We start from the raw sequence: 56,888 nt of genomic DNA on the forward strand, positions 1-56,888 counted from the left end.
GCCCTCGGCCTCGGCCTCGGGCTCCTCCTCCGCGGTCTCCTCGGTGGTCTCCTCCTCCGCGGGAGCCGACTCCTCGCTGGCCGTGGTCTCGGGGGTCGTCTCCTCGTCGCTGCCGGAGCCGCCGCACGCGGCGAGGCCGAGGACGAGGAGGGCGCTCGTCGCGAGCGCGGTCGTGGTCTTGGTGATCGTCAGTCGGGTGCGCATGGGGACCATGCTGTCGTACCCCGAGCGGGACGGCGTGCCGGAACGGCCGTTCCGGGGAGTCCTCCCCATGTGGCGAACCCCATGGGATGAAGTCTCCGGAAGGGGTTGTCAGGAGGCGGTGCAGCCTGCCTGGAAGAACTCGGTGACGCGCTGCGACGACCGCGTGAGCGCGCCCGTGTCGATCTTGCGCCCGACGCGGTCGATCGACCGCGCGAGCTCGCCCGGGTCGTCGGCCCCCGCGGCCTCCACCGCGTCGGCGATCATCGTGAGGTAGGTCGTCACGACGTTCCAGTCCTGCGCGATCGCGCTCGGCGGCTCGGCCGCGACGAGGGTGTCGCGGGCGGTCGTGAAGCCCGCGACGAGCGTCTCGGGGTGCTCGACGCTGAGGTTCACCTGAGCCTTGGCGGCATCGCCCCACGCGACCTCCGCGTCGGGGCACGCCGGGTCGGCGGTGGCCGCCGGGTCTGCGGTGGCCGCCGGGTCTGCGGTGGCCGCCGGGTCGGGGGCGGCCGCCGGGTCGCCCTCGTCAGTCCCTGCGGGCGGCGCGGCCCCGTCGGCCTCGGCACCGCCGTCGGCGCCCAGGGCGCCGGCTCCTGCCCCGCCGCCGGCGGCCGCGTCGTCGACGGCGCTCGCGGTGGAGGGCGGTGCCGCGGCCGGTGCGGCACCCGGCAGCGAGACGACGTCGAACGAGCCGCTCGCGACCGTCGCGAAGCACAGCGCCGCCACGGCGACGAGCACGGCGCCGTGGGCCACGGTGCGCACGGGAGATCGCATGGCCACCATGATGACGCCTTCCGCACCCAGGACGAACACCACGGACGGTGCATCCGCGACATCCGCGGCGTCGCCCTCTCCATACGCCCGTATCGGTCGGCCGTCTACGATGTGCGCGTGGCGACCCCCGACCCTCCCGACGAGCCGCCGTCGCGGGCGCTCACGGGCGCACGGACCACCGTCCAGGACCGCAGCACCCAGCGGCAGCGGGCGATGGTCGACGCCGCGGCGCGGCTCCTCATCGAGCACGGGCTGGGCGCGGTGACGCACCGGCAGGTGGCCCGCGCGGCGGGGATGGCCCAGGGCTCCGCGTCGTACTACTTCCCGACGAGCGCGTCGCTCGTCGCGGCCGCGGTGGAGGCGGCCGAGGACCTGCGCGCGACGGCGGCGCAGGAGCACGCCGACGGGCTGCCGCGGCGCCCTCGCTCGCCCGTCGCGACGGCCCGCGAGCTCATCGAGACCCTCTACGCGCCGCACGTGGACGACACCGTCGTCGACGCGCGCCTCGACCCCATGATCACCGCGATGCGGGACCCCGCGCTGCGTCCGATCATGCGCGCGTCGCGGCCCCGGCTCCTCGTCGCGCTGCGGACGGTGCTCGACGCCTCGGGCTACGAGGACGTCGAGGACGTCGACCTGCTCGGGCACGTCGTCGACGCGGCGCTCGTCGCCGCGACGGCGGAGGAGGACGGGAAGGTGCTCGCGCACGCCACGGCGACCGTCGCGCGCCTGCTCGACCGCTGGCGCTGACCCGTTTACTTACTGACCTGTCAGTCTTCGAGTACGCTGTGCGTCGTGAGCACAGCCGCCTACCTCGACCCGTCCCTGCCCGTCGCCGAGCGCGTCGAGGACCTCCTCGGCCGCATGACGCTGCCCGAAAAGGTGGGGCAGATGCTCCAGCTCGACGCGCGCGACGGCGTCGGGCCGCTGATCGAGGACAAGCACGTCGGCTCGATCCTCCACGCGTCCCCGGAGAACGTGCGCGAGGCGCACGCGCTCACCGAGACGACGCGCCTGCGCATCCCGCTGCTCGTCGCCGAGGACGCGATCCACGGCCACTCGTTCTGGGTCGGCGCCACGATCTTCCCGACCCAGCTCGGCATGGCGGCGACGTGGGACCCCGACCTGGTCGAGCGCGTCGCTCGCGCGACCGCCGTCGAGGTCGCCGCCACGGGCATCCACTGGACCTTCTCCCCCGTCCTGTGCATCGCGCGCGACCTGCGCTGGGGCCGCGTCGACGAGACGTTCGGCGAGGACCCGTTCCTCATCGGCGAGCTCGCCTCCGCGATGGTCCGCGGCTACCAGGGCGACGGCCCGAGCGACCCCACCGGCGTCCTCGCCACCGCCAAGCACTTCGCGGGCTACTCCGAGACCCAGGGCGGCCGCGACGCGAGCGAGGCCGACATCTCGCGGCGCAAGCTGCGGTCCTGGTTCCTCCCGCCGTTCGAGCGCGTCGCGCGCGAGGGCGTCGCGTCGTTCATGCTCGGCTACCAGTCGATGGACGGCGTCCCGGTGACGGTCAACGGCTGGCTCCTCGACGAGGTGCTGCGCGGCGAGTGGGGCTACACGGGCACGCTCGTCACCGACTGGGACAACGTCGGGCGCATGGTCTGGGAGCAGAAGATCCAGCCCGACCACGTGCACGCGGCCGCGGCGGCGGTCCGCGCCGGGAACGACGTGGTCATGACGACGCCGCAGTTCTTCGAGGGCGCGCTGGAGGCGGTCGCGCGGGGCCTGGTCACCGAGTCCGCGATCGACGACGCCGTGCGCCGCATCCTCACGCTCAAGGTGCGGCTCGGCCTGTTCGAGGACCCGCGCCGGCCCGACGTCGCGCGCCAGCAGGCCGTCATCGCGTCCGGCCAGCACACGGCCGTGAACCTCGACGTCGCGCGGCGCTCGCTCGTCCTCCTCAGCAACGACGGCACGCTGCCGCTCGCGGGCGGCCTGACGGCCGGCGACGACGGCCGTGCGGTCGCGCGCGCCGGCTCGCCGGCCCGGACGATCGCCGTCGTCGGTCCGAACGCCGACGACGACCACACCCAGCTCGGCGACTGGGCCGGCGCGTCCGGCCAGGCCGACTGGCTGCCGACCGGCCACCCGCGCGAGATGACGACGACCGTCCTCGACGGCCTCCGGGCCCACGTGCCCGCGGGCTGGACCGTGACGCACGCGCGCGGCGCCGACGTCCTCACGCTCGAACCCGACCCCGAGGGCGCGTTCTTCCCCGACGGCCAGCCGCGCCCCCAGGTGGTCGTGCCCGCGGCGCCCGACGACGCGCTGATCGCCGAGGCCGTCGGCGCGGCCCGGGAGGCGGACTTCGTCGTGGCGGTCGTCGGCGACCGGATCGAGCTCGTCGGCGAGGGCAAGTCGACCGCGACGCTCGAGCTCGTCGGCGGCCAGGTCGCCCTCCTCGACGCGCTCGCCGCGACGGGCACGCCGCTGGTCGTCGTGGTGGTCGCCTCCAAGCCGCTCGTCCTGCCGCCGTCGGCGCGCGACGCCGCGGCGATCGTCTGGGCGGCGAACCCCGGGATGCGCGGGGGGCAGGCCGTCGCCGAGCTCGTGCTCGGGCTGGTCGAGCCGGAGGGGCGCCTCCCGATCTCCTTCGCGGAGCACGCCGGCCAGCAGCCGACGTACTACAACCAGGTGCGTGGGCAGCACGGCGACCGGTACGCCGACCTCACGCAGCGCACGGCCTTCGCGTTCGGCGAGGGCCTGAGCTACACGACCGTCGAGTACGCGGACCTGCACGTGCAGGAGACCGTCGTCGGGGTCGACGACGTCGTGCGCGCCCAGGTCACGCTCCGCAACGCGGGCGACCGGCCCGTGCGCGAGACCGTCCAGGTGTACGTGAGCGACGTCGTGACGTCGGTGACGTGGACCGACAAGGAGCTCAAGGCGTACCGCAAGGTCGAGCTCGCGCCGGGCGAGACCGCGACGGTCGACCTCGAGGTGCCCGTCGCCGACTGCACGCTCGTGGACGCCGCCGGACGACGCGTCGTCGAGGCGGGCGACTTCGAGCTGCTCGTCGGGCCGTCGTCGCGCGACGAGGTGCTCCTCCGCGCTGGCTTCACCGTCAAGGGCTGACGGGTCCGTCCGGTCGCCCGGTCACCCGGTCCGTCCGGCCGCCGAGGGCGAGCCGCAGACCGCGAGATAGAGCCCCAGACCGCGAGATAGAACCCTGGTCATCGACCAGGGCTCTATCTCGCGAGCTGGGGCGCTACCTCGGCGGAGTGCTGCCCACGCCCGAACGGGCGAGCAGTCTCCGGTCAGGCGCCGCTCGTGACCTGCTCGCGGACGGCCGCGATCTCCTCGCGGTCGACCCGGGCCGCACGGAGCCGGGACATGATGACGGCACCGAACGCGATGCCGGCCGCGACGACGGCGATACCGATGCGCAGCACCTGGTTCGCGTCCTCCGGGACGCTGAGCAGGACCACGGCCGGCGCGATGAGCAGCGAGACGAGGTTCATGACCTTGATGAGCGGGTTGATCGCGGGCCCCGCGGTGTCCTTGAACGGGTCGCCCACGGTGTCGCCGATCACGGTCGCCGCGTGCGCCTCGGACCCCTTGCCGCCGTACGCGCCGTCCTCGACGATCTTCTTCGCGTTGTCCCAGGCGCCGCCCGAGTTCGCGAGGAACACCGCCATGAGCACGCCCGCACCGATCGCGCCGGCGAGGAACCCGGCGAGCGGGCCCACCCCGAGGCCGAACCCGACCGCGATCGGCGCGAACGCCGCGAGGAGGCCCGGCGTCACGAGCTCGCGCAACGAGTCGCGCGTGCAGATGTCCACGACCTTGCCGTACTCGGGACGCTCGTCGTACGTCATGATCCCCGGGTGCTCGCGGAACTGGCGCCGCACCTCGAAGACGATGGCGCCCGCCGCGCGCGTCACCGCGTCGATCGCGAGCCCGGAGAAGAGGAACACCGTCGCCGCGCCGAGGATCACGCCGACGAGCGTGATGGGCGAGATGATCTCGTAGTCGAGCATCGACGTGACGAGGCCCGCGCCCACGGACTCGACGTCCGCCATCGCGTGGTTGACGGCGTCCGCGTACGAGCCGAAGAGCGCCGTCGCCGCGAGCACCGCGGTCGTGATGGCGATGCCCTTGGTGATCGCCTTCGTCGTGTTCCCCACGGCGTCGAGGTCCGTGAGGATCTGCGCGGCGTCCGAGTCGTCCGCCTCCGACGCCTCGCCGAGCGACATCTCGTAGATGCCCTGGGCGTTGTCGGAGACCGGCCCGAACGTGTCCATCGCGACGATGACGCCGACGGTCGTGAGGAGCCCGCACCCGGCGAGCGCGACGAGGAACAGCGCGAGCCACACCGAGCCGCCCGCGAGCAGGAAGAGCCCGCAGATCGCGGCGGCGATCACGCCCGCCGTGTAGACGGCGGACTCGAACCCGACGCCGATGCCCGAGAGGACGACCGTCGCGGCACCGGTGCGCGAGGTGGCGGCCACGTGCAGGGTGGGCTTCGACGTCGTGCCGGTGAAGTAGCCCGTGATCCACAGGATGATCCCGGCGAGGACCACGCCGATGACGACCGCGAGGCTCGCGACGACGCGCGGGTCCGCGGCGATCCCGGAGAGGTCGCCCAGGTCTGCCGTGCCGTCCATCTCGCCGAACGACGACGGGAGGTAGACGAACGCGGCGACGGCCGCGAGGACCGCGCCGACGAGGGCCGACAGATAGAAGCCCCGGTAGATCGCCCGGAGGCCGTTCTCCTGGCCCCGCACGCGCGTGATGAACACGCCGAGAACGGCGACGAGCGCGCCCATCGCCGTGACGATGAGCGGGAAGACGAGCCCCTCCTCGCCCATCGCGGCCTTGCCGAGGATGAGCGCGGCGACGAGCGTCACCGCGTAGGACTCGAAGAGGTCGGCGGCCATGCCCGCGCAGTCGCCCACGTTGTCGCCGACGTTGTCCGCGATGGTCGCCGCGTTGCGCGGGTCATCCTCGGGGATGCCCTGCTCGACCTTGCCGACGAGGTCCGCACCCACGTCCGCCGCCTTGGTGAAGATGCCGCCGCCCACGCGCATGAACATCGCGAGCAGCGCCGCCCCGAAGCCGAAGCCCTCCAGCACAGCGGGGGCGTCCCCTCGGTACAGCAGCACGACCCCGGCCGCACCGAGCAGACCTAAACCCACGACGGACATCCCCACCACGCCGCCGGTGCGGAACGCGATGCGTGCACCCTCCGTCCGGCCGCCCGGCCGGGTCGCGGCGGCGGCGACGCGGACGTTCGCCCGCACGGCGAGCCACATGCCGAGGTAGCCGATCGCGGCCGAGAAGCCCGCGCCGACGAGGAACGCGATCGAGCGGCCGACGCGGATGCCGCCGTCGCCCGGCAGGAGGAACAGCAGCCCGAACACGATCACGGCGAAGAGCGCGAGGGTGCGGAACTGCCGGTTGAGGTAGGCCGCGGCACCCTCCTGCACCGCCAGCGCGACGTCGCGCATCGCGTCGTTGCCCTCCCGTGCGGCGAGGACCTGTCTGCGCAGGACGACGGCGAAACCGAGGGCGACGAGCGCGATCAGCGCGATCACCCCGACGATGGTGAGACTTTCGGTACCGAGCGTGGGCATCCGTCCTCCTTGACGACTGCGGCCGAGCCGGGCCCCTGCCGGCGCGATGGGGAGGAGTCTACGCACGTGTGTCGTGGGTCACGACCGATCGTGCAGCGCGTCACAAGCGTGCCGTCACGGGTACCGCGCCCCAGGACCCCGCGCCGCGTCAGTCGGCGAGACGGAACGCGAGCTCGTGGTCCCACTCCGCCATGTCCGGCTGCTCGGCCGGGTCCGTGAGATACCACTCGACGCGCGCGCCCCAGGCGCGGTGCTGGTCGTCCGCGTCCCACGCGAGGCCCCGCGCCGCCGCCCATCCGAGCAGGGCGCCCGTCGCTGCCTCGAGCTCGTCGGGGTGGCCGTGGTGGCCGACGACCACGTACCTCCCCGCCGGCAGCGTCCCCGACCGGGGACCGGGCGAGACAACGTGCCCGACGGGAGCCGCGTCGTCGGGCACGGGCGTGGCGACGGGGAACCCGACGTCGAGGACGAGGTCGTCCTCCATGTCGATCACGCGATAGCGGAAGAACGGTGGGCCGGCCGGCTCGACGCCGCGCTCGGCGAGCCACGCGAGCACCTCGGGGAGGCGGTCGGCCGCCTCGCCGATCGTCGTCATCGTCACGGTGCACGTCACGCCGACGTACGGGACGTCGGGCCGTGCCTGGATCTCGGGCGTCTGCTGGAGCGTCATGGCCGGTGGACCGCGCCGGCGCCGAGGACTCATCGGCGCACGCTCGCGCGGGCCCGCCCGGACCTCAGGCGCCGCGCACGAGGCGTCCGACGGCGTCGGGCCGGGTCAGGGGGTACAGGTGCCCCTCCTTCGCGACCCCGACGCGCGGCAGGTCCAGCCGCTCGGCGAGCTCGCGCTGCTCGCGCAGGAACCGGGCGCTCGCGCGCGTGCCGGTGACGAGCAGGGGGTGTGCCGACGGGGGGACGGTGCGACCGTCGTCGAGCAGGGCGCGCACGCGGGGTGCCTGCTCCCAGCTCGCCGTCCACTGGTCGGTGACGTCCAGCCAGCCGGCGCGGTCGCCGTAGCGCGCGGCCGCGACGTCACGGGCGAGGACGTCGGGCCGGTGCGCGACGGCGCGCACGGCCGCCCGCCGCAGCGCCGGCCCCGTCGGGGCGAGGACGTCCGCGACCGCACCGACGGCCGCCCGTCCGGCACGCGACACCCGGGTCCCCGGGTGCAGCGCGGGACGGTGCCGCTCGAACGGGCTCGAAGGGTCCAGCAGCACGAGGCGCCGCACCTCGTGGGGATGGAGCAGCACCCACTCGAGCGCGGCGAGACCGCCCGCGGAGTGCCCGACGAGCGCGACGTCGTCGGACCCGTCGACGTCCAGGGCGGAGCGGAGCGAGCCCGCCGGGTCGGTCACCGGCGTGCGCCAGGCGTCGAGGACGCGGACGTCGCCGTCCGGATCGATCGCCCGGGCGAGGGGGGCGTAGTCCTCCGGCGCCAGGGCGAGTCCCGGCAGCACGACCCAGATCATCGCGCTCTCCTCTCTGCCCGGTGAGGCCGTCACGACGGTACGCGGTCGTGGCGCGGTGCGGTGCGAGACTGGCACCATGCCCGCACCGACCGCTGCCGCGCACGAGCACGCTCTCGACCTCATGTCCTTCGTCCAGGCGTCGCCGTCGTCGTTCCACGCGGCGCACGAGGTGGCACGCCGTCTCGTCGCGGCGGGCTTCACGCAGCTCGCGGAGACGGACGCGTGGCCGACGCACGCGGCGGCGACCGGTCCTCTGCGCGAGGTGCAGCGCGAGCCCGACGTCGGGGGGCGGTACGTCGTCGTGCGCGACGGCGCCGTGATCGCCTGGGTCGTGCCGCCGGGCGCGACGCCGACGACGCCGTTCGCGATCCTCGGCGCCCACACCGACTCCCCCGGGTTCAAGCTCAAGCCGCGGCCGAGCCTCGTGCGCGAGGGCTGGTGGCAGGCGGGCGTCGAGGTGTACGGCGGGCCGCTGCTCAACTCGTGGCTCGACCGCGAGCTCGAGCTCGCGGGGCGGGTCGTGGTGGGCGCCGGCACGCGACCGGAGGACGTGCACCTCGTGCGCACCGGGCCGCTGCTGCGCATCCCGCAGCTCGCGATCCACCTGGACCGCCAGGTCAACGACGGCCTCGCCCTCGACAAGCAGCAGCACACCCAGCCGGTCTGGGGGCTGTCGTCGGCGGCAGGGGCGGCCGGCTCCGACCGGGTCGGCGGCGGCCACGACGGACCTGCGGAGGCCGACGTCCTCGCCGAGCTCGCGCACCACGCCGGCGTGCGCGCGAGCGAGATCAGGGGCTACGACGTCGTCGTCGCCGACACGCAGGAGCCGCGGGTCTTCGGCGCGCGCGACGCGTTCCTCGCGTCGGGCCGGCTCGACAACCTGATCTCCGTGCACGCCGGGCTCAGCGCACTGCTCGAGGTCGCGGGCGCGCCTGCCGAGGGTGTGACCGCGGACGACGACGGGCTCGCGACAATCCCCGTGCTCGCCGCGTTCGACCACGAGGAGATCGGGTCGGAGTCGCGTTCCGGGGCGTCGGGACCGTTCCTCGCCGACGTGCTCGCACGCGTCGCCGCCGGTCTCGGGGCGGACGAGGAGGCGCGCCACCGCCAGCTCGCGGCGTCGCTGTGCGTGTCGAGCGACGTCGGGCACTCGGTGCACCCCAACTACCCCGAGCGCCACGACCCCGCGAACCGTCCCCTCGCCGGCGGCGGACCGATCCTCAAGATCAACGCCAATCAGCGGTACACGACCGACGCGCTCGGCGCCGCGGCGTGGGCACGGGCGTGCGCGACGGCCGGGGTACCGAGCCAGGAGTTCGTGTCGCGCAACACCGTGCCGTGCGGCTCGACGATCGGTCCGCTCACCGCGACGCGCCTCGGGATCCGGACCGTCGACGTCGGCGTGCCCATCCTCTCGATGCACTCCGCGCGCGAGCTCACGGCCGTCGTCGACCCGTGGTACCTCACGCGGGCCGTCGTCGAGGTGTTCCGCGGCTGACCCCGGGGCGTGTCAGGGCGAGAGGACACCCCGGTGTCCTGTGGCCCTGACACGACGAACCGTGCCGGGTGGGAGACTCGGGGCGTGCCCGACGTCCCTGCCCCACCGACCCTCGCGACGTCGAGCCCGCTCCTCGACGTGCTCCTCGCGCACGGTCGTCGCGCGGACCGGCTCACGCACGTGCGCGAGCTGCCGGCGCGCGAGGGCACGCACGGCGACTGGCCGTCCTGGTCCGACGCCGCCCTCGTCGCCGGGTACCGCGCGCTCGGCGTGGAGCGGCCGTGGGTCCACCAGGCCGTCGCCGCCGACGCCGCGTGGTCGGGCCGGCACGTTGCGCTCGCCACGTCGACGGGGTCGGGCAAGTCGTTGGCGTTCTGGCTCCCGGCGCTGACGTCGGTCCGGGCGGACGTCGCGGCAAGCACGCTCGACCCGGGGCGCATCGAGTCCGTCGCGCGCCGCGGGTCCGTGCTGTACCTCTCGCCGACCAAGGCCCTGGCGGCCGACCAGCTCGCCGGGCTGCAGCGACTCCTGGACGCCGCCGGGACGCGGGACGTGCGGGTCTCGACGTGCGACGGCGACACCTCGCCCGACGAGCGGCGGTGGGTCCGCGAGCACGCCGACGTCGTCCTCACCAACCCGGACTTCCTGCACTTCGCGCTGCTGCCGAACCACCGGCGCTGGTCGCGGTTCCTGCGCGACCTGCGCTACGTCGTCGTGGACGAGGGGCACGCCTACCGCGGCGTGTTCGGCGCGCACGTGTCGCTCGTCCTGCGGCGGCTGCGCCGTCTCGCCGCGCACTACGCGCGCGAGGGCGACCCGGCGCCGACGTTCGTCGTGGCGTCGGCGACGACGGCGGACCCCGCGGTGAGCGCGGCACGGCTCGTCGGCGTGGAGCCGTCGGACGTCGTGACGGTCGCGGGCGACACGTCCCCGTCGGGGCGCCGGACGTTCGCGCTCTGGGAGCCGCCCGTCGTGGCGGGCTTCGGCGCGGCGGGCGGGTCGCAGCAGGAGGAGCACGTCGACGACCCCGCAGTGCCCACGGTCCCGACCACCGTCCAGGAGGCGCCCGAGCACCCGCGGCGCAGCGCGACGTCGGAGGCCGCCGACCTGCTCGCGGACCTCGTCCTCGCGGGGGCCAGGACGCTCGCGTTCACACGCTCGCGACGCGGGGCGGAGGCGGTCGCGACACAGACGCAGGACTACCTGCGCCCCGTCGACGCCGACCTCGCGCGGCGCGTCGCGGCGTACCGCGGCGGCTACCTGCCCGAGGAGCGCCGCGAGCTCGAGGACGCGGTCCGCTCCGGCGCGGTCCGGGCGCTCGCGACGACGAACGCGCTCGAGCTCGGCGTCGACATCTCGGGTCTCGACGCCGTGCTCGTCGCGGGCTGGCCAGGGACGCGCATGTCCGTCTGGCAGCAGGCCGGTCGCGCGGGGCGTGCCGGGGCGGACGGGCTCGTGGCGTTCGTCGCGCGCGAGGACCCGCTCGACACGTACCTCGTGCACCACCCCGAGGCGATCTTCGACGCGCCGCTCGAGGCGACGGTGTTCGACCCCGCGAACCCGTACGTCCTCGCACCGCACCTTTGCGCGGCGGCCGCGGAGATCCCCCTCCGCTCGGACGACCTCCCGGCGTTCGGGGATCCCGCCGCGGTGACCGACCTCCTCGGCGTGCTCGTCGCGCGCGGCGCGCTGCGACGCCGGTCCTCGGGCTGGTACTGGACGCACGCGCAGCCCGCCGCGGGGATGACGGACCTGCGCGGGTCCGGCGGCTCCCCGGTGCGCGTGGCCGAGGCGCGCACCGGCCGGCTGCTCGGGACGGTGGACGCGGCGTCGGCAGACGGGACCGTGCACGACGGCGCGGTGTACGTCCACCAGGGCGCCACCTACGTGGTCGAGCACCTCGACCTGACCGACGGCGTCGCGCTCGTGCGCCGCACCGACGTGGACTTCGGCACGTGGTCGCGCTCCGTCACGTCGATCACGATCGCCGACGAACCGGCCCCCGGCGACGCGGCCGCGGGGCGCGAGGTCGTCGAGCGGCGGTGGGGGCCGGTCGGGTGGGGGTACGGGCCGGTCGACGTGAGCTCGCAGGTCATCAGCTTCCAGCGCCGCCGCCTGCCCGACCTGCAGATCCTCGGGACCGAGCCCCTCGACCTGCCCGAGCACACCCTGCCCACCATGGCCGTGTGGTGGACCGTGCCCGAGTCCGTGCTCGAGGAGGCCGGGGTCGACGCGGACACCGCGCCCGGAGCGCTGCACGCCGCCGAGCACGCGTCGATCGGCCTGCTCCCCCTGCTCGCGACGTGCGACCGCTGGGACCTGGGCGGCGTGTCCACGGCGCTGCACGTCGACACCGAGCAGGCGACCGTGTTCGTCTACGACGCCTACCCCGGCGGCGCGGGCTTCGCCGAGCGCGGGTACGAGCTCGGCGCGACGTGGCTGCGCGCGACGCGCGACGCGATCGTGCGGTGCCCGTGCCACGACGGGTGCCCCGCGTGCGTCCAGTCGCCCAAGTGCGGGTCGTACAACGCGCCGCTCGACAAGGACGCCGCCGTGCGGCTGCTCGACGCCGTCCTCGCCTACGCGCCGGGCTGAGGCTCCGCGCTCCTACCCGTCGAGCGACTGCTGCGCCGTCCACTCCCAGAGGCTGAGGCCCTCGGGCGTGGTCGGGGCGTTGCGGGCCTGGTAGATCCACGACCAGTGCCCCGGATAGGTCACCCCGTCCCACGTCACGTCGTCGTACAGCGACAGGATCGAGCCGGGCAGCAGCTCGTGCGCCCACACGCTGGTCTGCGCGTACGGGACCGTGGGGTCGTTGCGCGCGTGGACGAACCAGGTCGGGGTGCCCGCGAGCGCGCCGATCTCGGCCGCGTCGATGCGGTACGCGCCGCCCGTGTAGTACGCCGGCGCCGAGACGGCGAGGGAGGCGAAGTCGTCCGGATAGGCGGCCACGAGCCGGGTCGCCATGTACCCGCCGGCCGAGGCTCCGGTGACGTGGATGCGGTCGGTGTCGACCTTGTACCTGCCGGCGATCTCGTCGATCAGGGCCCGCAGGCGCTCTTGGTACCCGGCCGCGTCGGCGTTGTACCAGGTGTCCGGGACCTGCGGCACGAGCACGTAGGCGCCGCCGAGGACCTGCTGCGCCTCCGGCGTCGTGAAGCCGAGCGCGCCGCGGTTGGCGCGCAGGGGCGGCTCGTTGTCGTAGTAGCCGCCCAGCCCGCCCTCGCCGTTGCCGTGCAGCCAGACGACGAGCGGACGGTCGCCGCCACCGCGGCGGTCCGGCGTGAACAGGCGGTAGTTGAGCCCCGTGGCGGACACCCCGGAGCGGAACGCGTCGACCTCCGGGTCGACGAGGTCGCCCTGGGCGAAGCCGCGGATGGTCACGTCGCGGCCGTTGCGCAGCTCGATCGGGGCGTTCTGCACGACCGTGTACGTCAGGTCGAGCAGTACGTTGCGCCCACCCACGGGCTGGTAGGTGAGCGTGTCCGCGCCGGGCGTGCCGAACCCGGAGGCGAGCTCCAGGTGGATGTCGCCCCCGCGGATCAGCTCCACGCCGGTGACGGTCCGCTCGACGTCGTACACCTGCTGCGGCCGGCCACCCCGGTCGACGCCGTCCGGGTAGGCGCCGACGGCCCGCACGGTGAACGTGCCGGTGCCCAGCGACGCCGGGTCGATCCCGCGCAGCCGGTGCGCGTCGATCGTGAGGCCCGTGACCTGCTCGCCGGAGTCGAGCACCTCGGCGTCGAGCGTGAACGTGGTCTCGGCGACGCGACCCGGCGGGTCGTCGCGGGGCGCGGCGACGCTCGGTGTCGTGACGGCGGCGAGCGCGAGCGTCGCGACGGCGGCCGACGCGACGCGCCAGCGGTGCGGCAGGACGTGCATGAGGTGCCTCCAGATCATCGTTGACCACGCCCGCCTCCGGGCGCGAGGACCTTCCGTACGCTACCCAGATCGCGCCGGCTCGCCCGGGAGCCGGGCCGGCGCGCGCCGCCGCGGTGGCCTCGCCGAGCGTGACACCGAGCACCGAGACCGTCGGCCCCGACACGACGTCGACGCGGACGGCGCCCCCGCCCGTCTCGGTGCACGCGACGACCCGTACGCCGTTGCGGCCCGCCGTCTCGCGCGCGCGTCCGCACGGCTCCCAGCCGTCGCGCAGCGCGGTCGCGGCCGCGAGCGCCGCGAGGTCTGCTCCGGCCTGCGCCCGACCACGCGCCGCCTGTGCCTGCGCGAGCCCGGCGAGCGCGACGACCACGACGAGCAGCCCGGCGACGATCCCGAGCACGAGGACGGTGCCTGCGCCGCGCTCGTCGTCGGCCCCGCGGTCCGAGCCGACGGGCTTCTCACGCCCGGCGTGCCGCGTCATGGTTCGACCCGGGCGACGGCGTGCCCGCTCGCGCGCAGCGGCGCGGACGAGAGCCAGCCCCCGACGACCGGGCTGCTCACCGTCACCTCGACCCACGGCTCGCCGCGCACGACGGTCACCTGCGCGCCGTCGCCCGCGACGTGCTGCGCGGTCGAGCGCACGGTCACGTCGTCCTCCCCGATCGCCGCCGCCCGCGCACCCGCCCTCGCCGCGTCCGCGGAGCGCATCTGGGCGCCCGCGGCCGCGGCGAGGGTGAGCACGGCGACGAGGACGAGCACGACCGCCGGCAGGGCGACCGCGAGCTCGGCGGTGACGGCTCCGCGCTCCCGCGCGGCCGTGGCGGGTCGCCACCGTGCGCGGCGGGCGGCGAAGCGTCGCCGTACGCCGCGAGAGGCAGCCGTCAGCCGTGATCGCTCTCGTCGCACGGTCAGCCCAGCGAGAGCGCGCTGCGGACGATGCCGAGCAGCAGCTCGCGCACCTCGCCGCTCTTGAGCACGACGATCAGCAGCCCGGCGAAGCCGGCCGCCGCGACGGTCGCGATCGCGTACTCCGCGGTCGCGAGACCCGCCTCGCGGTCGTGCGCGCCGTCGGCTCCCGTGAGCCGTGCGAGCACGCGGCCGGCCGTCGCTGCCGGCCCCCGCGACCGCTCCCTCCCTGCGGTCTCCGTCGCCGGAGCACCTCCCGTCACGGAACCCTCCGCCGTCACGCGTCCCGCCGACCTCTCGGTCCTCGTCCTGGTCATGTCCCTCTCCTTCTCGTGGCCCGCGGTCGCGGGCGGTCGGGACACTCTGGCGAGAGCGGGAAGCACGGCGCAGCCGGTGCCGGGCACCCGGTGGACGGGACACCCGACGGCCGGGCCTGTGGACGGCCAGGACCGGTGCACTCCCCCAGGCGCCGCCGTGCCGGCCCAGGAGCGGCCGGGAGCGGCTGCGCAATCTCTGCCAGAGTGGTGTCGATCTGCGCCGGCCTCGCGCGTCAACGTCACGAGACCTCGACCGAGGTCCTTCGTCCGGGCCGACCGGACGGCGGCACGACGTCAGGAGACGACCATGAGCACCGAGTACGTCATCCTCATCCACGACGACGAGAGCGCGTGGGTGAACCCCTCGCCCGAGCTGCGCGCGGCGACCTACGCACGGCACGACGAGTTCGCCCGTCTCGCCGCGGCCGAAGGGCACCAGGTCACCGGAGGGGGCGAGCTGCGCAAGACGTTCACCGCGCGCGTCGTCCGGCCCGGGGCGACACCGGACCAGGCGCTCGTCACCGACGGACCCTTCGCCGAGCTCGCCGAGCAGGTCGGCGGGTACTACGTCGTCGAGACCTCGGACCTCGACGGCCTCGTGCGCGTGCTCGCCACCGCGTTCGCGGACAGCCCCGAGTCGTTCGAGATCCGCCCCGTGGTGTCCGAGGAGGAGCACGCAGCCGGGCACGACGCGAGCGCCGACGTCGCCGAGGTCGGCGCGTGAGGTTCATGCTCCTGCTCCACGAGGACGAGCAGGTCTGGGCCCGAGCGACGGCGGCCGAGCGCGACGACTACGCACGGCGCCACGACGCCTTCGCCGCGGCCGTCCGCGAGCGCGGGGCGATCGTCGCGGGCGAGGCGCTGAGCACCGTCTCGGCGGCGACGACCGTCCGCCGCGAGGGCGATGCCGTCGTCGTGACCGAGGGCCCGTACGCCGAGGTCGTCGAGCAGGTCGGCGGCTTCTACGTCGTCGACCTGCCCGACCTCGACGCCGTCGTGGACGCCGTGGCGCTCCTCCCGCGCTACGCGGTCGAGGTCCGTCCCGTCGTGGAGGACACCGACGACCTGTGAGCCCGGAGGAGACAGCGCACACCGGGGACGACGACGCGCCCACCGCGGACGACGCGCTCGCCGCGGCGTGGCGCGAGCACTGGGCCCGGCTCCTCGCCGCGCTCGTGGCCCGCTACCGGCGACCGGACCTGGCCGAGGACGCGCTCGCCGACGCGTTCGCGGCAGCCGCCCGGACCTGGCCTGCGGACGGCGTCCCCACCAACCCCGCCGGCTGGCTGCGCACCGCGGCCGGCCGGCGGGTCCTGGACCGGCTCCGCGCGGAGGCGGTCGCCCTCCGGAAGGAGCCCCTGATGGTCGTCGAGGAGCGTGGTCGGCCCGGGTCGCCCGATCCGGGCGACGACCCGGACGAGGGCGCGCACGTCGCCGACGAGCGCCTGCGGCTCGTCTTCGCGTGCGCCCACCCCGCGCTCGCCCCCGAGGCCCGCGCGGCGCTCACGCTCCGGTTCGTCGCGGGTCTCGGCGTGCCCGACATCGCGCGGCTGTTCCTCGTGCCCGAGGCGACCATGGCGGCTCGCATCACGCGCGCGAAGAAGCGGCTCGCGGCGTCGGGCATCCCGTTCGCGGTGCCCGCGCCCGAGCACCTCGACGAACGGCTCGACGTCGTCGCGACGGTGCTGTACCTCGTCTTCACCGCCGGCTACGCGCCCGGGACCGGCCCAGACCTGGTCCGCGTCGCGCTCGCGGGCGAGGCGATCCGCCTGGTCCGCCTCCTCGACGAGCTGCTCCCGGGCCGCCCCGTCGTCCGCGCCCTCCTCGCTCTCCTCGTGCTGCAGCACGCGCGCCGCGACGCGCGGACCGGCCCCGACGGCTCGCTCGTCCTGCTCGCGGACCAGGACCGTTCTCGGTGGCGCGCCGACGAGATCGCCGTCGGGCTCGCGGTCCTCGCGTCCGTGCCCGACGACGCCGCCGGGCTCGCGCAGGACTACCACCTCCAGGCGCGGGTCGCCGCGGAGCATGCCGTCGCGCGCACCGCGGGAGCGACCGACTGGGCCGCGATCGCGGCGCACTACGCCGTGCTCGAGGAGCACACCGGCTCGCCCGTCGTCCGCCTCGCGCGCGCCGTCGCGGTCGCCGAGTCTTCGGGTCCGGAGGCCGGGCTCGCCCTGCTCGACGGCCTCGACGCTGCGTTGCCCCACCACCACCGGCTCCTGGCCGTGCGCGGGGAGCTCCTCGCGCGTGCCGGACAGCACGACGCCGCGGTCGCCGCGCTCGAGCTCGCGATCGAGCGGTGCGCCAACGACGCGGAACGCGCCCATCTCGAGCGTCGTCGGCGGGAGGTCGCCGGCGGGTGACGTCGTGGCTCGGCCACCGAGCAGGCCTGACGTCGCGGCTCAGCCACCGAGCAGGCCGGACCCGAGCGACAGCAGCACCGGCAGGAGGCCCACGAGGACGAACGCCGGCAGGAAGCACGCACCGAGCGGCAGGACGAGGTGCACGCCGAGCCGGGCCGCGGCGCTCCGTGCGGCCGCCACGCGGTCCTGCCGCAGCGCGTCTCCCGCCGCCCGCAGCGAGCCGACTGGTCCCGCGCCGTGCAGCCAGGCCGGTCGCAGGGCACGACGCACCACGTCGAGCCGTCGGGGGACGTCGACCCACGCACCGTCCCAGGCCGACCCGAGCACGAGCGCGGCGCTCACCCGGCGCAGGCACGCGCCGTCGGGCCCGCCGACCGCGACGCCTACGGCGTCGAGCGCCCGCGGGACCGACGCCCCCGCCCGCACCGCCGCCGCGAGGAGCTCCAGGAGCACGCCGGTCTCGATCGCTCCCTCCGCCCCAGGCCGTCGACCTGTGACGGCGTCGTCCGCCCGCCGGCCGAAGCCACGCCGTCCGACCTCGCGCCGTCCGACCCCGGCCCGTCCGACCCCGCGTGACGCCGCCGCGAGCCAGGCGGCCCTGCGCGCGGCCGCGGAGCGGGCGAGCCACCACGGCGACGACGCGACGAGGACGCAACCGGAGACCGTCAGGACGAGCGTGCTCACTGCTCCTCCCCCGCGACGCGCGCCCGGTCGACCAGCCGCGCGGACCACGCACGCCCCACCGCGAGCAGCAGGACGCCGAGGAGCAGGCCGACCGTCCCGATCCCCCCGTCGAGCGCGGTGGCGACCGGGTCCGCGCCGAGCACGTAGCCGAGCAGGACGCCGACGGCAGGCAGCCAGAGCAGCACGCGTGTCGTCGCGCGCGGTCCGGCGAGCGCCGCCTCCCGCGCGGCGCGCGACTCCGCCTCGGCGGCGATCGACGCCGCCACCTCGTCCAGCACGGTGGCGAGCGGGGCCCCCACGTCGCCCGCGAGGCGGCACGCCGCCACCACCGCCCGCGCCGTGGCGTCACCGCCCACGTGCGGGGCGAGGTCCGCTGCGCGCGGCGTCCCGGTCGGGTCGACCCGCACGCCGGTCGTGCGCTCCCACGCCGCCCCGGGCGGCTGGCCCGCGCGCAGCAGCGCACCCACCTGCGTCACGACGAGGCGCACGGCGTCCGCCTCGGCCGGGCCGTCCCGACGTCGGCTCCTCGTCCGGGCGTCCCGGCCCGCCTCGCGGAGCCGCTCGCCTCCGCCCCGCACGCCGGCTCCCGCACCCCGCGCCCCGCCCGCGACGTCGCCGCGCACGGCCACCGACGCCCGGCGCCCCCCGGGGTCGAGGACGCACCACACGGCGAGCGCGACCAGCAGGCCCACGGCGGCCGTCACCCCGACGCCCCCGACGTCACGCCGACAGGCCGCGCGGATGCCACGCCGACAGGCCGCGCGCAGGCACCGCTGTGCAGGGCGCGCGTCGGGGCACGCCGCGCGCTCACGCGGACCACCGCCGCACCAGCTCGTCCCACGCAGGACCCGGTCGGGGGTCACGGCGGCCGTCCCACGACGCGGCGAGGTCGACGACCAGACCGGTCCGGTCGTCCTGGCGGACCAGCCCGACCTGGGCGAGGAACCGTCGGCGCGCGACCTCGGCCCCACCACGCCGCAGGTGCAGCACGACGTCGAGGCCGCTCGCCGCCTGCGCCGCCACCGCAGCGCGGTCCATGCCGGCGAGCGCCGCGAGCGCCTCCAGCCGTGCGGGGATCACCCCGACGTCGTTGGCGTGGATCGTCGCCAGACCGCCCTCGTGCCCCGTGTTCAGCGCCATGAGGACCTCCCGGACCTCGGCCCCGCGGCACTCGCCGAGCACGATCCGGTCCGGCCGCATGCGCAGCGCGGCCCGCACCAGGTCCGCGAGCTCGACGCCGCCGGCGCCCTCGACGTTCGGTCGACGGGCGGTGAGCGGCACGACGTGCGGGTGGTCGGGCAGGAGCTCGCGGGCCTCCTCGACGCACACGACGCGCTCGTCGTGCGGGACGAGCGCGAGCAGGGCCGCCAGCAGCGTCGTCTTGCCGGTGCCCGTGCCACCGGACACGAGCACCGAGGCGCGCCGCGCGACGAGCACCCGCAGGAGAGGCTCCCACGCGGGAGGGACGGTGCCGTGCGCGACGAGCTCGGGGAGGCCGAACCCGCTCGGCCGCAGCACGCGCAGCGAGATGACCGCGCCCGCCGCGCACACGGGCGCGACCACGGCGTGCAGGCGCGTGCCGTCGGGCAGCCTCGCGTCGACGACGGGGCTCGCGTCGTCGAGCCGCCCGCCGCCGGCCGCGGCCAGCCGGGCGGCGAGGGCACGCACGTCGTCCGGTCCACCGAGCGAGACCGGCACGCGCTCGAGCCCCGCACCCCGGTCGACCCACACGTCTTCCGGTCCGTTGACGAGGACGTCGGTGACCCCGGGCTCCTCGAGCAGGTGCTGCAGCGGCCCGGCCCCGTAGAGCTCCGCGCGCGCGGCGCGGGTGAGCTCGCGCAGCGCCGTGGAGCCGATCACCCGGCCCGAGGCCCGGAGCGCGTCGACGAGCCGGGCGTCGTCGTGCCCGGTGCCGCCCCGCTCGGTGCCCTCGCGCCCGGTGCGGTCAGTACCGGGCTCGCGACCGGCGCGCGCGAGCCGGTCCCGCACGCCGTCGAGCAGGTCCCCGGTCGTGGACGACGTCATGCCCGCCTCCCGGGCCCGAGGTAGCGCGCGGCGAGCACCCGGCCGGCGCGCTCGACGGGCCCGCCCGGAGGGCACGGTCCGTGACCCCGCTCGACCGCCGCCGCGACCCGGCGGTCCCACCGAAGGCTCGCCGCGACGTCGAGCCCGACCGCGTGCGCGACCTCCGCCGCGGACAGCCGTCCGGGCGCGGGATGCCGCACGACGAGCGCGGCCGGACGGCCCGCGAGGCGTGGGACCATCGCGACCGCTCCGCCGACGGCGGGGACGTCGAGCGGCGTCACGACGAGCACCTCGTCGCACGCGGCGAGCAGCTCGCCGACCGGACGCCCGGGGATCGCGCGCCCGACGTCGAGCACGACGAGCCCGCCGCGCGGGACGACGTCCTCGGCCAGCGCCGCGACGACGTCCACCACGCTCTCGGGCGCGCCGACGCCCCCGGTCGTCGCGCTGACGACCGCCACGTCGGACCAACGAGGCAGCCGGTCGAGGAGGTCGACGCCGTCGAGGCGGCCTCGCGCGTCGACCAGGTCGGGCCAGCGCACGCCGGGCTCGTCCTCGACACCGAGCAGGACGTCGAGCCCGGCGCCCGCACCGGCGAGGTCGACGAGGCATGCGGGCGCGCGACGTCGGGCGGTGGCGTGCGCGAGCGCCGCCGCGACGACGCTGGCTCCCGCTCCCCCGCGTGCCGCGACGACCCCGACCACCCCGCCCGTGCTGCCCACGTACCCTCCGTCCCCGTCCCGCCCGCCCGGCCGCCCCTGCCGAGGGGCGCTGCCGTGGCCTGTCCCGCACACCGTGGGCCCTCGCGGAGCGGTCGCGCCACCGGCTCGGCCCGGTCTGTGGACGGATCCCGCCACGCCGGGCCTGTGGACGGCCACGTCGCGCCGCTAGGCTCACCGCGTGACCTCGCCGACGGACCCCTCGCCACCGCGCACCGACGGTCGCGTCGCCGCGTTCTTCGACCTGGACAAGACGATCATCGCGACGTCGTCGGCCGCGGCGTTCTCCCGGCCGTTCTTCGCGGGCGGCCTGATCAACCGCGCCGACGTGCTGCGCAGCGCGTACGCGCACTTCCTGTTCATGGTGGGCGGCGCGGACGCCGACCAGACGGAGCGGATGCGCGCCCACCTGTCGAGCCTCGTCACGGGCTGGGACGTCGCGACCGTCTCGCGCATCGTCGAGGAGACGCTGCACGAGCACATCGACCCCGTCGTGTACGCGGAGGCGGTCGAGCTCATCGACTCCCACCACGCGCACGGGCACGACGTCGTCGTCGTCTCGGCGTCCGGCAGCGAGGTCGTCGAGCCGATCGCCGCCGTGCTGGGCGCCGACCACGCCATCTCGTCGCGCATGGCGATCGAGGACGGCCGCTACACGGGCGGGATCGACTTCTACGCGTACGGCGAGAACAAGGCCGCCGCGATCCGCGACCTCGCCGAGCGCGAGGGCTACGACCTCGGCGCGAGCTACGCCTACTCCGACTCCGTCACCGACGCGCCGATGCTCGCGGAGGTGGGCCACGCGTCCGTCGTGAACCCCGACCGGGCCCTGCGCCGCCTGGCCGCGGAGCACGGCTGGGGCGTCCTGGCGTTCACCAAGCCGGTCGCGCTGCGCTCCCACCTCTCCCCGAGGACGCCGGCGCTCGCCGCCGCGGGCCTCGTCGCCCTCGCGGTGGTGGGCTGGCTCGTCTGGCGGGCGGTGCGCCGTCGGCGACGCGACCAGCGGCCGCCACAGCCCTCACCGGGACGTCCCGGACCAACCTCGCGAGGCGGGCTCGAACACGGGTAGAACACGCTGTGAGGGTCTGCCGACGGGCTTGCGGGCCGGCCCTGCCGGGGCTCTCATGGAGGACAACAGCATCGCGGAGGTACCCACGCGCAGGTAGTCCACGCGGAGGACTCGCTGACCGGGCGGGACGGCCATGGTGGCCCCCCGAAGCCGTTGCAGCGGCTACGAACCGAGCACGCCTTGATAGCCGCCGAGATGCTGGCGGGACGGCGCCCGAGAGGGCGCCGTCGTCGTGCCCGGACCCGACGGCCGCCCGACAGCGGCCCGGTCCTGGGCCGATACTGGTCCTCATGACCTCTGCGCCGAGCGTGTCCTCCTCCATCACCGTCCGCCTGCAGGTCGAGGCGCGACCCACGGCCGTGAGCGAGCTGACGACGGCGATCGAGCACACGGGTGGCATCGTCTCGGCGCTCGACGTCACGGCGTCGGGCCACGAGCGCATCACGGTCGACGTCACCGTCGCCACGCGCGGCGAGGAGCACGCGGGCGAGATCGTCGCCGCGCTGCGCGGCCTGCCCGGCGTGGACGTCGAGCGGGTCTCGGACCGCACGTTCCTGCTCCACCTCGGCGGCAAGCTGAAGATCGAATCCAAGGTGCCGATCCGCAACCGCGACGACCTGTCGATGATCTACACACCGGGCGTCGCGCGCGTGTGCGAGGCCATCGCGGCCAAGCCCGACGACGCGCGCCGCCTCACGATCAAGCGCAACACCGTCGCGGTGGTCACCGACGGGTCGGCGGTCCTCGGGCTCGGCGACATCGGCCCGCTCGCTTCGCTGCCGGTCATGGAGGGCAAGGCTGCGCTGTTCAAGCGGTTCGCGGACATCGACGCGTTCCCCATCGCGCTCGACACGACCGACGTCGACGAGATCGTGCGCTCCGTCAAGGCCATCGCGCCCGTGTTCGCGGGCATCAACCTCGAGGACATCTCGGCGCCGCGGTGCTTCGAGATCGAGGCGCGACTGCGCGCCGAGCTGGACATCCCGGTGTTCCACGACGACCAGCACGGGACGGCGATCGTCGCGCTCGCCGCCCTGACGAACGCGCTCAAGGTCGTGGGCAAGTCGCTGCCCGACGTGCGGATCGTGCTGTCGGGGGCGGGCGCGGCAGGCACGGCGGTGCTCAAGCTGCTCCTCGCGGCGGGGGCCCATGACGTCGTGGTCGCCGACGTGGAGGGCGTCGTCCACCCGGGCCGGCCCGGGCTGTCGCCGTCGCTCGCGTGGACCGCCGTCAACACCAACCCGCGGCACGTCACCGGGACGCTGCGCGAGGCCGTCGTGGACGCCGACGTGTTCGTCGGCGTCTCCGCGCCCGACGTCATCACGGGCGACGACGTCGCCCGCATGGCCCCCGACGCGATCGTCTTCGCGATGGCGAACCCGCGCCCCGAGGTCGACCCCGTCGAGGCCGCGAAGCACGCGGCGATCGTCGGGACGGGACGCTCGGACTTCGCGAACCAGATCAACAACGTCCTCGCGTTCCCCGGCGTGTTCCGCGGGCTGCTCGACGCGCAGTCGCACGTCATCACCGACCGCATGCTGCTCGCGGCGGCGCGCGCGCTCGCGTCGGCCATCCACGAGGACCAGCTCAACCCGACGTACATCATCCCGAGCGTCTTCAACCCCGAGGTGACCACGCTCGTCGCCGCAGCCGTCGAACGGGCCGCACGGGAGGGGGACGGCACCGAGCCGGCCGCCCTGACCGGCGTCGTCCCGCGCGTCGTCCCACCTTCCGGCCCGTCCTCCACCACGGTCCCGACCACCGCCACGGAGGCCTGACGATGCAGCGCGTGACGACCCGCAACGCCGCCTTCCAGCAGTGGGAGGCGCTGCTCACCAACCGGACCAAGCGGCACCGCGCGGGCGAGATGGTCGTCCAGGGCGTGCGCCCGATCACGGTCGCCGTCGAGTCCGGGTGGACGGTCCGCACCTGGCTCGTCGACGCCGACCGGTCGCTGTCGACGTGGGCGCACGGGATGCTCGACCGCGTCCGTGCGCACACCTTCGCGGTGTCGACACCGCTGATGCGCGAGCTCGGCGGCAAGGACGACGACGCGCCCGAGCTGCTCGCCGTCGTCGAGATGCCGCCGGACGACCTCGCGCGGATCCGGGTCGGCACGGCGGGCACGGACGGTACGGACGGTACGGACGGCACGGACGGCACGGACGGCACGGACGGCACCGCCTTCCTCGGGGTCGTGCTCGACCGCCCGACGAGCCCTGGGAACGTCGGGACGGTCGCGCGCTCGCTGGACGCGTTCGGCGGGACCGGTCTGATCGTCGCGGGTCACGCCGCCGACCCGTACGACCCGCGTGCGCTGCGCGCGAGCACCGGGTCCCTGTTCTCCGTCCCCACGGTCCGCGTCCCGTCGGGCCGCGAGGTGCTCGACTGGGTCGCGACGCAGCGCGACGCGGGGCACCCGCTCACGCTCGTCGGCACCGACGAGGACGGCGACGTCGAGCTCGCGGACCACGACCTCACCGGGCCGACCCTGCTGCTCACCGGGAACGAGACGACCGGTCTGAGCGCCGGCTGGCGCGAGGCGTGCGACGTCATGGTGAGCATCCCCATGGCCGGCTCGGCGAGCTCGCTCAACGCCGCGAGCGCCACGACGGTCGTGCTCTACGAGGCCGTGCGGCAGCGCCGGGTGCGCTGACCCGGGACGAGACGGGACGGCCGGAGCGGGACGAAGGGACGGTCGTCCGACTCCCCGGGCAGGGCGGTGGCAGGGTTCAGCGGGGATTTGCGAGCGACCTCGCCAAATAGTGGTCACGTGTGACCACGCTCACCGGCGGGGGTCTAGACTCCCGAAGGTCGGGGCCCGCCAGCGCGGGCGTCCGGCCGCCTCGCGCCGTCCGCCGTCGACCCGGTGGCCGTGCGGGACGCCGCACCAGAGTCGATGCGCACCGGAGGTCAGCGTGCCAGAGAACGAGTCCACCACCGCGGCGACGGGCGCCAGCCCCAGCCTGGAGAACCTCCTCCACGAGACCCGGAGCTTCCCCCCGAGCCCTGAGCTCGCCGCGCAGGCGAACGCGCAGCCCGGGATCTACGCGGAGGCAGCCGCCGACCGGCTCGCGTTCTGGGCGGAGCAGGCGCGGGACCTCGTCACGTGGCGCACGCCGTTCACCGAGACGCTGGACTGGTCGCAGGCGCCCGTCGCGCGCTGGTTCGCCGACGGCACGCTCAACGCCGCGTACAACGCGGTCGACCGGCACGTCGAGGCGGGCCTCGGCGACCGCGTCGCGCTCCACTTCGAGGGTGAGCCGGGCGACACGCGCACGGTGACGTACGCCGAGCTCCAGCGCGAGGTGTCGCGCGCAGCCAACGCCCTCGCGGCGCTGGGCGTCTCGACGGGCGACCGCGTGGTGATCTACCTCCCGATGGTCGTGGAGGCCGTCGTCGCGATGCTCGCGTGCGCGCGGATCGGTGCGCCGCACTCCGTCGTGTTCGGCGGGTTCTCCGCCGACGCGCTGCGCAGCCGCATCGCCGACGCCGAGGCGACGCTCGTCATCACGGCCGACGGCGGCTACCGGCGCGGGGCCGCCTCGGCCCTCAAGCCCGCGGTGGACGAGGCGCTCGCGCCCAAGGAGGGCGCTCCCGCCACGAGCGTCCAGCACGTGCTCGTCGTGCGTCGCACCGGCCAGGACACCGCGTGGACCGAGGGCCGCGACGTCTGGTGGCACGACGCGCTCGAGTCCGCCGACACGACGCACGAGCCCGTGTGGGTCGAGGCCGAGCACCCGCTGTTCATCCTCTACACGTCCGGCACCACCGGGAAGCCGAAGGGCATCCTCCACACGACCGGCGGCTACCTCGCGCAGACGGCGTTCACGCACAAGAACGTCTTCGACCTCAAGCCGGAGACGGACGTCTACTGGTGCACCGCCGACGTCGGCTGGGTCACCGGGCACTCGTACGTCGTGTACGGGCCGCTGCTCAACGGCGCGACCCAGGTCATCTACGAGGGTACGCCCGACACCCCGCACCAGGGCCGATGGTGGGAGCTCGTCGAGAAGTACAAGGTGTCCATCCTGTACACCGCGCCCACGGCGATCCGCGCGTGCATGAAGTGGGGCTCCGAGATCCCCGCGAAGTTCGACCTGTCGTCGCTGCGCGTGCTCGGGTCGGTGGGCGAGCCCATCAACCCCGAGGCGTGGATGTGGTACCGCCGCGTGATCGGCGGTGACCGCACCCCCATCGTCGACACGTGGTGGCAGACCGAGACCGGCGCGATCATGATCTCGCCGCTGCCCGGCGTCACGGCCGCCAAGCCCGGCTCCGCGCAGGTGCCGCTGCCCGGGATCTCCGCGACCGTCGTCGACGACGAGGCGCACGAGGTGCCGAACGGTGGCGGCGGCTACCTCGTGCTGTCCGAGCCGTGGCCGTCGATGCTGCGCGGCATCTGGGGCGACCTCGAGCGGTTCAAGGACACCTACTGGTCGCGGTTCCCCGGCATCTACTTCGCGGGCGACGGCGCCAAGAAGGACGAGGACGGCGACATCTGGCTGCTCGGCCGCGTGGACGACGTCATGAACGTGTCCGGTCACCGCCTGTCGACCACGGAGATCGAGTCGGCGCTCGTGTCGAACCCCATCGTCGCCGAGGCCGCCGTCGTGGGTGCGGCCGACGACCTCACGGGCCAGGCCGTCGTCGCGTTCGTCATCCTGCGCGGCGAGCACGCGGACCGGGCCGCCGACGCGGAGGGTGCCGCCGCCGTGCAGACCGAGCTGCGCAACCACGTGGCGAAGGAGATCGGCCCGATCGCCAAGCCGAAGAAGATCCTCGTCGTCGCCGAGCTGCCCAAGACCCGGTCCGGCAAGATCATGCGCCGCCTCCTGCGCGACGTCGCGGAGAACCGGGCCGTCGGCGACGCGACGACGCTCGCGGACTCGTCGGTCATGGACCTCATCGCGACGGGCCTGCAGAAGCCGCAGTCGTCGGAGGACTGACCGGCCTCGCGCCGATCCCGACCTGAGGGTCGTCATCCGCTGGATGGCGACCCTCGGGTCGTGCTCGGCAGCGGGTGGTGTCGTGCTCGCCGCGTGGTTCCAACGGTCCCGGCTCGCCTAAACGGTTCGCTCCCTGCCCGACGGCGCGCGCTCGTCTCACGATGACAGCGCACGCACGCCCGTGGGTGCCGACACCGACAGAGACGAGGACGTCCGATGAGCCGCTCCGCACCACTTCCCGACGCCGACGCCGTGCGCCCACCTGGCCAGGGGCGCCTCGCCCCGCTCGTGGCGGGGCTGGCCACCGCAGCGCTGCTCGGCGCGACGGCCCTCGTCGCGACCGCTCACGCCGCGTCCGCCGCCGAGACGGAGGCCGACGTGCCGCCCGGCATCCACGTGGTCGACGGGCGGATCGCCGAGGCCGACGGCACGGACCTCGTGCTGCGCGGCGTCAACCACGCGCACACCTGGTACACCCACACCACCGACTCGTTCGCCGACATCAAGGCCGCCGGCGCGAACTCGGTGCGCGTCGTGCTCTCGAACGGGGTGCAGTGGACGCGCAACGGCCCCGAGGACGTCGCTCACCTCGTCGACCTGTGCGAGGAGAACCGCCTCGTGTGCATCTTCGAGGTGCACGACACGACGGGCTACGGCGACGAGTTCGCCCCTGCGGCCTCGACCCTCGACCAGGCCGTCGACTACTGGGAGGACCTCTACCCGACGCTCGCCGGGACCGAGGACTTCGTCATGGTCAACATCGGCAACGAGCCGTTCGGCAACGACGCGACGGTGAACCAGCGGTGGGCGCCCGAGACGTCGGCCGCGATCCAGCGCCTGCGCACCATCGGGTACGAGCACGCGATCGTCGTCGACGCCCCGAACTGGGGCCAGGACTGGACCAACGTCATGCGCGCGGAGGCCGCCGGCGTGTTCGCGGCCGACCCCGACGCGAACACGATCTTCTCCATCCACATGTACGGCGTGTACGCGGACCCCGCGACGATCACGGGCTACCTCGAGCACTTCGTGGACGCCGGGCTGCCGATCATGGTCGGCGAGTTCGGGTGGAAGCAGACGTCGTCCGACGTGGACGAGGACGTCGTCCTCGCCGAGGCGGCCCGTCTCGACCTGGGGTGGCTCGCGTGGTCGTGGAGCGGCAACACCGACCCGTACCTCGACATGGTCCTGGGCTTCGACCCGGCGAACCCGAGCGCGTGGGGGACGCGCATCATCGACGGGCCGCAGGGCCTGCGCGAGACGGCCGTCGAGGCGTCGTGGTTCGACGGAGACGGCCCGACGGACCCGCCCACCGACGACGTGTGCACCGCGACGCTGCGGGTCGCGAACTCGTGGCCCGGCGGCTGGCAGGGCGAGCTCGTCGTGACGGCCGGCGACGAGGCGATCGGTGACTGGACCGCGACGTTCGCCCTCCCGGCCGGTGCCACCGTGGCCCAGCTCTGGGGCGGCGTGCACAGCACGGGGGCGACGGGCGAGCAGGTGACGAACGCCGCCTGGAACGGCTCGCTCGCCGCGGGCGGCTCGGCCACGGCCGGGTTCATCGGCACGGGCACGGCACCGAGCGCGGCACCCGAGGTCGCCTGCACCTCGAGCTGACCGCGCCCGGCCCTGCCGAACCCCGGGTTGTGCGCCGATCATCGCCGTGATCGCCGCACAACCCGGGGTTCGGCACGTTCGGACTACCCTCACGAGGTGGCCACCCCCGACCGCGCCCTCCTGCTCGAGCAGCTCGACCTGCGCACCGACTGCTCGCGCTGCACGGGCCTGTGCTGCGTCGCGCTGACGCTCACGCGGTCGGCGGACTTCGCGATCGACAAGCCCGCCGGGACGCCGTGCCCGAACCTCCGCGACGACTTCGGCTGCGGGATCCACGCCCGGCTCCGGTCGTCGGGCTTCCCCGGGTGCACCGCGTACGACTGCCTCGGCGCCGGGCAGCGCGTCACGGCGTCCGTCCGCGCCGCGCACGACGGCGCGACGTGGCGCGATGGTCCCACAGCCGCGCACGACGCGTTCGCCGCGCTCCCGGTCGCGACCCAGGTCCACGAGCTCCTCTGGTACCTCAGCGAGGTCCTGGCCCATCCCGACGCGGCACCCGTGCACGACGACGCCCGCACGGCCCTCGACGAGGCCGCACCTCTCGCGGGCCTCCCCCCGGCCGACCTGCTCGCGCTCGACGTCGGCGCGGTACGCCGGGCGGTCGGCCCGGTGATCGACCGGGCGAGCGCGCTCGTGCGGACGGCAGCCGGCGCAGCCAGCGACGCCGCACCCGCCACGTCCCCGCCGTCGGCGACCGGGCGTCGTCGGCTGCGGCCCGGGGCGGACCTCGTCGGGGCCCGGCTCCGCGGCCTCGACCTCACCGCGTCCGACCTGCGGGGCGCTCTGCTCCTCGGCGCCGACCTCCGCGGTGCCGACCTCACCGCCGTCGACCTGCTCGGCGCCGACCTGCGCGGCGCGGACCTGCGCGGTGCCGACCTCGCGCACGCGCTCTTCCTGCTCCCGGCCCAGATCGGCGCGGCGCAGGGCGACGCCACGACCCGGCTCCCGGCCGTGCTCGACCGCCCGTCGCACTGGACCTGAGCGCGACCGTTCGGCACCCGGCGCACCGATCGACAGCACGAGCCGCCGACCACGAGCACCGGGCACCGGGCTCCGGGCACCGGGCACCGGGCACCGCACTGCCTGCCGAACGGTCGTCGGCCTCAGCGCCGCCCGACGTCGCCGGACCGCGGCAGCCGGCCGAGCCGCAGCGCGGCGGGCACGGCGACGACGAGGAACGCCACGAGGAGCGCCGCGGCTCCCCACGCGAGCGCCGAGTACGACCACAGCGCGATCACCCCGCCCGCGAGGAGCCCGCCGACGGCACCCCCGGCGTTCATCGAGAGGTCGGAGACACCCTGCACGGCGGTGCGCGCCGACGCGGGCGTCGCGTCCACGAGCAGCGCCGAGCCGGCGACGAGCCCGCACGACCACCCGATCCCCAGCAGCACGAGCCCGACGGTCAGCCGCGCCGAGTCGTCGCTCGGCGCGCCCGCCACGACGACGGCCGCCGCGAGCAGCACGACGCCGCCGACCACCAGGACGCGCGCGTGGCCGACCCGGTCGGCGAGCCACCCGATCACCGGGCTGAGCGCGTACATCCCGGCGATGTGGGCGCTGATGACGAGCCCGACGACCTGGAGCGTCGCCCCGCCGTGGTTCATGTGCACGGGAGTCATCGACATGAGCCCGACCATCACGAGGTGGCTGGTCACGATCGCGCCGAGCGCGAGCCGGGCCGCTCCCGACGAGCGCACCACGTCCCACCCGGCCCGGATCCCACCCGGCGCGCGACCCGTCGCCGGCCCTGCTGCCGTCCCGGGCGCGGGCGCCGCCGCAGTTCCCGCCGGCGGCGCAGCCCCCGCCGGCGCCAGGGTGCCCGACGGCGCGCGGACCGCTGCAGCGACGTGCAGCGGGTCGGGACGCAGCCACACCCACACGACGAGCGCCGCGGCGACGAACGCGACGGCGGCGAGGACGTAGGGTGCGGCGGTCGGCCCGGCCCCGACCGCTCCCTCCGCGGCGCCGTGCCCCGCGTGGTCCGACGTCGTCGCGGCACCCGAGCCGACCCGGTCGGCGAGCCCTCCGAGCGTCGGCCCGAGGACGGAGCCGATCGTCGTCGCCCACACCACGACCGACAGGTCTGTCGCCCGGCGCTCCGGTGTCGCGAGGTCGGTCGCGGCGAACCGCGACGCGAGCCCGGCCGCGGAGCCCGCGCCGAACAGGACCATCGCGACGACGAGCGCCGGCCACGACCCGAGCCACGTCGAGACCGCGGCCCCGACGGCCCCGACCGCGGCGAGCGCGAAGCCCGTGGTGAGCGAGCGCCGTCGGCCGTGTCGCGCGGCGAGGCGGGCGAGGGGCAGCGCCACGGCCGCCGCACCCACGACGGCCGCGGTCTGCGTGAGGCCGGCCACGGCGTCGGACCCGGAGAGCTCGGACGCGATGAGCGAGCTCACCGCGATGCCCGTCGCCACGCCGACGCCGGCGAGCACCTGGCTCGCGGCGAGGGTCGCGACGGTCCGGCGCTGCGTGCGGGCGAGGTCGAGGCTGGTCACGCCCCGACCCTAGGCGCTCGCCCGGCCGCGCGACCAGGAGCCGGACTGCCACCGATCGTCGACGTCCTGCCACGCGGGCGGGCTCCGACGTCGCTCGCCGGGCGAGGCCAGGGGAGGATGGGCCCGTGGAGACCTCGATCCTCTGGCACGCCGGACCGCTGATCGACGACGTCGAGATCACGCAGGTCCACGAGCTCGCCGCTGCGGCCGAGCGGGCCGACGGCGTCGCCCCGCTCTCGGAGCAGCCGCTGCTCAACCTGCGCGAGGCGGACGACGGCGTCGTGCACCTGCTCTCCTGGTGGCGCGGGAGCCTCGCCGGCTACGCCCAGGTGGACCGGCGCGGGCCCGTCCCCAGCGCCGAGCTGGTCGTCCGGCCGGAGCACCGCCGCCACGGGCTCGGCTTCCACCTGCTGGCGAGCGCGACGGCCCGCGCGCAGGAGCCTCGCGACGGCGCCCCGTCCGACGTCGTCCACGGCGGACCGGCCGCCCCGCTGCACGTCTGGGCACACGGGGACCTGCCCGCCGCCCGGTCGCTCGCGGCGCGCTCGGGTCTCGTGCCCGTGCGCGAGCTCCTCGTGCTCGTCCGCCCGCTGGGCGGGCCTGATGAGCACCCGTTCCCCGCCGTGCCGCCGGGCCTGCGGCTGCGCCCGTTCGTGCCGGGGGCCGACGACGCGGCGTGGGTCCGGACCAACGCGCGCGCCTTCGCGCAGCACCCCGAGCAGGGACGCCTCACCGTCGAGGACCTGCGCGCCCGGACGCGAGAGGACTGGTTCGACGCGGGAGGGCTGTATCTCCTCGAGGAGGAGAAGGACGGCGCGCCGCTTGGGTTCGTCTGGACGAAGATCCCCGTGACCTCCGGCGCCCCGGCGGGCGCGCCGCACCCCGAGGGCGAGATCTACGTCGTCGGCGTGGACCCCGACGCCCAGGGGCGCGGGCTCGGCACGGTGCTGACCGCCGTCGGGATCGCCCATCTGGCCCGCGCGGGCGTGCAGGAGGTGTTCCTCTACGTGGACGGCGACAACACGCCCGCCGTCCGGACCTACGAGCGGGCGGGCTTCGTACGACGCACGGCCGACGTGCAGTACGCCGCCGTTGCGACGCCGGCGGGGCCGACCGGTCGGTGACCCGCGTCACGCGTCGTTCACCAACTGGTGCCACCATGAACCCATGACCGACACGTCCACCCAGCGCGCGCTCGACCCGGATCTCGCGGCGCACATCGCCGAGCACATCGCCGAGGAGCCGGAGATCGAGATCACGGTCGCCCCGGGCGCCGAGCCGCTGCCCGACGACCGCTTCGCGGACCGTGAGCTGAGCTGGCTCGCGTTCAACCGTCGCGTGCTCGAGCTCGCGGAGGACCCGCGGCAGCCGCTCCTGGAGCGCGTGCGCTTCCTCGCGATCTTCGCGTCGAACCTGGACGAGTTCTTCATGGTGCGCGTCGCAGGCCTGAAGCGCCGCATGGCGACGGGTATCGCGGTCACGGCGGCGTCGGGGCTCTCGCCGCGGCAGGTGCTCGACGCGATCAGCGAGCGCTCGCACGAGCTCATGGCGCGGCACGCGAGCGTCTTCGCCGACGACGTGCAGCCCGCGCTCGCCGCGGAGGGCATCACGCTGGTGCACTGGGACGAGCTGGAGACACGTGAGCAGGAGCGTCTGCACAAGTACTTCCGCAAGCAGATCTTCCCCGTCCTCACGCCGCTCGCCGTGGACCCGGCGCACCCGTTCCCGTACATCTCGGGCCTGTCGCTCAACCTCGCGGTGGTCGTCGCGAACCCGACGACCGGCAAGGAGCACTTCGCCCGCGTCAAGGTGCCGCCGCTGCTGCCGCGGTTCATCGCGGTCGACGCGCGGGGGCGCCCGTCGGCGCCGACGTCGCAGACGGGTGCGGCCGACCGCGGACCCACGTCGTTCGTGCCGATCGAGGAGGTCATCGCGCAGCACCTCGACCACCTCTTCCCGGGCATGGAGGTGCGCGAGCACCACACGTTCCGGGTCACGCGCAACGAGGACGTCGAGGTCGAGGAGGACGACGCCGAGAACCTCCTGCAGGCCATGGAGAAGGAGCTGCTGCGCCGCCGCTTCGGCCCGCCCGTGCGGCTCGAGCTCACGCACGGCATCAGCCCGCGCATCCGCGCGCTGCTGGTGCGCGAGCTCGGCGTCGTCGAGGAGGAGGTGTACGAGCTCCCCGAGCCTCTCGACCTCACGGGCCTCAACCTCCTCGCGGACCTCGACCGTGCGGACCTGCACTTCCCTCCCTTCGTCCCGACGACGCACCGCGTGCTCGCCGAGGTGGAGAGCGCGTCGCCGACCGACGTGTTCGCCGCGATCCGCGAGCGCGACGTGCTGCTGCACCACCCGTACGACTCGTTCTCGACGTCGGTGCAGACGTTCCTCGAGCAGGCCGCCGCCGACCCGAAGGTCCTCGCGATCAAGCAGACGCTGTACCGCACGTCGGGCGACTCCCCCATCGTCGACGCGCTCATCGACGCCGCCGACGCGGGCAAGCAGGTGCTCGCCCTCGTCGAGATCAAGGCGCGCTTCGACGAGGAGGCGAACATCTCGTGGGCCCGCAAGCTCGAGCAGGCGGGCGTGCACGTCGTCTACGGGATCGTCGGGCTCAAGACCCACTGCAAGCTGTCGCTCGTCGTCCGGCAGGAGTCGGACGGCCTGCGCCGGTACTGCCACGTCGGGACGGGCAACTACCACCCGAAGACCGCGCGGCTGTACACCGACCACGGCCTGCTGACGTGCGACCCCGACGTCGGGCAGGACCTCACGCGCCTGTTCAACCAGCTCTCGGGCTACGCGCCGCAGTCCCGGTTCCACCGGCTCCTCGTGGCGCCCCGCACGGTGCGCACGGGTCTGGTGGAGCGCATCGAGCGCGAGTCGGCGGCGGCGCGCGAGGGCCACGACGCCTGGGTCACGATCAAGGTGAACTCCGTCGTCGACGAGGCCACGATCGACGCGCTCTACCGGGCGTCCCAGGCGGGCGTGAAGGTCGACCTCGTCGTGCGCGGGATCTGCGCGGTCCGGCCCGGCGTCCCGGGGCTGTCGGAGAACATCCGCGTCCGGTCGATCCTCGGCCGGTTCCTCGAGCACTCGCGCATCTTCGCGTTCGCGAACTCCGCGGGCCCGGCCATCGGCGAAGGGCCCGAGAGCGGCCCGGAGGTCTTCATCGGTTCCGCCGACCTCATGCACCGCAACCTCGACCGGCGGGTCGAGGCGCTCGTGCGCATCACCGACACCGACCAGGTGCGCGAGCTCCTCGACCTCCTGGACACGTCGACGGCCGACACGACGGCCTCGTGGCACCTCGACGCGGACGGGACGTGGCACCGTCCCGACGCCGGTCCCGACGGCACGCCGCTCGTCGACCTGCAGGCGAGCCTCGTGAGCCGCCAGCGCCGCCGTCTCGCCGGGAGGCGGTGAGCCGCGGATGGGAGTCCCGCCCTCCGCGCTGCAACCGGGCGTCCCGCTGCGCCCCGCCCTCGGTCCGACGCACGTCGAGCACGCCCCCGTCATCGAGTCCGCCGGCGCGCTCGTGTGGCGCGTGCACGACGGCGAGCTGCAGGTCCGGCTCGTGCACCGCCCGCGCTACGACGACTGGTCCTGGCCCAAGGGCAAGCTCGACCCGGGCGAGACCTTCCAGGCTGCCGCCGCGCGTGAGGTGGCCGAGGAGACAGGTAAGGCCGTGGTGCTGGGCGTGCCGCTGCCGGGGCTGCAGTACCTCACGCCCGAGGGGCGCGTGAAGCGGGTCCACTACTGGGCCGCACGCCGCGCGTCGCGCACACGGGACGCCGGCGCGCTCGCCGCACGCGCGCCGGTGCCCCCGGTCTCGCCGCAGGAGATCGACGCCGCCGCCTGGCTCCCGGTCCAGGACGCGGCGCGCCGGCTGACGCGCTACGCCGACCGGACACCGCTCGAGGCGCTCGTGCGCGAACGGGACGAGGGTCGGCTCGCGACCCACGTCGTCGTCATCGCCCGGCACGGCAAGGCCGTGACGCGCGGGGTGTGGCACGGCGAGGAGCGGGACCGTCCGCTCACACCCGCCGGGCACGCGCAGGCGATGGCGCTCGTCCCGGTGCTCGCGGCCTACGGCGTCGAGGCGGTCGTCACGAGCCGGTGGGACCGCTGCGCGCAGACCATCGCGCCGTACGCCGACGCCGCGCGCCTCGAGACGGTCAGCAGCGAGCACCTCAGCGAGGCGCAGCACGAGCGCTCCCCGGGGCGGGTCGCCCGGACCGTGCGCGAGCTGCTCGAGACCGAGCGGTCGACGGTGCTGTGCACGCACCGGCCGGTGCTGCCGACCGTCCTCGACGTGCTGGGCCAGCACTCGCGCCGCGCCGTCGCGAACGCGCTCCCGACGCAGGACCCCTACCTGGAGCCGGGCGAGATCATCGTCGCGCACGTCGCCCACACGTCGAAGGGGCCGCGCGTCGTCGCGGCGGAGAAGGTCGCGCCGCCCCTGCACTGACCTGTCAGGGCCACAGGTCACCGGGGTGATCCCTCGCCCTGACACGTCCGGAGCATCGCCCACGTGTCAGGACCACAAACCACTCTGGTGACCTGTGGCCCTGACAGGTCACGCGGTTCTCACGAGAGAAGGTGCCGCGCCAGGATCGCGACGACGCGCAGCGGCTCGATCCGCAGGGCCGATGCCGGCAGCCTGATCGCCGTCGTGCGGTCGTCGTGCCCGAGCTCGGCGTCGCGCAGGAGGTCGTCGTACCAGCGGCCCACCTCCATGTGCCCGACTCCGTCGACCTCCACGACGAGGCGCCGCCCGTCACGCAGGCGCCACTCGGCGTCGAGGTAGCGCGTGCGGCCGCGCGCGTCCTGCCGACGTACCTGCCGGAGCGGCTCGGGCAACCCGTGCGCGCGGCACAGGCGCCCGAGGTCGATCTCGCTCAGCGCGTCGGCACCGCCTCGAATGTCCGCAAGGCTCGCGCGCATCAGCCGGTGGAAACGCACCTTCCCGACGCGGTCGAGCTGCTCGTGCAGGCGATCGGGCGTCGTCAGCCGCTGCTGCACGACGGCCGCGAGCAGCCCGACGGCGGTGCGCGGTGACGTCTGCCAGGCGGCTGCGTCGACGGCGCACCGCTCGACCCGGTGCACGGGCAGCCGGTCGACGCGCACGATGTCCTCCGGCGCCGGTCGTCGCGACTCGTGCACGACGACGCCCGGCCGCCGCACCACCGTCGCGCCCCGGGCGACGACGACGTGGATGCCCGGCCGTGACCAGCCCGAGAGACCGTGCCGGGCGAGCCCGGTCCACGACCCGAGCGCCACTGGCGCGGGCGCGCACAGGACGGCGGTCCACAACGCGGTCTCCGCCGTCGGCGGCCCGTTGTGCAGCACGACGACGTCGCTCGAGACCGCGGTCCAGCGTCGCGCCGCGAGCTGGGTCGTGACGTGCCGCGACGTGATGCCGAGCGCACGCAGCTGGGAACGGGTGGCGACGGACGCCTGGGCAGCGACGAGGCGGGAGAAGCCGGGCACGTGGACGACGTCGCGGGAACCGGTCATGAGGCGAGCCTGGTCGGCGAGGGGGCGGCGCCGTCGGGCACGGCGACCTGCCTGTGGACGGCCCTGCTGCGGCACGGGCCTGTGCACGGCCAGGATCCCGCCGACGCGTCAGGAGCACAGATCACCCCGGCGATCCCTCGCCCTGACACGCGCGGAACCCGACGAACGTGTCAGGGTGACAGGCCACCCCGGTGACCCATCACCCTGACACGTCGCGAGCGTCGCGTCAGAGGAGGATCGGGCTGAGGATCCAGTACATGACCGCGGCCACGAGGGCGGCCATGGGGATGGTCAGCACCCAGGCGATGCCGATGTTCTTCGCGACGCCCCAGCGGACCGCCGAGAGCCGCTTCGTCGCCCCGACGCCCATGATCGCCGACGTGATCGTGTGGGTCGTCGAGACGGGCGCGTGGAAGATGAACGCGTTGGCGTAGAGCACGAGCGACGCCACGGACTCGGCGACGAAGCCGCGTGCCGGGTCGAGCTCGATGATCTTGCGGCCCAGCGTGCGCATGATGCGCCACCCGCCCGCGTACGTGCCGAGCGAGATCGCCGTCGCGGCGGAGAGCTTGACCCACAGCGGGATGGTGTTGTCGTCCTGGAACCCGCCCGCGACGAGCGCGAGCACGATGACGCCCATCGTCTTCTGCGCGTCCTGGAGGCCGTGGCCGAGCGCCATCGCCGCGGCGGACGCCGTCTGCGCGATGCGGAAGCGGCGGAACGCCCGCGCCGGGGCCGCGTTCCGGAAGAGCCAGAGCACGCCGACCATGAGCGCGAACGCGAGACCGAACCCGATGAGCGGGGAGAAGATCATGGGGAGCACGACCTTGTCGAGGATCGCGTCCCAGTGCACGGTGATGCCCGACGCGATCCCGACGCCCGCGAGCCCGCCGATGATGGCGTGCGTCGACGACGACGGCAGCCCGAGCCACCACGTGATGAGGTTCCACGTGATCGCGCCGACGAGCCCGCACAGCACGATGACGAGGCCTTGGTGGGGTGGCACGTCGTTCACCGCCACGATGTCCTCGGCGATGGTCTGCGCCACGGCCGTGCCGAGCAGCGCCCCGATGAGGTTGAAGACCGCCGCCATGATGAGCGCGGCCCGCGGGGTCAGGGCCCGGGTGGAGACCGACGTCGCGATCGCGTTCGCCGCGTCGTGGAAACCGTTCGTGTAGTCGAACGCCAGCGCGAACGCGACGACGATGACGACGAGGACGACCTCGGTACCCACCGCGCTCAGGACTCCTTGAGCGCGATGGTCTCGACCGTGTTGGCGACCTTCTCGAAGGCGTCCGCCGCTTCCTCGAGGATCTCCACGATCTCCTTGAGCTTCATGAGGAGGATCGGGTCCGTGACCTCGTCGAACAGCTCCGCCAGCAGCTTGCGGTGCACCTTGTCCGCCTGGTTCTCGAGGCGGTTGACCTCGACCCAGTACTCGGCGAGGTCGCTCATGGACCGCAGCCGCGGCATGGCCTCCGCCGTGAGCTCCGACGCGCGCTGCAGCACCTGCACCTGCTCGGACACCCGCGCCGGCAGCGCCTCGACCTTGTACAGGACGATGAGGTCGGCGGCCTCCTCCATGAAGTCCATGCAGTCGTCGAGCGCGGACGCAAGCGCGTAGATGTCGTCCCGGTCGAACGGGGTGACGAACGTCTGGTTGAGGCGTCGCATGATCGAGTGGGTCGCGTCGTCCGCGAGGTGCTCGACCTCGCTGAGCTTCTTCGCGAGCGCCTTGCGGGTCGGCCGGTCGGCACCGAGCAGCTCGGCGAGGAGCGTGGAACCGGTGACGAGGTGCTGCGCCAGTGCGGCGAGGAGATCGAAGAACGAGGTGTCGCGCGGGGTCAGGCGCAGGCGCACGGGGGGCTCCGGAGGTGGGGCGGGGTCGGGATCGGCGCGGTGTCGCAGCGCTCTCGTGTCCGTGTCGACGAGGCGTTGCCGGTACTGCGTCGGTGAGTCTCGAAGAGTGCTGAGGGTGAGGTATGGGTGAACACGGGTCGAACTCTCGTCAAATGTAGCCGACCGAGTGCCGTGCTCCCGCACTCGTCGCCGTGCGTACGCCATGACGTGCGGCACGGCCGGCACGTGCCGGGCAAGGTCCCGCGCGGGACCGTCGGGGTGAGGATGCCGACGCCGCCCGCCTCGTCGCGGGCCGCTCGGCCACGGAACGACGCCGGACCGGGAGCGCCTCTCGGCGCGTGGCCGCTCGTAGCGGCTGAGTGTGGAGCCCGGGGCTACCGCGGTCCGGCGTCGTCGTCCATCGTACGTGCCGGTGCCCGGCACGGGAACCCGGACGGTGTCGTGTTCGCGCACCGCGAGACTCCCCCGGATCGGGGTGCGAGCGGGCCGACGTCGTGCGAGCGGCGTCGGTCGAGCCGGTCAGTCGAGCCGGTCGGCCCGCCACAGCGTCGCCGCGTGCTCGAGATCCTCGGCCGTGCGCTGCAGCGACGACGCGCCCCGCGTGGTGCGCAGCGCGCCGTCTGGGTCGGCGACCTCGCGGGCGTCGGCGTCGAACGCCGCCCCGGTCGCGAGGATGCGGCAGAACGACGCGGCGCGCTCGAGCGCGACGGCGAGGTCCCCGGCGAAGACGCCCGAGAGCACCGCGTCGGCGAGCTCGAGCAGGTCCTGCGGCTCGGGCGGGCGCGGGACGCCGGCGATCGCCTCGTGCACCGGGGCGACGTCGACGCCGAGCCGGTAGCGCAGCGTCACGGTCTGCGGGTCGCGGCGCACCCACTCGCGCAGCACGTAGAGCCGCCACAGCGCACCCGGCAGGGAGTTGGGCGGTGCGTCCGCCCACAGCGCCGCGACGACGTCGAGCCCTTCGGTCTCGACGAGGTGGACGAGCCGGCCGACGACCTCGGGGTCCTCCGCGTCGCGGGCCTGGTGGACGATGGCGTGCGCAGTCGTGTGCGCGACCTCCTCGCGGAGCGCGGGGTCGAGCTCGCCGGGGAGCTCGTCGGCGTCGCGCGGGTCGAGCATCGCGGGCCGGCGCGGGCGCACGATGCGGTCCGAGCGGCCGGGGTCGGGGGCGTCGCCCGGCACGGCGGGGGACGGCTCGCGAGGGCGCTCGGGCGGGAGGTCTGGGACGTCGGGCACCGATCCAGTCTGCACCGGACCGCCGTCGGGCACGTGCCGCGACGGTGTCGCGCAGGCCACCGGCGGGCCGGGCCGCTTCGGCGCGCCGGGTCGAACAGGCCGCCCTACAGTGACAAAAGGGTCCCGGCAGGACCCGCGAGCGACCGGAGGGATCCCATGTCCAGCAGCAACACCGCAGGTCACCCGACCGTCACCGCGAAGAGCGCGCACCGCAAGGCCATCGGTCTTGCCTTCGCCGCCGCCGTCGGTGGCTTCCTCTTCGGGTTCGACAGCTCGGTCATCAACGGCGCGGTGGCGGCGATCGAGGGCCAGTTCGACCTCGACGCCGCTGTCACCGGTCTCGTGGTCGCGATCGCGCTCCTCGGGTGCGCGCTCGGCGCGTGGTCGGGCGGAAAGCTCGCCGACCGGTGGGGTCGCACGCGCGTCATGGTGGTCGGCGCGATCCTGTTCTTCGTCTCGTCGATCCTCTCGGCGATCGCCTTCTCGGCGCTGGACCTCGCGCTCTGGCGCTTCATGGCCGGCGTCGGGATCGGCATCGCGTCGGTGATCGCCCCCGCGTACATCGCCGAGATCGCCCCGGCGAAGCTGCGTGGTCGCCTCGGCTCGCTCCAGCAGCTCGCGATCACGGTCGGCATCTTCGCCGCGCTGCTGTCCGACCAGCTCCTCGCGGAGACGGCCGGCGGCGCCGCCAACGAGCTGTGGCTGGGGTGGGAGGCCTGGCGCTGGATGTTCCTCGTGTGCGTGGTCCCCGCCGCGGTCTACGGCCTCCTCGCGCTGCGCATCCCCGAGTCGCCCCGCTACCTCGTCGCCAAGGGCCGCGACGCGGAGGCGAGGGACGTGCTCGAGTCGGTGCTAGGCCCCGACGAGGACGTGGACGACCGCATCGCCCAGATCCACCGCTCGATCGCCGTGGACGAGAAGAACGCCCAGGAGGGCTCGCTCAAGGGCTCGACCTTCGGCCTCAAACCGATCGTCTGGGTCGGCATCCTGCTGTCGGTGTTCCAGCAGTTCGTCGGGATCAACGTGATCTTCTACTACTCGACGACCCTGTGGCAGGCCGTCGGGTTCGACGAAAGCCAGTCGTTCCTCGTCTCGACGATCACCTCGGTGACGAACGTCGCCGTGACGTTCATCGCGATCGCCCTCGTGGACAAGGTGGGCCGGCGCCCCATCCTGCTCATCGGCTCGGCCGGCATGACGCTCTCGCTCGGCATCATGGCGCTCGCCTTCACCCAGGCGAGCGGGAGCGGCGACAACATCACGCTGCCCGACCCGTGGGCCCCGATCGCGCTCGTCGCCGCGAACGCGTTCGTCGTCTTCTTCGGCGCGTCCTGGGGGCCCCTGGTCTGGGTCCTGCTCGGCGAGATGTTCCCGAACCGGATCCGCGCCGCCGCGCTGGGGGTCGCGGCGATGGCGCAGTGGCTCGCGAACTTCGCGATCACGCTCTCGTTCCCCCCGATGCTCGACGCGTTCGGCGCGTCCATCCCGTACCTCATGTACGCGATCTTCGCGGCGCTGTCGTTCGTCTTCGTGCTCTCCAAGGTCCCGGAGACCAAGGGCATGGAGCTCGAGGACATGGGCAACGAGGCGGCTGCCCGACACGGCTGACCCGCTCCACCGACCACCCCGACGAACCCGGGGTCGCACGGCACCCGGTCCCCCGGGGAGGCCTGTGGCCCCGGGTTCGTCGCGCCCGGGAACGCCCGGCCCCAGCCAATGGTTGCTGCAAGCAACTGCATCCGGTATGCTTGCCTGCAGCAACCAAGGAGTCACCGTGCCCGTCACCCCCACCCTCGCGCCCGACGACGCGCCGCCCACCCCTTCCGACCGCACCCCGACCTCGGGGCTCGTCCGCGCGCTCGACGACCTCGCGCGCGTGCAGCGGGAGAGCGCGGTGCGCATCGCCCGGGAGCTCGACATCCCCCGCGCGGCGTTCGGCGTGCTGCGCATGCTCGACCGCTGCGGCCCCGTCCAGCTCGGCGACGTCGCAGCCAGGCTGCGCGTCGACCTGTCGGTCGCGAGCCGTCAGGTGAGCCACCTCGTCGACGGCGGCCTCGTGCTGCGCTCGGTCGACGACGACGACCGGCGCGCCCGGACCATCGCGCTCACCGACGCCGGGCACGCCGTCGTCCGGCGCTCGTTCGCGCTGATCGACGTGATGAGCGCCGAGACCTTCGCCGACTGGTCGCCCGACGAGATCGTCGCCGCGACCGACCAGATCGACCGCGTGACCGAGGCCGTCGCGGCGGCTCACGCCGCCTCCGGCCCCGCCACGCCCACCCCGACCTCCCCCGCACCGCCAGTCCCCCCGAGGAGCACCCCCGTATGACCAGCGCCACCACCTCCGCCGAGACGCCACCCGCGTCCGCCGGGCAGACCACGATGACCCGCCGTGAGGTCATGGAGTCCCTCTCCGGGATCCTTCTCGGCATGTTCGTCGCGATCCTCGCCAGCTCGATCGTGTCGAGCTCGCTGCCCAAGATCGTCAGCGACCTGGACGGGTCGCAGTCCTCCTACACCTGGGTCGTCACGTCGACCCTGCTCGCCATGTGCATCTCGACCCCGATCTGGGGCAAGCTGGCCGACCTCACGAACCGCAAGGTCCTCATCCAGGTCGCCCTCGTCGTCGCGGTCGTGTCGTCGGCGCTGGCCGGGCTGTCGCAGAACGTCGAGACCCTCATCGCGCTGCGCGCGTTCCAGGGCATCGGCGCCGGAGGCCTCATGGCGCTCGCGACCGTGCTCATCACCGACATCATCTCCCCGCGCGAGCGCGGCAAGTTCATGGGCCTCATGGGCGGCATCATGGCCGTCAGCCAGATCGGCGGCCCGCTCCTGGGCGGCGTGCTCACCGACACCGTGAGCTGGCGCCTGAACTTCTTCGTCGGCCTGCCGTTCGCGATCGCCGCGATCGTCGTGCTGCAGCGCACGCTGCACCTGCCGGCGATGGCGCGCAAGGTCGTCCGCATCGACTACTGGGGCGCGATCCTCATCAGCGTCGGCGTCGCCACGCTCCTGCTCTGGGTCACGTTCGCGGGCCAGAACTTCGAGTGGCTCTCGTGGCAGACCTTCGTCATGGTCGGCGGGGCGCTCGCCGCGCTCGTCGCCGCCGTGCTCGTCGAGCGCGTCACGCCCGAGCCGATCATCCCGCTGCACCTGTTCAAGAACCGGACGTTCGTCCTCGCGGTCGTCGCGTCGGTCGCCGTCGGTGTCGCGATGTTCGGCACCGCCGTCTTCCTCAGCCAGTACATGCAGGTCGCGCGCGGCAAGACGCCGACCGAGTCCGGTCTGCTGACGATCCCCATGATCATCGGCACGTTCGTCGCGTCGACGCTGTTCGGCCAGCTCATCACCCGGACCGGCCGGTACAAGACGATCATGGTCTCCGGCGCGGCGCTGCTCACCGTGTCCCTGCTCGCGCTGTCGACGATCGACTACCACACGAGCTTCGTCCTGGTCAGCCTCTACCTGTTCCTGCTCGGCACCTCGATGGGCATGCTCATGCAGAACCTGGTGCTCGCGGTCCAGAACACGCTCGCCGTCGAGGAGATGGGCGCCGGGTCGTCCACCGTCGCGTTCTTCCGCACGCTCGGTGGTGCGATCGGTGTGTCCGTGCTCGGCGCGGTGCTCGCGAGCACCGTGACCTCGTCGATCCGGTCCGGCCTCACGTCGATGGGCGTCCCGGCCGACTCGATGGGCGGCAGCAGCGCAGTGCCCGACGTCGCGACCCTGCCCGCCCCGGTCCGCGACCTCGTCGAGAAGTCGTACGGCGACGGGATCGCCGAGATCTTCCTCGTCGCAGTGCCGCTCGCGCTCGTCGCGTTGATCGCGGTCGCCTTCCTCAAGGAGGTGCCGCTCGGCACCAAGACGGGTCTGCAGGAGCGTCTCGAGCGCGAGGCGGCCACGTCCGCCGACCCCGACGACGCACCCGTGGACGCGACGCCCGGTCGCGTGACCCTCGCCGAGGAGGCCGAGTCGACGCTCGTCGACGCCTGGGCCCCCGGCGGCGTGGTCGACGACGAGGCCACGGCCCGACCGTCCCGCTGACCCAGCGAGCGCTGAGTGCATGAAATATGCGGTCTCGAAACGATTCGGGGCCGCCTATTTCATGCACTCAGCGTGCTGGTCGGGTGTCCAGCGGGGTGAGGTTTCCCGAACGATCGTGACCTTTGCTCCCCGTTGGCGCCATGATGGGCCTGTGTCCGCCGAGAAGCCCGCCCCGAGCGCCGCCCCGACCACCGAGCCCGACGTCGCGTACGTCGACCTCGAGCGCGAGCTGCGCATCCTGCTGCGCCGAGCCGGCGCGGCGGCCGCTGCCATGGCCCGCCGGATCCATCCCGGTCTGGAGGCGAGCGCCTACCCGCTCCTGGCGCACATCGCGGACCGGCCGGGCATCCGCGGTTCCGACCTCGCGGCGCACTTCGGCGTGGGACGGGCCACCATCTCCCGCCAGCTCAGCCGCATGCACTCGCTCGGGCTGGTCGCGCGCGAGGTCGACCCCGACGACTCGCGCGGCCAGCTCATCACGCTCACCCCCGACGGCGCGGCACGCCTCCAGGCCGCCCACCGCGGCCGGGTCCAGTCCATCACCGAGGCGCTCGCCGGGTGGGAGCCCGACGACGTCGCGACCCTGGCCGGGCTCCTGCACCGCTACTCCGAGGACGTCGTGCGCTGGAACGCGACCCGGTGACGACCCGGTGACACCGGCGCGGCGCCGCCTCGCCCTCGCAACGGCGCTCGCCGTCGTGGTGGTCGCGGGCCTCGTCGTGGCGACCCGCTTGCCGGACCCGTGGGGCGACGTCGGCGGCGACGTGCTCTACGCGGTGGCGACCTACCTGCTCCTGGCGCTCGTCCTCGCACGCTCCCGACCCGTCGTGGTCGGCGCGCTCGCCCTCGGGTGGTGCTGGGCGGTCGAGGCGCTGCAGGCCACCGGCGTCGCCGCGGCCGTGAACGACGAGGTCCCGCCCGCGGCGTTGCTGCTGGGCAGCACCTTCGCGGTGCGGGACCTGGCCTGCTACGCGGTCGGCGTCGCCCTCGCGGTGGGAGGCGACGTCCTCGCGCGGTCGCCCGCCGCGCGCCGCACGAGGCGGCGCACGACGGCGGACGTCACGCCGTCGGCTCGAACGCCAGGCTGACCGAGTTCATGCAGAAGCGGTCGCCGGTCGGGGTCTGCGGCGCGTCGTCGAAGACGTGCCCCAGGTGCGAGCCGCACCGGGCGCAGCGCACCTCGGTGCGCACCATCCCGAGGCTGCTGTCGGTGAGCAGCTCGACGCGCTCGCCGGCGAGCGGGCTGAAGAAGCTCGGCCACCCGCAGTGCGAGTCGAACTTGGTGTCCGAGCGGAAGAGCTCGTTGCCGCACGCGCGACAGCTGTAGACGCCGACGCGCTTCTCGTCGAGGAGCTCGCCGGTCCAGGCGCGCTCCGTGCCCGCGTGGCGCAGGACGGCGTACTCCTGCGGCGTCAGCTCCTCGCGCCACTGGGCGTCGGTCTTCGTCACCTCGTAGGTGCCGGTGTTCTCGTGGGTCTTGTCGGTCATGATCCACCTCCGACCATCCCAACCGTCGGGAGGCGTCCAGTGTTCCTGGCCCATGGCGCCCGGGCGCGCCACCGGGGAGGATGAGCCACATGGCCGAGATGCCGAAGAGCCTGCGCCGCCACGTCCACGCCCGGGCGGCGCCCGACCTGCTGTACGGCGCGGTCGTCACGGGGTCGGTGCTCGCGGTGAACAGCGTCCACACCGTCGACAGCGACCGGGTCGCCATCGCTGCTTCGGTGGTCGCGGTCATCTACTGGCTCGCGCACGTCTACGTGGACGCGGTCGGCGGCCGGTTCACCGATCGGGACCACTCGACGGGCGAACGGCTCGGCGAGGCCCTGCGGACCAACACCGGGGTGCTCGTCGGGAGCATCCCTCCGATCGTCGTGTTCGTGGTCGGTCGCCTCGCCGGGCTCGACCCCGAGGCCGCGTCGTTCGTCGCCCTGTGGTTCACCGTGGCGCTGCTCGCCTCTGCCGGCTGGTACGCGGCGTCGCGATCTGGCGTCCGTGGCTGGCCGCTCGTCGGCGAGACGTGCGTGGCGGCCGGCTTCGGCCTCGTCGTGATCCTGCTCAAGTACCTGCTGCACTGACCGAGGGCGTCCTCCGTGCATGCTGCGCGCGGAACGAGACGGAGGAGATCGTGCACGACGAACCTGCGTGCTGCGCCCCGCGTGCCGGCACACCGCACGGCAGTGCCGCCGACGCGGTACGCGGGCTCCCGCTCACCGCGCCGTCGGCCGGGCTCCCGCTCGCCGCACCGTCGGCCGGGCCCCTGCCGACGCCGGGCGGCGCGCCGCCGCACGACCTGGTGCACCTCGACGGCGGTGACTTCGTCATGGGGCACGACGGGCCCGACGGCTACCCCGAGGACGGTGAGGGGCCCGCGCACCGCGTGCACCTGCGGCCGTTCCGGATCGACCGCCATGCCGTCTCGAACGCCCGCTTCGCCGCCTTCGTCGACGCCACCGACTACCGCACGCAGGCGGAGGCGTCCGGCTGGTCCTTCGTGTTCGGGGGCCTCCTCCCCGACGACTTCCCGCCGACACGCGGGGTGTCGTCCGCACCGTGGTGGCGCGTCGTCGAGGGCGCGAGCTGGCGGTCCCCCGAAGGTCCCGGGTCGCACGTGCGCGAGCGGGCGCGCCACCCGGTGGTCCACGTGAGCTGGCACGACGCCGCGGCGTACGCCGACTGGTCCGGCCTGAGGCTCCCCACGGAGGCCGAGTGGGAGCACGCGGCGCGCGCCGGCCTCGCAGGCTTCCACTACCCGTGGGGGGCGGAGCGCGAACCGGGCGGGGTGCACCGCATGAACGTGTGGCAGGGCACCTTCCCCTCCCGTAACACCCGCGACGACGGCTGGTACGGGACCGCGCCGGTCGACGAGTACGCACCGAACGCCTTCGGGCTCCACAACATGACCGGGAACGTCTGGGAGTGGTGCGCCGACCGGTTCGCCGTCGACAGCTATCGCCGGTCCTCCGCGCACGACCCGAGAGGACCGGGGTCCGGCGATGCACGGGTGCTCCGGGGCGGGTCGTACCTGTGCCACGCGTCCTACTGCTTCCGGTACCGCGTGGACGCGCGGAGCTCGAGCACGCCGGGCTCGCCCGCGGGCAACGTCGGCTTCCGGTGCGCCGGCGACGGCTGAGTGGCGAGCACGAGCTCGCCGGCCGTCCGGTCGCCCTCGACCCCTTGGTGTGATAGAGATCACACTGCGAGCGCCGCTCCGGCGCCCGCAGCGTGGCTCGACAGCACGCCGCGCCCGAGGAGGAACCATGCGTCCCGATCAGCACTCCCGGTCGATGCTCCCCATCCCGGACCGCACGCCTCCCGGCCTGACGACGTACGACGCGCGCGACCCTGACACGGCGTTCCCGCCGATCGAGCCGCTCCTGCCACCCGAGGGAGCGCCGAACGTCGTCGTGATCCTGCTCGACGACGTCGGGTTCGGCGCCTCGAGCGCGTTCGGCGGCCCGTGCCGCACCCCGACCGCGGAGCGCCTCGCCGCAGGTGGCCTGCGGTTCAACCGGTTCCACACGACGGCGCTGTGCGCCCCGACGCGCCAGGCGCTCCTCACGGGTCGCAACCACCACTCGGTCGGCATGGGCAGCATCACCGAGACGGCGACGTCGGCGCCCGGGAACAGCTCCCTGCGCCCCAACACGAAGGCGCCCCTCGCGCTCACGCTGCGGCTCAACGGCTACTCGACGGCGCAGTTCGGCAAGTGCCACGAGGTCCCGGTGTGGCAGACCTCCCCGATGGGCCCGTTCGACGCCTGGCCGTCGGGGGGCGGCGGGTTCGAGACCTTCTACGGCTTCATCGGCGGCGAGAACAACCAGTGGGACCCGGCGCTGTACGACGGCACGACCCCCGTCGAGCCGCCCGCGACGGCCGAGGAGGGCTACCACCTCACCGAGGACCTCGTCGACCACGCGTCGGCGTGGGTACGTCAGCAGAAGGCGCTCATGCCGGACAAGCCCTTCTTCGTGTACCTCGCGCCCGGCGCGACGCACGCGCCGCACCACGTGCCCGCCGAGTGGATCGAGAGGTACCGCGGCGCGTTCGACGACGGCTGGGACGTGCAGCGCGAGCAGATCTTCGCCCGGCAGCAGGAGCTCGGGGTCGTGCCGGAGGGCACGGAGCTCACGGCACGCCACGACGAGATCCCCGCGTGGGACGACATGCCCGACGACCTCAAGCCCGTCCTGGCCCGCCAGATGGAGGTCTACGCCGGGTTCCTCGAGCACACCGACCACCACGTCGGCCGGTTCGTCGACACGCTCGAGGAGCTCGGCGTGCTCGAGGACACGCTCGTGTACTACGTCATCGGCGACAACGGTGCCTCAGCCGAGGGCACCGTGAACGGCGCGTTCAACGAGATGGCGAACTTCAACGGCATGGCCGCGCTCGAGACGCCCGAGTTCATGCGCTCGAAGATGGACGACTTCGGGTCACCGGCCTCGTACAACCACTACGCCGTCGGGTGGGCGTGGGCCATGAACTCGCCGCTGCAGTGGACCAAGCAGGTCGCGTCGCACTGGGGCGGCACGCGCAACGGGACGATCGTGCACTGGCCCCGGCGCATCGCGGAGCGCGGCGGGCTGCGCTCGCAGTTCACGCACGTGGTCGACGTCGCGCCGACCGTCCTCGAGGCGGCCGGGATCCCCGAGCCCACGACGGTCAACGGCGTGCTGCAGTCCCCGATGGAGGGCACGTCGATGCTGTACGCGTTCGAGGACGCCGACAGCCCGGAGCGGCACGACCTCCAGTACTTCGAGATGTTCGGGAACCGCGGGATCTACCACAAGGGCTGGAGCGCGGTCACGAAGCACCGCACCCCGTGGGTCATGGTCGGCGGGGTGGTCCCCGCGTTCGACGACGACACGTGGGAGCTGTACGACGGCTCGACGGACTTCAGCCAGGCCCGCGACCTCGCCGCGGAGCACCCGGACAGGCTCGCGAGCCTCCAGCGGCTGTGGCTCATCGAGGCGACGAAGTACAACGCGCTCCCTCTGGACGACCGCACCGCCGAGCGCCTGGAGGCGTCGATGGCCGGCCGGCCGACCCTCCTGCGCGGGACGCGGCAGGTCTTCTACCCCGGTATGGGCCGGCTCTCGGAGAACAGCGTGCTGAGCGTCAAGAACAGGTCGTTCTCCGTCACCGCGCAGGTCGACGTCCGTGACGCGCCCGCGCAGGGCGTCCTCCTCGCGCAGGGCGGCCGGTTCGGCGGGTGGAGCCTGTACGTCCACGAGGGGCACCTGACGTTCCTCTACAACGTGCTCGGCATCCATCACTTCGCCGTCCGGGCGGACGTCCCGCTGCCCACGGGCAGCCACCAGGTGCGCGCCGAGCTCGCGTACGACGGCGGGGGGCTCGGCAAGGGCGGCGACGTCACCCTGTTCCACGACGGCGAGCCCGTCGGCGCCGGCCGCGTCGACGCGACCCAGCCGATGGTCTTCTCCGCGGACGAGACCACGGACGTCGGCTACGAGTCGGGCACGTGCGTCTCGCCCGACTACACCGCGCGGACGAGCCGGTTCACCGGGCGGCTGCACTGGGTGCAGCTCGACGTGGGCGGCGACACGCACGACCATCTCGTCGACCCGGAGACGGTGCTCCGGATCGCGATGGCACGCCAGTAGCGACGACCGTCCGGCGGGAGCGCTGCCGGGCGCGGGTACGGCATCGGGCCGAGGACGGTTCTCCCGTCCTCGGCCCGATGCCGGTGCTGCGAAGGGCTGAGCCGTGCTGCGCTCAGCGCGCCGACGACGTCGAGTAGACGGTCCCGCCCGAGGGACGCTGCGCGCGGCCGCGGCCGCCGCGGCGGGCGGACCCGCCCTGGCCTGCCGACTGCTGGCCGCCCTGCTGGCCGCCGCGGGACTGCCCGCCGCGCGACGCGCCTCCCGCCGAGGAACCCCCGGAGGCGCGGCCGGATCCGCCGGCACGCTGCGTCGTCTGGCGCTGGCCACCCTGGCCGCCGGCCGACTGGCCGCGCGGCGCGCCGCCCTGGCCCGAGCCCGGCCCACGACGCGAGGCGCGCGAGCCGCCGTTCGTGGAGGGCGTGCCACGCCGGGCCTGCGTCTGCGGGGGCGTGATGTCGGCCGGGCGCACGTACGCCGCGACGTCCCCGACGAGGGCCTTGAGCGTCGCGTCGCCCGGGTCGACCGGCTTCGGCTGGGCCGTGATCTTCGCCTTGCGGGTCAGGTCGCGCACGTCACCACGCTGCTCGGGGAGCATGACCGTGACGACGACGCCCTCGGAGCCCGCACGAGCGGTACGGCCCGAGCGGTGGAGGTACGCCTTGTGCTCGGCCGGCGGGTCGACGTGCACGACGAGCTCGACCTCGTCGACGTGGATGCCGCGCGCCGCGATGTCCGTCGCGACGAGCACCTTCACGGTGCCCGAGGAGAACGCCTCGAGGTTGCGCTCGCGCGCGCCCTGGCCGAGGTTGCCGTGCAGGTCCACCGCGGGGACGCCCGCGGCGGTGAGCTGGCGCGCGAGCTTCTTCGCCTGGTGCTTCGTCTTCATGAACAGCACGCGGCGACCGGTGCCCGACGCGAGCTCGTGCACGACCTGCTTCTTCGCCTCCGCGTCGCGCACCGCGAGGATGTGGTGCGTCATCTGCGGGGGCGCGGCCGCGGCGTCGTCCACGGAGTGGCGCACCGGGTTGCTGAGGTAGCGCTTGACGAGCTGGTCAACGCCGTTGTCGAGCGTCGCGGAGAACAGCATGCGCTGACCCTTCTTGGGGGTCTTGTCCATGATGCGCTTCACGCCGGGCAGGAACCCGAGGTCGGCCATGTGGTCCGCCTCGTCGAGCACCGTGATCTCGATGCCGTCGAGCGTGAGCAGGCGCTGGTTGAGGAGGTCCTCGAGGCGGCCGGGGCACGCGATGACGATGTCCACGCCCTTGTCGAGGGCCGCAACCTGGCGCGACTGCGCGACGCCGCCGAAGATGGTCGTCGTCGTCAGGCCGAGGGCCTTCGCGACGGGCTCCATCGTGGCGTTGATCTGGTTGGCGAGCTCGCGCGTCGGGCACAGCACGAGCGCGCGGGGCCGGCGCGGGTGGCGCGACGACTTCGCGTGCGCGAGCCGCGCGACGGTCGGGAGCGAGAACGCGAGCGTCTTGCCGGAGCCCGTGCGGCCGCGGCCGAGGACGTCACGACCCTTCATGGAGTCGGGCAGCGTGGCGGTCTGGATGGGGAACGGGGAGTCGATGCCCTGGCGCGAGAGCTCGCGCACGACAGTGGTGGGCAGGCCGAAGTCGGCAAAGGAAGTCACAGGAAGAAAGGCCTCTCGAGGCTGGGGGTCGGGGTCCGCCGCACGCAATCCGGGGGGATCTCCACGACGCTGGGCGCGCGGTTCGCGCTGCCCTCGTCCGTCCAGTGTCTCATGCCCGACGCCGTGGGGCCGGAACCGTGTGCGGCGTCACGTCGCGCGGCCCGCACCACGCGGCGCCGAACACGGGGTGTGCCACCGGATCCGCCCCGATCCGGTGGACGATCCCGTGCTCGGCGGTGGACGATCCCGTGCTCGGCACGCTGTGGTGGAATGGCGCGCGTGGACGCGCTGACGAAGGCCGTGACGGCCCTGACCCCCCTGTCCGACGGCGGTGCCACCTCGGGCGGTGGCGTCGCCTCGTCGGTGGGAGACGTCGTCGGGCAGATCTGGGACGCCGCGGTGACCCCCGTCGCTCCCCCGGACCCCGCGGTGGTGACCGCCATGGGCGCGCTCGCGCTCGCCGTCGTGCTCGTCACCCCCGTGTGGCGCGTGGCGCGGCACGTGATCACCATCGCGCACGAGGGCGCGCACGCGCTCGCGGCGGTGCTCACGGGCCGGCGGCTCTCGGGCATCCGGCTGCACTCGGACACGTCCGGACTGACGGTCTCCTCGGGCCGGCCGCGCGGGTTCGGCATGGTGCTCACGGCGTTCATGGGCTACGTCGGCCCCGGCCTGATCGGGCTCGGTGCGGCCGCTCTGCTCCGCCAGGGCTATGCCGTCGGGCTGCTGTGGCTGCTCGTGCTGCTCCTCGCGCTCCTGCTGCTGCAGATCCGCAACTGGTTCGGCCTGTGGTCGGTGCTCGTGAGCGGTGCTGCGCTGGTGGCGGTCTCGTGGTGGGCAGCGCCGGCCTTCCAGAGCGCGGTCGCCTACGCCGTGACGTGGTTCCTGCTCCTCGGCGCCGTCCGGCCCGTGCTCGAGCTCCAGGCCGAGCGGTCGCGCGGACGGGCGGCCGCCTCAGATGCTGACATCCTTGCGCGGCTCACCCACGTGCCCGGCCTGTTCTGGGTGGGAGTGTTCCTCGTCGTCACGGTCGGTGCGGCGGTTCTGGGCGGCTGGTGGATCGTCGGGCCGGCGACGTGACGCGCTCGACCGGCACGTCCGACGGACACGGGTCGGGACGGCGCCTCGCGAACCTGCTCCTCCCGGGGACCGACCGGCGGGACGTCCCGCTCCGCTCGACCGGGCTCCGCAGCCTCTCCGAGAGGTGGCGGCGGGCCCGCCAGGAGATCTGGGTCGGCACGCGGTTCGCCGTCGTCCCGGGCTACCTGCGGTTCGGCGTCTCGCGCGCGGACCAGGCGCTGCTGCGCGGCCTGCCGGGCGTGATGATGCTCGCGCTGCGCGACGTGACGGCGGTCGAGACGGAGCCAGGAGTCCTGACCGGGATCGTCGCGGTGCACCACGAGCGCGGCGTCCTGCGGTTCCGGTGCTGGCGCGCCCGGCGCGTGGCCGAGGAGGTCGCGGCGGCCGCCCACATCTCCTGAGCCGCCGCGCCCCCCGCCCTGCCTGGGCACGACGACGGGCCGCCCGCGGTGCGGACGGCCCGTCGGGGTTCGAGGACGCGCCTGGAGGAGGAGAGCGGCGCGTCGCCGAAGCGTGCTGCGGCGTCAGCCCTGAGGGGTCAGGACGAACGACGGACCCTGAGCGTTCGGGTCGGTGTCGAGCGTGAGGTTCGAGAGCGTCGGCACGGTGGCGGACTCCACGAACACCTTGGCCTCGCCGTTCTCGACGACCTCGTCGTCGGGCTGCGGGGCGGGAACGAGCGCGAGCTCGAAGCTGCCGGCCTGGTCCGCGGACTCGGCGATCCGCAGACCGCCTCCCTCGGGGACACCGGCCTGCGTGGTGAGGTCCTGGACAGCGGTACGTGCGTTGTCGGTCAGGGTGAGCACGAGAGCTCCTCTCGTCGCCGGGCGGGGGCCACGGGACACGTCGTGCGGCTCACACCTGGGGGGTGTGACCTGCCGTCGGTGCACCCTCCCGCGGGCCCCTCGGTCTCCTCCAACCAAGCAAGATCCCGCAGCCGACGCAAGCGCGACGCCCCGATCTCACCGAATTTCTCACGCAGCAAGACCGCGCGTGACAGGGCTCGACGACACGCGTAGGGTCCGCGCCCGCGCGGAGTCGAGACTCGCCTCAGCGACCCCAGCCGTGGCCGGAGCCGAGGCGCACCGTCCACACCTCCCCGTCGAGCGTGACGACGTAGGCGGTGCGACCGACGATCTCGACCGACGTCGGCCGGTCGAGGCCTTCCGCGACGGCCCGCAGGTCGCCGTGCCGCCCGACCTCGAGGAGCTGCCCCGTGTTCTCGTCAGCCGGGGAACCCTCGGGGCTGTCCGGCGAGAACGTGCCCTGGGCGAGCGCGTAGAGCTCGCCGTTGCCACGCTCGACGTCCACGAGCAGCGGACCGCCGGACGCGACCTCCCGCACGGCCGACCGCCCGGGCCGGAACGCGACGAGGCGACCGTCCTCGGGAAGGTGCGGCACGGGACCCGCCTGCGCGAGCAGGACCGTCCGCCCGATCGTCTCGAGGCCCGTGGGAACGACGTTGCCGAGGGCCAGCGCCTCGGAGACCGCACCGTGCGGTGACACGAAGAGCACCCGGTTGTGGTGACCGTCGGTGACGAGGAAGCCCCCGCGGTAGGTCTCGAGCGCGTACTGCACACCCGACGGGACGAAGAACTCCGTGTCAGGCGGGTTCGCGATGGACCACGCGCCGATGTCGGCGACCGGCGTGACACCTCCGGACCGGTCCACGCGGTACAGACCCACGACGGCCGGTTCGACGATCGTCACGAGGACGTAGGCGGTGCGTCCGAGGAACGCGACGTCCAGGGCCCCGCCGGGAGTACCGGCGAGCTGCACGGGCAGGCCGGACGCGACGGTCGAGATCTCGCCGGTCCGGCGGTCGACCCGCGAGACCTCACCCGATCGCGGTTCGGTCACGTAGAGAGCGCCGTCGGGACCGACGGTGCTGCCGGCCCCGCCGGACAGGCCGGTCGCCAGGAGCGCCGGCGTCGGGGCCGGGGGGCCAGGCCGTGGGGGTGTCGCGACGGCGGAGGAGGCCGCTGTCGTGGCGAGGATGGCGGAGAGGACGAGAACGGTCAGACGGTGTGGGGTGCGCACGGGATTGCCCTTCCAGGATGCGGCGTCGCACAGGTACGGGTCGGGCCCGGAGCGGTCGGGTCTGTCGCGGTCTGGGTCGGGACGAAGCACTGCCCCCTCGCGACCGACGCTACTCCCGTACCGCCCAGGCGTCACGGGTCATGGTGTTCCTGACACCGAGGTCCGAGACGTCGCTGCTGACGGCGGGCGAGCCGCACTGCGCGCCCACGTAGGCTGTTCCCCGACGAGCGCCACGCGCGCGTCCCGGGCCTCTAGCTCAACTGGCAGAGCAGCGGACTTTTAATCCGCGGGTTGTGGGTTCGATCCCCACGGGGCCCACCCGGCGCGCGAACCCGGCACCGATGTCGTCGGGGCGCATGCGCAGCGTCTGCGCAGGGCTCGTCGCCTCACGGCCGGCGACGTCCTGGCGACGCACCATGTCGGTCGTCGGGGACCAGTGCCTCACGCGCCCCGGCCTTCGCCGCTGGTCGGCGTGGGTGCTGCGGCGGTGTCGCTCGCGGACCCGACGGCGTCGGGCGGGCCGTCGACGAGCTCGACCAGACCTCGTGCACTGCTCATGTCGAGCAGGTCGAGGACGGGTTGCGGGGCGTCGACCAGGCGCGGACGGCTCGCGGCCGTCACCTTCATGAGGAGCAGGTGCAGGCCCGACGAGTCCATGAAGGTGACGCGCCGGAGGTCGATGGTCTTCGGGAAGCCGTCGATGGTGGAGGCCAGGGCCCGCTTGACCCGGTGCGTCACCGAGAAGTCGATCTCGCCCCACATCACCCACCGCGACCCGCCGTCCTCGATCGCGACGTCACCCACAACTTCCGCACTCACCGTGATCCGCGCTCCTCGTCGTCAGCGGCTCGACGGTACGCGCCAAGTCGCCCGCACGCTCACCGAGCGAGGATCCCGGCATCGGCGACCGAGGTGTCAGCCCTCGGGCGGGACGATCGGCGTCGGCTCGAGCGATGCCCGCAAGGTGTCCATCACCGCGTTCTCCACGAGCACGGGCACGAAGTCGCGCACGTGCGCACCCTCGAAGACCTCGAGCTCGGCGTGCACCTGCGCGCGCACGTCGTCCGGGTCCACGCCCGGGAACCGTTCTGCGATGCGCTGGACCACGACGTCGATCTCGCGCGCCTCGTCGGCTGTCATGCGCAGAGGTTCGCACGGCGCGGTTGCGGCAGGGCGAACGCGCCGTGAACTCTCCGTCGGCCCGTCGTCAGGCCGCGCGAGCGCGCCCTCGCGCCATCTCGGTGTCCCGCATCCCCAGCAGCGACACCCCGACGCCGTAGGTGACGAAGTCCCCAAAGGGCTCGAGGCGGATTCCGACGAGTGCGCCACGCGTGCCGTCCTCCTCGACGTCGAGGCCTTTGAGCAGCACCTCGCGCACGGTACCGGGTATCCCTGCCGCGGGGACGAGCGTCGCGACCGCGGAGAACGTGACGGTCGCAGCAGGCACCTTGACCCACGGCACGAAGGGCAGCCGCTTCGGGATCGGGACCGTGACCGAGACCTCCGGGTTCGCCGCGAGGTGCTTCGCCTTCCACTCGTCGTCGTTCGTCGTCGACCACAGGTCGTGCCCCTCGACGTGGAGCATGACGCCCGCGGTCCGCGCCGCACCGCGCGCCGAGACCATGCCGAGGACCATGAAGTTCTGCTTCTCGAGGACGCGCCACACGTCCTGCGTCGTGAGCTCGACCATCACGCCTCCGCTCCTGCGACGCCGCACGACCCGTCCGGCCCGGCGTCCGTCGACGCCAGGCTAGCCGTCCCCCCCGGACGACGGACAGCGGCCGGGCCGTAGACTCGAACGAGTGCAGTGCCACCACTTCGACGCCTGGCGGTGCCGGTCGTGCACGCTCCTGGAGCAGCCGTACGCCGCGCAGCTCACGGGCAAGCAGCGACACTGCACCGACCTGCTCGCCCCGCTCGCCCCCGGGCTGCGGTGGCTCGACCCGGTGACCTCGCTCGAGGCCGGGTTCCGCAACAAGGCGAAGATGGTCGTCACGGGGACCGTGGACGACCCGGTGCTCGGCATCCTCGACGAGGTCGGCGGCGTCGACCTCACGGACTGCCCCCTGTACCCCGCGGCGCTGCAGGACGCGTTCGGTCCGCTCGCGGAGATCGTCACGCGTGCCCGCCTCGTGCCCTACGACGTCCGTGCCCGGCGCGGCGAGCTGAAGTACGTGCTCGTGACCCTGTCCCCCGACGGCGATCTCATGGCCCGGTTCGTCCTGCGCTCGACCGAGTCGGTGCCCCGCCTCCGCAAGCACCTGCCCGCACTGCTCGACGCACTGCCCCGACTGCGCGTCGTCTCGGCGAACATCCACCCGGAGCACAAGGCGGTCGTCGAGGGCGAGACGGAGATCCTGCTCACCGGCACCGAGACCCTGCGCATGACGGTGAACGGCATCGACCTGCACCTGCGCCCGCAGAGCTTCTTCCAGACGAACACCGACGTCGCCGCCGCCCTGTACCGCCAGGGGCGCGCCTGGGTGGACGACGCCGCACCCTCCTCGGTCTGGGACCTCTACTGCGGCGTCGGCGGGTTCGCGCTGCACGTCGCAGGCCCGGGGCGCGACGTCGTCGGGGTCGAGACCAGCGTCGAGGCGATCGCGAGCGCCAGGCTCACGGCGCAGGACGCCGGTCTGGACCGCACGATATTCCTCGCAGGCGACGCGACGGCGTTCGCGCTCGCGCAGCCGCCGGCCGCCGCCCCCGACCTCGTCGTCGTGAACCCGCCGCGGCGCGGCATCGGCGAGACGCTGAGCACGTGGCTCGAGGAGTCGGACGTGCGGCGGGTCGTGTACTCGAGCTGCAACGCGACGTCGCTCGCCCGCGACCTCGCGCTCATGCCGTCGTTGCGGCCGCGCGAGGCGCGCGTGCTCGACATGTTCCCGCACACCGCGCACTACGAGGTCGCGGTCCTCCTCGAACGCGCCTGAGCGGTCTGCTTCGCCGAGATCGACCCGAGCGTCCCGAGATCGACCTTCAGAGGGTCGACGTCGCGACGTGCGGGTCGATCTCGCGTCAGACCCGCTCGCCCGCCCGCCGTGCCGCCTCGACCGCGGCGTCCTCGACCCGCTGCCGGTAGGCGGTCCACTCCGCGACCGACTGGTCGGGCACGTCTCCCCGGCCGTTGCCGGCGGCGCCGTCGACGAGCTCGCGCACGATGTCTGCGTGGCCCGCGTGGTGCGCCATCTCGTCGAGCATGTGGACGAGGATCTGGTGGAGCGTCACGTGCCGCCGCGCCGGCGCCCACCACGGCACCTCGCCGCGCGCGTCGAGGCCGAGACCG

Annotated in this window: 52 protein-coding genes, 1 tRNA gene and 1 pseudogene (2 of these 54 cut by a window edge); 28 read left to right on the forward strand and 26 right to left on the reverse strand. The window is 74.1% G+C overall.

All coding sequences use genetic code 11. The features are described 5' to 3' along the window. Together AC4H2G_RS02315 and AC4H2G_RS02320 are read right to left on the reverse strand one after the other, a co-directional pair. Window positions 1–204 carry the 5' end (the start) of a hypothetical protein gene (locus tag AC4H2G_RS02315; protein ID WP_494364150.1) on the reverse strand. Its footprint begins 321 nt before the window's first position, so 204 of the gene's 525 nt are visible here — the first part of the coding sequence; it begins with the start codon at window positions 202–204; the stop codon falls past the left edge of the window. A 108-nt stretch (window positions 205–312) separates the two neighbouring features. Then, window positions 313–978 carry a hypothetical protein gene (locus AC4H2G_RS02320; RefSeq protein WP_494364151.1) on the reverse strand — a complete coding sequence of 222 codons (666 nt, stop codon included), beginning with the start codon at window positions 976–978 and terminating at the stop codon, window positions 313–315. Between the two features lie 117 nt (window positions 979–1,095). Here AC4H2G_RS02320 and AC4H2G_RS02325 point away from each other — a divergent pair, with 117 nt between their 5' ends. Both AC4H2G_RS02325 and AC4H2G_RS02330 read left to right on the forward strand, forming a co-directional pair. Further along, entirely contained in the window at window positions 1,096–1,728 is a 633-nt protein-coding gene (locus tag AC4H2G_RS02325; RefSeq protein ID WP_494364152.1) for a TetR/AcrR family transcriptional regulator, read from the forward strand. A 45-nt stretch (window positions 1,729–1,773) separates the two neighbouring features. Beyond that, window positions 1,774–4,062: an exo-beta-d-1,3/1,6-glucosidase gene (locus AC4H2G_RS02330; protein WP_494364153.1), complete on the forward strand. Its 2,289-nt coding sequence runs from the start codon at window positions 1,774–1,776 to the stop codon at window positions 4,060–4,062. A gap of 182 nt (window positions 4,063–4,244) precedes the next feature. Here AC4H2G_RS02330 and AC4H2G_RS02335 read toward each other — a convergent pair whose 3' ends face one another. The 3 genes from AC4H2G_RS02335 to AC4H2G_RS02345 form a co-directional block, all read right to left on the reverse strand. Continuing rightward, on the reverse strand, window positions 4,245–6,563 hold the full coding sequence (locus AC4H2G_RS02335; protein WP_494364154.1) for a sodium-translocating pyrophosphatase: 2,319 nt from the start codon (window positions 6,561–6,563) through the stop codon (window positions 4,245–4,247). A gap of 148 nt (window positions 6,564–6,711) precedes the next feature. Next, window positions 6,712–7,233, reverse strand: a complete 522-nt coding sequence (locus tag AC4H2G_RS02340; protein WP_494364155.1) for a GyrI-like domain-containing protein — start codon at window positions 7,231–7,233, stop codon at window positions 6,712–6,714. A gap of 64 nt (window positions 7,234–7,297) precedes the next feature. Beyond that, entirely contained in the window at window positions 7,298–8,029 is a 732-nt protein-coding gene (locus AC4H2G_RS02345) for an alpha/beta fold hydrolase (protein WP_494364156.1), read from the reverse strand. Between the two features lie 76 nt (window positions 8,030–8,105). Between AC4H2G_RS02345 and AC4H2G_RS02350 the strand changes: the two genes are divergently transcribed. Together AC4H2G_RS02350 and AC4H2G_RS02355 are read left to right on the forward strand one after the other, a co-directional pair. Beyond that, the gene (locus AC4H2G_RS02350; RefSeq protein WP_494364157.1) at window positions 8,106–9,527 is read left to right on the forward strand and encodes a M18 family aminopeptidase; all 1,422 of its coding nucleotides are present in this window, start codon (window positions 8,106–8,108) and stop codon (window positions 9,525–9,527) included. Window positions 9,528–9,611: 84 nt separating this feature from the next. After that, window positions 9,612–12,122, forward strand: coding sequence for a DEAD/DEAH box helicase (locus AC4H2G_RS02355; protein ID WP_494364158.1), 2,511 nt, complete (start codon window positions 9,612–9,614; stop codon window positions 12,120–12,122). A 12-nt stretch (window positions 12,123–12,134) separates the two neighbouring features. On the opposite strand, the gene AC4H2G_RS02360 is transcribed toward AC4H2G_RS02355, so the two are convergent. The 4 genes and pseudogenes from AC4H2G_RS02360 to AC4H2G_RS02375 all read right to left on the reverse strand — a co-directional run bounded on the left by AC4H2G_RS02360 (window position 12,135) and on the right by AC4H2G_RS02375 (window position 14,632). Then, on the reverse strand, window positions 12,135–13,427 hold the full coding sequence (locus tag AC4H2G_RS02360) for a prolyl oligopeptidase family serine peptidase (protein WP_494364159.1): 1,293 nt from the start codon (window positions 13,425–13,427) through the stop codon (window positions 12,135–12,137). A gap of 85 nt (window positions 13,428–13,512) precedes the next feature. Then, a pseudogene (locus AC4H2G_RS02365) lies at window positions 13,513–13,890 on the reverse strand (Rv3654c family TadE-like protein); the annotation flags it as partial. After that, complete coding sequence (locus AC4H2G_RS02370; protein ID WP_494364160.1) at window positions 13,887–14,315, reverse strand: TadE family type IV pilus minor pilin; 429 nt, start codon at window positions 14,313–14,315, stop codon at window positions 13,887–13,889. The gene AC4H2G_RS02370 and the pseudogene AC4H2G_RS02365, both read right to left, overlap by 4 nt. Window positions 14,316–14,317: 2 nt before the next feature. After that, complete coding sequence (locus tag AC4H2G_RS02375) at window positions 14,318–14,632, reverse strand: DUF4244 domain-containing protein (RefSeq protein ID WP_494364161.1); 315 nt, start codon at window positions 14,630–14,632, stop codon at window positions 14,318–14,320. Window positions 14,633–14,939: 307 nt separating this feature from the next. Between AC4H2G_RS02375 and AC4H2G_RS02380 the strand changes: the two genes are divergently transcribed. The 3 genes from AC4H2G_RS02380 to AC4H2G_RS02390 are packed head-to-tail and all read left to right on the forward strand — an operon-like array spanning window position 14,940 to window position 16,995. Continuing rightward, the gene (locus tag AC4H2G_RS02380) at window positions 14,940–15,356 is read left to right on the forward strand and encodes a YciI family protein (RefSeq protein WP_494364162.1); all 417 of its coding nucleotides are present in this window, start codon (window positions 14,940–14,942) and stop codon (window positions 15,354–15,356) included. 5 nt (window positions 15,357–15,361) lie between these two features. Beyond that, window positions 15,362–15,703 (forward strand): YciI family protein, encoded by a 342-nt coding sequence (locus AC4H2G_RS02385; protein ID WP_494364518.1) that lies wholly within the window; start codon window positions 15,362–15,364, stop codon window positions 15,701–15,703. Then, entirely contained in the window at window positions 15,700–16,995 is a 1,296-nt protein-coding gene (locus AC4H2G_RS02390; protein ID WP_494364163.1) for an RNA polymerase sigma factor, read from the forward strand. Before AC4H2G_RS02385 ends, AC4H2G_RS02390 begins: the two co-directional genes overlap by 4 nt. A 39-nt stretch (window positions 16,996–17,034) precedes the next feature. On the opposite strand, the gene AC4H2G_RS02395 is transcribed toward AC4H2G_RS02390, so the two are convergent. From AC4H2G_RS02395 to AC4H2G_RS02410, 4 genes are all read right to left on the reverse strand, one after another. After that, complete coding sequence (locus tag AC4H2G_RS02395; RefSeq protein ID WP_494364164.1) at window positions 17,035–17,679, reverse strand: type II secretion system F family protein; 645 nt, start codon at window positions 17,677–17,679, stop codon at window positions 17,035–17,037. Beyond that, a complete protein-coding gene (locus AC4H2G_RS02400; RefSeq protein WP_494364165.1) occupies window positions 17,676–18,383 on the reverse strand; it encodes a hypothetical protein in 708 nt (235 codons plus the stop codon). The genes AC4H2G_RS02395 and AC4H2G_RS02400 overlap by 4 nt, the downstream gene beginning before the upstream one ends. A 103-nt stretch (window positions 18,384–18,486) precedes the next feature. Beyond that, window positions 18,487–19,704 (reverse strand): TadA family conjugal transfer-associated ATPase, encoded by a 1,218-nt coding sequence (locus AC4H2G_RS02405; protein WP_494364166.1) that lies wholly within the window; start codon window positions 19,702–19,704, stop codon window positions 18,487–18,489. Next, window positions 19,701–20,426 (reverse strand): CpaE-like family protein, encoded by a 726-nt coding sequence (locus tag AC4H2G_RS02410; RefSeq protein ID WP_494364167.1) that lies wholly within the window; start codon window positions 20,424–20,426, stop codon window positions 19,701–19,703. The genes AC4H2G_RS02405 and AC4H2G_RS02410 overlap by 4 nt, the downstream gene beginning before the upstream one ends. Before the next feature lie 178 nt (window positions 20,427–20,604). Between AC4H2G_RS02410 and AC4H2G_RS02415 the strand changes: the two genes are divergently transcribed. The 6 genes from AC4H2G_RS02415 (at window position 20,605) to AC4H2G_RS02440 (ending at window position 29,039) form a co-directional block, all read left to right on the forward strand. Further along, a complete protein-coding gene (locus AC4H2G_RS02415) occupies window positions 20,605–21,492 on the forward strand; it encodes an HAD family hydrolase (protein WP_494364168.1) in 888 nt (295 codons plus the stop codon). Between the two features lie 290 nt (window positions 21,493–21,782). After that, complete coding sequence (locus AC4H2G_RS02420; protein ID WP_494364169.1) at window positions 21,783–23,270, forward strand: NAD-dependent malic enzyme; 1,488 nt, start codon at window positions 21,783–21,785, stop codon at window positions 23,268–23,270. A gap of 2 nt (window positions 23,271–23,272) precedes the next feature. After that, complete coding sequence (locus AC4H2G_RS02425) at window positions 23,273–24,148, forward strand: TrmH family RNA methyltransferase (RefSeq protein ID WP_494364170.1); 876 nt, start codon at window positions 23,273–23,275, stop codon at window positions 24,146–24,148. 262 nt (window positions 24,149–24,410) lie between these two features. Beyond that, window positions 24,411–26,441, forward strand: a complete 2,031-nt coding sequence (acs, locus tag AC4H2G_RS02430; RefSeq protein WP_494364171.1) for an acetate--CoA ligase — start codon at window positions 24,411–24,413, stop codon at window positions 26,439–26,441. A gap of 216 nt (window positions 26,442–26,657) precedes the next feature. Further along, window positions 26,658–28,058, forward strand: a complete 1,401-nt coding sequence (locus AC4H2G_RS02435) for a cellulase family glycosylhydrolase (RefSeq protein ID WP_494364172.1) — start codon at window positions 26,658–26,660, stop codon at window positions 28,056–28,058. A gap of 96 nt (window positions 28,059–28,154) precedes the next feature. Beyond that, window positions 28,155–29,039 carry a pentapeptide repeat-containing protein gene (locus AC4H2G_RS02440; RefSeq protein WP_494364173.1) on the forward strand — a complete coding sequence of 295 codons (885 nt, stop codon included), beginning with the start codon at window positions 28,155–28,157 and terminating at the stop codon, window positions 29,037–29,039. Between the two features lie 122 nt (window positions 29,040–29,161). Here the strand turns inward: AC4H2G_RS02440 and AC4H2G_RS02445 are convergent, their stop codons facing one another. Continuing rightward, complete coding sequence (locus AC4H2G_RS02445; protein WP_494364174.1) at window positions 29,162–30,556, reverse strand: MFS transporter; 1,395 nt, start codon at window positions 30,554–30,556, stop codon at window positions 29,162–29,164. Window positions 30,557–30,681: 125 nt separating this feature from the next. On the opposite strand from AC4H2G_RS02445, the gene mshD reads away from it, so the two are divergent. From mshD to AC4H2G_RS02460, 3 genes are read left to right on the forward strand one after another with little or no spacing between them, the layout of a single operon-like run. Continuing rightward, window positions 30,682–31,680 (forward strand): mycothiol synthase, encoded by a 999-nt coding sequence (mshD, locus tag AC4H2G_RS02450; protein ID WP_494364175.1) that lies wholly within the window; start codon window positions 30,682–30,684, stop codon window positions 31,678–31,680. Window positions 31,681–31,723: 43 nt separating this feature from the next. Further along, window positions 31,724–33,985 (forward strand): RNA degradosome polyphosphate kinase, encoded by a 2,262-nt coding sequence (locus AC4H2G_RS02455; RefSeq protein ID WP_494364176.1) that lies wholly within the window; start codon window positions 31,724–31,726, stop codon window positions 33,983–33,985. 7 nt (window positions 33,986–33,992) lie between these two features. Continuing rightward, window positions 33,993–35,030 (forward strand): NUDIX hydrolase, encoded by a 1,038-nt coding sequence (locus tag AC4H2G_RS02460; RefSeq protein WP_494364177.1) that lies wholly within the window; start codon window positions 33,993–33,995, stop codon window positions 35,028–35,030. A gap of 119 nt (window positions 35,031–35,149) precedes the next feature. Here the strand turns inward: AC4H2G_RS02460 and AC4H2G_RS02465 are convergent, their stop codons facing one another. The 4 genes from AC4H2G_RS02465 to AC4H2G_RS02480 form a co-directional block, all read right to left on the reverse strand. Then, the gene (locus AC4H2G_RS02465) at window positions 35,150–36,079 is read right to left on the reverse strand and encodes a hypothetical protein (protein WP_494364178.1); all 930 of its coding nucleotides are present in this window, start codon (window positions 36,077–36,079) and stop codon (window positions 35,150–35,152) included. Window positions 36,080–36,305: 226 nt separating this feature from the next. Next, a complete protein-coding gene (locus AC4H2G_RS02470; protein ID WP_494364179.1) occupies window positions 36,306–37,313 on the reverse strand; it encodes an inorganic phosphate transporter in 1,008 nt (335 codons plus the stop codon). Between the two features lie 5 nt (window positions 37,314–37,318). Beyond that, complete coding sequence (locus tag AC4H2G_RS02475; protein ID WP_494364180.1) at window positions 37,319–37,939, reverse strand: DUF47 domain-containing protein; 621 nt, start codon at window positions 37,937–37,939, stop codon at window positions 37,319–37,321. 519 nt (window positions 37,940–38,458) lie between these two features. Beyond that, on the reverse strand, window positions 38,459–39,058 hold the full coding sequence (locus AC4H2G_RS02480; RefSeq protein ID WP_494364519.1) for a hypothetical protein: 600 nt from the start codon (window positions 39,056–39,058) through the stop codon (window positions 38,459–38,461). A 273-nt stretch (window positions 39,059–39,331) separates the two neighbouring features. Between AC4H2G_RS02480 and AC4H2G_RS02485 the strand changes: the two genes are divergently transcribed. The 5 genes from AC4H2G_RS02485 (at window position 39,332) to AC4H2G_RS02505 (ending at window position 44,307) form a co-directional block, all read left to right on the forward strand. After that, window positions 39,332–40,783, forward strand: coding sequence for a sugar porter family MFS transporter (locus AC4H2G_RS02485; protein WP_494364181.1), 1,452 nt, complete (start codon window positions 39,332–39,334; stop codon window positions 40,781–40,783). A gap of 166 nt (window positions 40,784–40,949) precedes the next feature. Next, window positions 40,950–41,504: a MarR family winged helix-turn-helix transcriptional regulator gene (locus tag AC4H2G_RS02490; protein ID WP_494364182.1), complete on the forward strand. Its 555-nt coding sequence runs from the start codon at window positions 40,950–40,952 to the stop codon at window positions 41,502–41,504. Then, the gene (locus AC4H2G_RS02495) at window positions 41,501–43,219 is read left to right on the forward strand and encodes an MDR family MFS transporter (RefSeq protein ID WP_494364183.1); all 1,719 of its coding nucleotides are present in this window, start codon (window positions 41,501–41,503) and stop codon (window positions 43,217–43,219) included. The genes AC4H2G_RS02490 and AC4H2G_RS02495 overlap by 4 nt, the downstream gene beginning before the upstream one ends. Window positions 43,220–43,370: 151 nt before the next feature. Continuing rightward, window positions 43,371–43,862, forward strand: a complete 492-nt coding sequence (locus tag AC4H2G_RS02500) for a MarR family winged helix-turn-helix transcriptional regulator (RefSeq protein WP_494364184.1) — start codon at window positions 43,371–43,373, stop codon at window positions 43,860–43,862. Window positions 43,863–43,869: 7 nt separating this feature from the next. Beyond that, a complete protein-coding gene (locus AC4H2G_RS02505; protein ID WP_494364185.1) occupies window positions 43,870–44,307 on the forward strand; it encodes a ribosomal maturation YjgA family protein in 438 nt (145 codons plus the stop codon). Here AC4H2G_RS02505 and msrB read toward each other — a convergent pair. Beyond that, complete coding sequence (gene msrB, locus AC4H2G_RS02510) at window positions 44,279–44,707, reverse strand: peptide-methionine (R)-S-oxide reductase MsrB (RefSeq protein ID WP_494364186.1); 429 nt, start codon at window positions 44,705–44,707, stop codon at window positions 44,279–44,281. The genes AC4H2G_RS02505 and msrB overlap by 29 nt on opposite strands. A gap of 89 nt (window positions 44,708–44,796) precedes the next feature. Here msrB and AC4H2G_RS02515 point away from each other — a divergent pair, with 89 nt between their 5' ends. The 3 genes from AC4H2G_RS02515 (at window position 44,797) to AC4H2G_RS02525 (ending at window position 48,846) form a co-directional block, all read left to right on the forward strand. Further along, a complete protein-coding gene (locus tag AC4H2G_RS02515) occupies window positions 44,797–45,297 on the forward strand; it encodes a hypothetical protein (RefSeq protein WP_494364187.1) in 501 nt (166 codons plus the stop codon). A gap of 50 nt (window positions 45,298–45,347) precedes the next feature. Continuing rightward, window positions 45,348–46,352, forward strand: coding sequence for a formylglycine-generating enzyme family protein (locus AC4H2G_RS02520; protein ID WP_494364188.1), 1,005 nt, complete (start codon window positions 45,348–45,350; stop codon window positions 46,350–46,352). 127 nt (window positions 46,353–46,479) lie between these two features. Beyond that, entirely contained in the window at window positions 46,480–48,846 is a 2,367-nt protein-coding gene (locus AC4H2G_RS02525; protein ID WP_494364189.1) for an arylsulfatase, read from the forward strand. 112 nt (window positions 48,847–48,958) lie between these two features. On the opposite strand, the gene AC4H2G_RS02530 is transcribed toward AC4H2G_RS02525, so the two are convergent. Continuing rightward, the gene (locus AC4H2G_RS02530; protein WP_494364190.1) at window positions 48,959–50,482 is read right to left on the reverse strand and encodes a DEAD/DEAH box helicase; all 1,524 of its coding nucleotides are present in this window, start codon (window positions 50,480–50,482) and stop codon (window positions 48,959–48,961) included. A 363-nt stretch (window positions 50,483–50,845) separates the two neighbouring features. Between AC4H2G_RS02530 and AC4H2G_RS02535 the strand changes: the two genes are divergently transcribed. Next, on the forward strand, window positions 50,846–51,562 hold the full coding sequence (locus tag AC4H2G_RS02535; RefSeq protein WP_494364520.1) for a M50 family metallopeptidase: 717 nt from the start codon (window positions 50,846–50,848) through the stop codon (window positions 51,560–51,562). Then, entirely contained in the window at window positions 51,559–51,963 is a 405-nt protein-coding gene (locus AC4H2G_RS02540; protein WP_494364191.1) for a hypothetical protein, read from the forward strand. The genes AC4H2G_RS02535 and AC4H2G_RS02540 overlap by 4 nt, the downstream gene beginning before the upstream one ends. A 123-nt stretch (window positions 51,964–52,086) precedes the next feature. On the opposite strand, the gene AC4H2G_RS02545 is transcribed toward AC4H2G_RS02540, so the two are convergent. Beyond that, a complete protein-coding gene (locus tag AC4H2G_RS02545) occupies window positions 52,087–52,368 on the reverse strand; it encodes a HesB/IscA family protein (protein WP_251152479.1) in 282 nt (93 codons plus the stop codon). A gap of 244 nt (window positions 52,369–52,612) precedes the next feature. Next, window positions 52,613–53,737 carry a ScyD/ScyE family protein gene (locus AC4H2G_RS02550; protein ID WP_494364192.1) on the reverse strand — a complete coding sequence of 375 codons (1,125 nt, stop codon included), beginning with the start codon at window positions 53,735–53,737 and terminating at the stop codon, window positions 52,613–52,615. Between the two features lie 110 nt (window positions 53,738–53,847). Between AC4H2G_RS02550 and AC4H2G_RS02555 the strand changes: the two genes are divergently transcribed. Then, window positions 53,848–53,920 (forward strand) — tRNA-Lys (locus AC4H2G_RS02555). Between the two features lie 123 nt (window positions 53,921–54,043). Here the strand turns inward: AC4H2G_RS02555 and AC4H2G_RS02560 are convergent. From AC4H2G_RS02560 to AC4H2G_RS02570, 3 genes are all read right to left on the reverse strand, one after another. Then, the gene (locus AC4H2G_RS02560) at window positions 54,044–54,421 is read right to left on the reverse strand and encodes an STAS domain-containing protein (RefSeq protein WP_494364193.1); all 378 of its coding nucleotides are present in this window, start codon (window positions 54,419–54,421) and stop codon (window positions 54,044–54,046) included. Between the two features lie 96 nt (window positions 54,422–54,517). After that, window positions 54,518–54,742: a three-helix bundle dimerization domain-containing protein gene (locus AC4H2G_RS02565; RefSeq protein WP_494364194.1), complete on the reverse strand. Its 225-nt coding sequence runs from the start codon at window positions 54,740–54,742 to the stop codon at window positions 54,518–54,520. Window positions 54,743–54,809: 67 nt separating this feature from the next. After that, window positions 54,810–55,292: a pyridoxamine 5'-phosphate oxidase family protein gene (locus AC4H2G_RS02570; protein WP_494364195.1), complete on the reverse strand. Its 483-nt coding sequence runs from the start codon at window positions 55,290–55,292 to the stop codon at window positions 54,810–54,812. A 112-nt stretch (window positions 55,293–55,404) separates the two neighbouring features. Here AC4H2G_RS02570 and rlmC point away from each other — a divergent pair, with 112 nt between their 5' ends. Then, window positions 55,405–56,535 (forward strand): 23S rRNA (uracil(747)-C(5))-methyltransferase RlmC, encoded by a 1,131-nt coding sequence (rlmC, locus tag AC4H2G_RS02575; protein ID WP_494364196.1) that lies wholly within the window; start codon window positions 55,405–55,407, stop codon window positions 56,533–56,535. 85 nt (window positions 56,536–56,620) lie between these two features. Here rlmC and AC4H2G_RS02580 read toward each other — a convergent pair whose 3' ends face one another. Next, window positions 56,621–56,888, reverse strand: the 3' portion of a protein-coding gene (locus AC4H2G_RS02580; RefSeq protein WP_494364197.1) for a DinB family protein. Its footprint extends 347 nt past the window's final position; the window shows 268 of its 615 coding nt (coding positions 348–615); its start codon lies beyond the right edge, outside the window; the stop codon is at window positions 56,621–56,623.

The organism is Cellulosimicrobium sp. BMG9.23 (assembly GCF_059159985.1).

Excerpts from the sequence above, each read along its gene's own strand:
- AC4H2G_RS02375 (WP_494364161.1), bottom strand. The coding sequence starts at position 14,632 with ATGACCAGGACGAGGACCGAGAGGTCGGCGGGACGCGTGACGGCGGAG.
- AC4H2G_RS02335 (WP_494364154.1), bottom strand. The coding sequence starts at position 6,563 with ATGCCCACGCTCGGTACCGAAAGTCTCACCATCGTCGGGGTGATCGCG.
- AC4H2G_RS02465 (WP_494364178.1), bottom strand. The coding sequence starts at position 36,079 with ATGACCGGTTCCCGCGACGTCGTCCACGTGCCCGGCTTCTCCCGCCTC.
- AC4H2G_RS02380 (WP_494364162.1), top strand. The coding sequence starts at position 14,940 with ATGAGCACCGAGTACGTCATCCTCATCCACGACGACGAGAGCGCGTGG.
- AC4H2G_RS02345 (WP_494364156.1), bottom strand. The coding sequence starts at position 8,029 with ATGATCTGGGTCGTGCTGCCGGGACTCGCCCTGGCGCCGGAGGACTAC.
- AC4H2G_RS02565 (WP_494364194.1), bottom strand. The coding sequence starts at position 54,742 with ATGACAGCCGACGAGGCGCGCGAGATCGACGTCGTGGTCCAGCGCATC.
- AC4H2G_RS02405 (WP_494364166.1), bottom strand. The coding sequence starts at position 19,704 with ATGACGTCGTCCACGACCGGGGACCTGCTCGACGGCGTGCGGGACCGG.
- AC4H2G_RS02360 (WP_494364159.1), bottom strand. The coding sequence starts at position 13,427 with ATGATCTGGAGGCACCTCATGCACGTCCTGCCGCACCGCTGGCGCGTC.
- AC4H2G_RS02425 (WP_494364170.1), top strand. The coding sequence starts at position 23,273 with ATGCAGCGCGTGACGACCCGCAACGCCGCCTTCCAGCAGTGGGAGGCG.
- AC4H2G_RS02385 (WP_494364518.1), top strand. The coding sequence starts at position 15,362 with ATGCTCCTGCTCCACGAGGACGAGCAGGTCTGGGCCCGAGCGACGGCG.
- AC4H2G_RS02350 (WP_494364157.1), top strand. The coding sequence starts at position 8,106 with ATGCCCGCACCGACCGCTGCCGCGCACGAGCACGCTCTCGACCTCATG.
- AC4H2G_RS02525 (WP_494364189.1), top strand. The coding sequence starts at position 46,480 with ATGCGTCCCGATCAGCACTCCCGGTCGATGCTCCCCATCCCGGACCGC.
- AC4H2G_RS02495 (WP_494364183.1), top strand. The coding sequence starts at position 41,501 with ATGACCAGCGCCACCACCTCCGCCGAGACGCCACCCGCGTCCGCCGGG.
- AC4H2G_RS02320 (WP_494364151.1), bottom strand. The coding sequence starts at position 978 with ATGCGATCTCCCGTGCGCACCGTGGCCCACGGCGCCGTGCTCGTCGCC.
- AC4H2G_RS02435 (WP_494364172.1), top strand. The coding sequence starts at position 26,658 with ATGAGCCGCTCCGCACCACTTCCCGACGCCGACGCCGTGCGCCCACCT.
- AC4H2G_RS02340 (WP_494364155.1), bottom strand. The coding sequence starts at position 7,233 with ATGACGCTCCAGCAGACGCCCGAGATCCAGGCACGGCCCGACGTCCCG.
- AC4H2G_RS02570 (WP_494364195.1), bottom strand. The coding sequence starts at position 55,292 with ATGGTCGAGCTCACGACGCAGGACGTGTGGCGCGTCCTCGAGAAGCAG.
- AC4H2G_RS02485 (WP_494364181.1), top strand. The coding sequence starts at position 39,332 with ATGTCCAGCAGCAACACCGCAGGTCACCCGACCGTCACCGCGAAGAGC.
- AC4H2G_RS02480 (WP_494364519.1), bottom strand. The coding sequence starts at position 39,058 with ATGCTCGACCCGCGCGACGCCGACGAGCTCCCCGGCGAGCTCGACCCC.
- AC4H2G_RS02460 (WP_494364177.1), top strand. The coding sequence starts at position 33,993 with ATGGGAGTCCCGCCCTCCGCGCTGCAACCGGGCGTCCCGCTGCGCCCC.
- msrB (WP_494364186.1), bottom strand. The coding sequence starts at position 44,707 with ATGACCGACAAGACCCACGAGAACACCGGCACCTACGAGGTGACGAAG.
- AC4H2G_RS02455 (WP_494364176.1), top strand. The coding sequence starts at position 31,724 with ATGACCGACACGTCCACCCAGCGCGCGCTCGACCCGGATCTCGCGGCG.
- AC4H2G_RS02515 (WP_494364187.1), top strand. The coding sequence starts at position 44,797 with ATGGCCGAGATGCCGAAGAGCCTGCGCCGCCACGTCCACGCCCGGGCG.
- AC4H2G_RS02420 (WP_494364169.1), top strand. The coding sequence starts at position 21,783 with ATGACCTCTGCGCCGAGCGTGTCCTCCTCCATCACCGTCCGCCTGCAG.